The organism is Pseudomonas sp. LTR0 (assembly GCF_036630035.1).
Taxonomy (GTDB): Bacteria; Pseudomonadota; Gammaproteobacteria; order Pseudomonadales; family Pseudomonadaceae; genus Aquipseudomonas; species Aquipseudomonas putida_Y.
In genome coordinates this window covers 55652-111975 of sequence record NZ_CP123734.1, presented here as the reverse complement: position 1 = coordinate 111975, position 56324 = coordinate 55652, and the positions used below count along the sequence as shown (strand labels likewise).

The 56324-nt window shown below is 61.4% G+C and carries 56 protein-coding genes (2 of these 56 running past the window's edge); 29 read left to right on the top strand and 27 right to left on the bottom strand.

The annotated features are described in order from the left end of the window. From QCL51_RS00550 to QCL51_RS00525, 6 genes are all read left to right on the top strand, one after another. Nucleotides 1-265, top strand: partial view of an acetyl-CoA hydrolase/transferase family protein gene (locus tag QCL51_RS00550; RefSeq protein ID WP_021784626.1) — the 3' end only. 1229 nt of this gene lie to the left of the window's left edge; 265 of the gene's 1494 nt are visible here — the last part of the coding sequence; the start codon falls outside the window, past its left edge; the stop codon is at nt 263-265. 436 nt (nt 266-701) lie between these two features. Further along, nucleotides 702-917 (top strand): DUF1127 domain-containing protein, encoded by a 216-nt coding sequence (locus QCL51_RS00545; RefSeq protein WP_021784625.1) that lies wholly within the window; start codon nt 702-704, stop codon nt 915-917. A gap of 312 nt (nt 918-1229) precedes the next feature. Continuing rightward, complete coding sequence (locus QCL51_RS00540; protein ID WP_103443595.1) at nt 1230-1547, top strand: DUF2388 domain-containing protein; 318 nt, start codon at nt 1230-1232, stop codon at nt 1545-1547. 89 nt (nt 1548-1636) lie between these two features. Continuing rightward, nucleotides 1637-1930, top strand: coding sequence for a DUF2388 domain-containing protein (locus QCL51_RS00535; RefSeq protein ID WP_021784623.1), 294 nt, complete (start codon nt 1637-1639; stop codon nt 1928-1930). 36 nt (nt 1931-1966) lie between these two features. Next, on the top strand, nt 1967-2287 hold the full coding sequence (locus QCL51_RS00530) for a DUF2388 domain-containing protein (protein WP_103443596.1): 321 nt from the start codon (nt 1967-1969) through the stop codon (nt 2285-2287). Further along, entirely contained in the window at nt 2284-4239 is a 1956-nt protein-coding gene (locus QCL51_RS00525) for a DUF4105 domain-containing protein (protein ID WP_103469508.1), read from the top strand. Before QCL51_RS00530 ends, QCL51_RS00525 begins: the two co-directional genes overlap by 4 nt. A 38-nt stretch (nt 4240-4277) precedes the next feature. On the opposite strand, the gene QCL51_RS00520 is transcribed toward QCL51_RS00525, so the two are convergent. Beyond that, entirely contained in the window at nt 4278-4679 is a 402-nt protein-coding gene (locus QCL51_RS00520; protein WP_021784620.1) for a GFA family protein, read from the bottom strand. A gap of 270 nt (nt 4680-4949) precedes the next feature. On the opposite strand from QCL51_RS00520, the gene QCL51_RS00515 reads away from it, so the two are divergent. The 9 genes from QCL51_RS00515 to QCL51_RS00475 all read left to right on the top strand — a co-directional run bounded on the left by QCL51_RS00515 (nt 4950) and on the right by QCL51_RS00475 (nt 15202). After that, a complete protein-coding gene (locus tag QCL51_RS00515) occupies nt 4950-6257 on the top strand; it encodes a CitMHS family transporter (protein WP_021784619.1) in 1308 nt (435 codons plus the stop codon). Between the two features lie 69 nt (nt 6258-6326). Next, complete coding sequence (locus tag QCL51_RS00510; protein ID WP_003252940.1) at nt 6327-7097, top strand: TerC family protein; 771 nt, start codon at nt 6327-6329, stop codon at nt 7095-7097. Nucleotides 7098-7365: 268 nt separating this feature from the next. After that, nucleotides 7366-9024, top strand: a complete 1659-nt coding sequence (locus tag QCL51_RS00505; protein ID WP_103443598.1) for a Na/Pi cotransporter family protein — start codon at nt 7366-7368, stop codon at nt 9022-9024. 30 nt (nt 9025-9054) lie between these two features. Further along, a complete protein-coding gene (locus QCL51_RS00500) occupies nt 9055-10461 on the top strand; it encodes a pitrilysin family protein (RefSeq protein ID WP_028697684.1) in 1407 nt (468 codons plus the stop codon). A 93-nt stretch (nt 10462-10554) separates the two neighbouring features. Next, nucleotides 10555-11580 carry a DUF5924 family protein gene (locus tag QCL51_RS00495; protein ID WP_021784616.1) on the top strand — a complete coding sequence of 342 codons (1026 nt, stop codon included), beginning with the start codon at nt 10555-10557 and terminating at the stop codon, nt 11578-11580. A 129-nt stretch (nt 11581-11709) separates the two neighbouring features. Continuing rightward, nucleotides 11710-12843 (top strand): MlaE family lipid ABC transporter permease subunit, encoded by a 1134-nt coding sequence (locus tag QCL51_RS00490; protein WP_021784615.1) that lies wholly within the window; start codon nt 11710-11712, stop codon nt 12841-12843. Next, nucleotides 12840-13631, top strand: a complete 792-nt coding sequence (locus QCL51_RS00485) for an ATP-binding cassette domain-containing protein (RefSeq protein ID WP_014754977.1) — start codon at nt 12840-12842, stop codon at nt 13629-13631. Before QCL51_RS00490 ends, QCL51_RS00485 begins: the two co-directional genes overlap by 4 nt. Nucleotides 13632-13634: 3 nt before the next feature. Beyond that, nucleotides 13635-14573 (top strand): MlaD family protein, encoded by a 939-nt coding sequence (locus QCL51_RS00480; protein ID WP_021784614.1) that lies wholly within the window; start codon nt 13635-13637, stop codon nt 14571-14573. Next, on the top strand, nt 14570-15202 hold the full coding sequence (locus tag QCL51_RS00475) for an ABC-type transport auxiliary lipoprotein family protein (RefSeq protein ID WP_021784613.1): 633 nt from the start codon (nt 14570-14572) through the stop codon (nt 15200-15202). The genes QCL51_RS00480 and QCL51_RS00475 overlap by 4 nt, the downstream gene beginning before the upstream one ends. Here QCL51_RS00475 and QCL51_RS00470 read toward each other — a convergent pair. The 6 genes from QCL51_RS00470 to QCL51_RS00445 form a co-directional block, all read right to left on the bottom strand. Further along, entirely contained in the window at nt 15184-16413 is a 1230-nt protein-coding gene (locus QCL51_RS00470) for a spore maturation protein (protein ID WP_021784612.1), read from the bottom strand. The genes QCL51_RS00475 and QCL51_RS00470 overlap by 19 nt on opposite strands. A gap of 147 nt (nt 16414-16560) precedes the next feature. Further along, a complete protein-coding gene (gltP, locus tag QCL51_RS00465) occupies nt 16561-17889 on the bottom strand; it encodes a glutamate/aspartate:proton symporter GltP (RefSeq protein WP_021784611.1) in 1329 nt (442 codons plus the stop codon). 744 nt (nt 17890-18633) lie between these two features. Beyond that, a complete protein-coding gene (locus QCL51_RS00460; protein ID WP_021784610.1) occupies nt 18634-19104 on the bottom strand; it encodes an inhibitor of vertebrate lysozyme family protein in 471 nt (156 codons plus the stop codon). Nucleotides 19105-19106: 2 nt separating this feature from the next. Continuing rightward, nucleotides 19107-19268 carry a DUF1328 domain-containing protein gene (locus tag QCL51_RS00455; RefSeq protein WP_003252966.1) on the bottom strand — a complete coding sequence of 54 codons (162 nt, stop codon included), beginning with the start codon at nt 19266-19268 and terminating at the stop codon, nt 19107-19109. Between the two features lie 43 nt (nt 19269-19311). Then, nucleotides 19312-19602, bottom strand: a complete 291-nt coding sequence (locus QCL51_RS00450; RefSeq protein WP_021784609.1) for a hypothetical protein — start codon at nt 19600-19602, stop codon at nt 19312-19314. 174 nt (nt 19603-19776) lie between these two features. Next, a complete protein-coding gene (locus tag QCL51_RS00445; RefSeq protein ID WP_021784608.1) occupies nt 19777-20598 on the bottom strand; it encodes a BON domain-containing protein in 822 nt (273 codons plus the stop codon). 209 nt (nt 20599-20807) lie between these two features. Here QCL51_RS00445 and algB point away from each other — a divergent pair, with 209 nt between their 5' ends. Both algB and QCL51_RS00435 read left to right on the top strand, forming a co-directional pair. After that, entirely contained in the window at nt 20808-22154 is a 1347-nt protein-coding gene (algB, locus tag QCL51_RS00440) for a sigma-54-dependent response regulator transcription factor AlgB (RefSeq protein WP_021784607.1), read from the top strand. Next, nucleotides 22151-23932, top strand: a complete 1782-nt coding sequence (locus QCL51_RS00435; protein ID WP_021784606.1) for a KinB sensor domain-containing domain — start codon at nt 22151-22153, stop codon at nt 23930-23932. Before algB ends, QCL51_RS00435 begins: the two co-directional genes overlap by 4 nt. 14 nt (nt 23933-23946) lie before the next feature. Here QCL51_RS00435 and QCL51_RS00430 read toward each other — a convergent pair whose 3' ends face one another. The 7 genes from QCL51_RS00430 to QCL51_RS00400 form a co-directional block, all read right to left on the bottom strand. Further along, nucleotides 23947-25545, bottom strand: coding sequence for an EAL domain-containing protein (locus tag QCL51_RS00430; RefSeq protein ID WP_021784605.1), 1599 nt, complete (start codon nt 25543-25545; stop codon nt 23947-23949). A 206-nt stretch (nt 25546-25751) separates the two neighbouring features. Further along, nucleotides 25752-26540: an N-acetylmuramoyl-L-alanine amidase gene (locus QCL51_RS00425; protein WP_021784604.1), complete on the bottom strand. Its 789-nt coding sequence runs from the start codon at nt 26538-26540 to the stop codon at nt 25752-25754. A 77-nt stretch (nt 26541-26617) separates the two neighbouring features. Further along, complete coding sequence (locus QCL51_RS00420) at nt 26618-28555, bottom strand: GGDEF domain-containing protein (protein WP_319298340.1); 1938 nt, start codon at nt 28553-28555, stop codon at nt 26618-26620. 27 nt (nt 28556-28582) lie between these two features. Beyond that, nucleotides 28583-29437, bottom strand: a complete 855-nt coding sequence (locus QCL51_RS00415; protein WP_330508798.1) for an endonuclease/exonuclease/phosphatase family protein — start codon at nt 29435-29437, stop codon at nt 28583-28585. A 12-nt stretch (nt 29438-29449) separates the two neighbouring features. Continuing rightward, complete coding sequence (gene dsbA, locus QCL51_RS00410) at nt 29450-30082, bottom strand: thiol:disulfide interchange protein DsbA (RefSeq protein WP_003252987.1); 633 nt, start codon at nt 30080-30082, stop codon at nt 29450-29452. Nucleotides 30083-30233: 151 nt separating this feature from the next. Further along, nucleotides 30234-30851 carry a c-type cytochrome gene (locus QCL51_RS00405; RefSeq protein ID WP_003252989.1) on the bottom strand — a complete coding sequence of 206 codons (618 nt, stop codon included), beginning with the start codon at nt 30849-30851 and terminating at the stop codon, nt 30234-30236. Nucleotides 30852-30882: 31 nt separating this feature from the next. Beyond that, a complete protein-coding gene (locus tag QCL51_RS00400; protein WP_003252992.1) occupies nt 30883-31185 on the bottom strand; it encodes a c-type cytochrome in 303 nt (100 codons plus the stop codon). A 201-nt stretch (nt 31186-31386) separates the two neighbouring features. Between QCL51_RS00400 and yihA the strand changes: the two genes are divergently transcribed. Further along, on the top strand, nt 31387-32019 hold the full coding sequence (gene yihA, locus QCL51_RS00395; RefSeq protein WP_010951522.1) for a ribosome biogenesis GTP-binding protein YihA/YsxC: 633 nt from the start codon (nt 31387-31389) through the stop codon (nt 32017-32019). A gap of 357 nt (nt 32020-32376) precedes the next feature. On the opposite strand, the gene polA is transcribed toward yihA, so the two are convergent. Beyond that, a complete protein-coding gene (gene polA / locus QCL51_RS00390; RefSeq protein WP_021784601.1) occupies nt 32377-35124 on the bottom strand; it encodes a DNA polymerase I in 2748 nt (915 codons plus the stop codon). A gap of 75 nt (nt 35125-35199) precedes the next feature. Between polA and QCL51_RS00385 the strand changes: the two genes are divergently transcribed. Next, nucleotides 35200-35487 (top strand): DUF2782 domain-containing protein, encoded by a 288-nt coding sequence (locus QCL51_RS00385; protein ID WP_003252997.1) that lies wholly within the window; start codon nt 35200-35202, stop codon nt 35485-35487. 69 nt (nt 35488-35556) lie between these two features. Beyond that, nucleotides 35557-36507 (top strand): homoserine kinase, encoded by a 951-nt coding sequence (locus QCL51_RS00380; RefSeq protein ID WP_021784600.1) that lies wholly within the window; start codon nt 35557-35559, stop codon nt 36505-36507. Nucleotides 36508-36555: 48 nt separating this feature from the next. Here the strand turns inward: QCL51_RS00380 and QCL51_RS00375 are convergent, their stop codons facing one another. After that, a complete protein-coding gene (locus QCL51_RS00375; protein ID WP_031322607.1) occupies nt 36556-37464 on the bottom strand; it encodes a zinc ABC transporter substrate-binding protein in 909 nt (302 codons plus the stop codon). Nucleotides 37465-37530: 66 nt separating this feature from the next. Here QCL51_RS00375 and zur point away from each other — a divergent pair, with 66 nt between their 5' ends. The 4 genes from zur to QCL51_RS00355 all read left to right on the top strand — a co-directional run bounded on the left by zur (nt 37531) and on the right by QCL51_RS00355 (nt 40395). Next, entirely contained in the window at nt 37531-38016 is a 486-nt protein-coding gene (zur, locus tag QCL51_RS00370) for a zinc uptake transcriptional repressor Zur (protein WP_021784598.1), read from the top strand. Continuing rightward, entirely contained in the window at nt 38013-38786 is a 774-nt protein-coding gene (gene znuC, locus QCL51_RS00365; RefSeq protein ID WP_021784597.1) for a zinc ABC transporter ATP-binding protein ZnuC, read from the top strand. Before zur ends, znuC begins: the two co-directional genes overlap by 4 nt. After that, on the top strand, nt 38779-39561 hold the full coding sequence (znuB, locus tag QCL51_RS00360; RefSeq protein ID WP_021784596.1) for a zinc ABC transporter permease subunit ZnuB: 783 nt from the start codon (nt 38779-38781) through the stop codon (nt 39559-39561). Before znuC ends, znuB begins: the two co-directional genes overlap by 8 nt. Nucleotides 39562-39687: 126 nt before the next feature. After that, the gene (locus tag QCL51_RS00355) at nt 39688-40395 is read left to right on the top strand and encodes a PA5502 family lipoprotein (protein WP_103469512.1); all 708 of its coding nucleotides are present in this window, start codon (nt 39688-39690) and stop codon (nt 40393-40395) included. 60 nt (nt 40396-40455) lie between these two features. Here QCL51_RS00355 and katE read toward each other — a convergent pair whose 3' ends face one another. Continuing rightward, nucleotides 40456-42591 (bottom strand): catalase HPII, encoded by a 2136-nt coding sequence (gene katE, locus QCL51_RS00350; RefSeq protein ID WP_338444501.1) that lies wholly within the window; start codon nt 42589-42591, stop codon nt 40456-40458. A 227-nt stretch (nt 42592-42818) separates the two neighbouring features. On the opposite strand from katE, the gene QCL51_RS00345 reads away from it, so the two are divergent. The 3 genes from QCL51_RS00345 (at nt 42819) to QCL51_RS00335 (ending at nt 45332) form a co-directional block, all read left to right on the top strand. Then, complete coding sequence (locus QCL51_RS00345; protein WP_021784593.1) at nt 42819-43826, top strand: methionine ABC transporter ATP-binding protein; 1008 nt, start codon at nt 42819-42821, stop codon at nt 43824-43826. Then, nucleotides 43826-44497 carry a methionine ABC transporter permease gene (locus tag QCL51_RS00340; protein ID WP_021784592.1) on the top strand — a complete coding sequence of 224 codons (672 nt, stop codon included), beginning with the start codon at nt 43826-43828 and terminating at the stop codon, nt 44495-44497. Before QCL51_RS00345 ends, QCL51_RS00340 begins: the two co-directional genes overlap by 1 nt. Nucleotides 44498-44561: 64 nt before the next feature. Continuing rightward, nucleotides 44562-45332 (top strand): MetQ/NlpA family ABC transporter substrate-binding protein, encoded by a 771-nt coding sequence (locus QCL51_RS00335; protein WP_338444499.1) that lies wholly within the window; start codon nt 44562-44564, stop codon nt 45330-45332. Nucleotides 45333-45425: 93 nt separating this feature from the next. Here the strand turns inward: QCL51_RS00335 and QCL51_RS00330 are convergent, their stop codons facing one another. The 5 genes from QCL51_RS00330 to QCL51_RS00310 are packed head-to-tail and all read right to left on the bottom strand — an operon-like array spanning nt 45426 to nt 49309. Then, nucleotides 45426-46058, bottom strand: a complete 633-nt coding sequence (locus tag QCL51_RS00330; protein ID WP_021784590.1) for an SCO family protein — start codon at nt 46056-46058, stop codon at nt 45426-45428. Beyond that, the gene (gene cyoE / locus QCL51_RS00325; RefSeq protein WP_274102802.1) at nt 46055-46948 is read right to left on the bottom strand and encodes a heme o synthase; all 894 of its coding nucleotides are present in this window, start codon (nt 46946-46948) and stop codon (nt 46055-46057) included. Before cyoE ends, QCL51_RS00330 begins: the two co-directional genes overlap by 4 nt. Continuing rightward, the gene (locus tag QCL51_RS00320) at nt 46933-48012 is read right to left on the bottom strand and encodes a COX15/CtaA family protein (RefSeq protein WP_021784588.1); all 1080 of its coding nucleotides are present in this window, start codon (nt 48010-48012) and stop codon (nt 46933-46935) included. The genes cyoE and QCL51_RS00320 overlap by 16 nt, the downstream gene beginning before the upstream one ends. Before the next feature lie 9 nt (nt 48013-48021). Then, a complete protein-coding gene (locus tag QCL51_RS00315; RefSeq protein WP_021784587.1) occupies nt 48022-48603 on the bottom strand; it encodes a hypothetical protein in 582 nt (193 codons plus the stop codon). Next, a complete protein-coding gene (locus QCL51_RS00310) occupies nt 48572-49309 on the bottom strand; it encodes an SURF1 family protein (protein WP_028697690.1) in 738 nt (245 codons plus the stop codon). The genes QCL51_RS00315 and QCL51_RS00310 overlap by 32 nt, the downstream gene beginning before the upstream one ends. Nucleotides 49310-49360: 51 nt before the next feature. Here QCL51_RS00310 and QCL51_RS00305 point away from each other — a divergent pair, with 51 nt between their 5' ends. Beyond that, a complete protein-coding gene (locus QCL51_RS00305) occupies nt 49361-49564 on the top strand; it encodes a twin transmembrane helix small protein (protein ID WP_003253030.1) in 204 nt (67 codons plus the stop codon). Nucleotides 49565-49596: 32 nt separating this feature from the next. Here the strand turns inward: QCL51_RS00305 and QCL51_RS00300 are convergent, their stop codons facing one another. From QCL51_RS00300 to coxB, 4 genes are read right to left on the bottom strand one after another with little or no spacing between them, the layout of a single operon-like run. Further along, complete coding sequence (locus tag QCL51_RS00300; RefSeq protein WP_020191170.1) at nt 49597-50484, bottom strand: cytochrome c oxidase subunit 3; 888 nt, start codon at nt 50482-50484, stop codon at nt 49597-49599. 16 nt (nt 50485-50500) lie between these two features. Next, a complete protein-coding gene (locus QCL51_RS00295; protein ID WP_021784585.1) occupies nt 50501-51067 on the bottom strand; it encodes a cytochrome c oxidase assembly protein in 567 nt (188 codons plus the stop codon). A 9-nt stretch (nt 51068-51076) separates the two neighbouring features. Continuing rightward, a complete protein-coding gene (gene ctaD, locus QCL51_RS00290) occupies nt 51077-52666 on the bottom strand; it encodes a cytochrome c oxidase subunit I (protein ID WP_021784584.1) in 1590 nt (529 codons plus the stop codon). Nucleotides 52667-52709: 43 nt separating this feature from the next. Beyond that, nucleotides 52710-53837 carry a cytochrome c oxidase subunit II gene (gene coxB, locus QCL51_RS00285; RefSeq protein WP_103443604.1) on the bottom strand — a complete coding sequence of 376 codons (1128 nt, stop codon included), beginning with the start codon at nt 53835-53837 and terminating at the stop codon, nt 52710-52712. 369 nt (nt 53838-54206) lie between these two features. On the opposite strand from coxB, the gene QCL51_RS00280 reads away from it, so the two are divergent. Then, nucleotides 54207-54848, top strand: coding sequence for a hypothetical protein (locus QCL51_RS00280; RefSeq protein ID WP_028697691.1), 642 nt, complete (start codon nt 54207-54209; stop codon nt 54846-54848). 188 nt (nt 54849-55036) lie between these two features. Here QCL51_RS00280 and QCL51_RS00275 read toward each other — a convergent pair whose 3' ends face one another. Further along, nucleotides 55037-56324, bottom strand: the 3' portion of a protein-coding gene (locus QCL51_RS00275; protein WP_021784581.1) for a SulP family inorganic anion transporter. The gene runs 245 nt beyond the window's last position; 1288 of the gene's 1533 nt are visible here — the last part of the coding sequence; its start codon lies beyond the right edge, outside the window — the gene reads right to left on this strand; the stop codon is at nt 55037-55039.

Here is a 56324-nt window from a genome sequence, read left to right as displayed (position 1 = left end):
GCCAATGGTCAGCCATGTCGACCATACCGAGCACGACGTGGATATCCTGGTCACCGAGCAGGGCCTGGCGGACCTGCGTGGCCTGGCGCCGCGCGAACGGGCGCGGGCGATCATCGACAACTGCGTGCATCCAGACTACCGCGCTGCGCTGAACGACTATTTCGACCGCGCCTGCCAGCGTGGCGGGCATACCCCGCACATCCTGCGTGAGGCCCTGAGCTGGCACGAAAACCTGGAAGAAACCGGGCGCATGCTGGCAAGCTGATCCAGATGTGGTACGGAACGGCGGCCCTGCCTCCGCTGTTCCGGCCTCTTCGCGGGCTTGCCCGCTCCCACAGGTGATGTGCAACCCTCAAGGGCAGCACTTTCCCTGTGGGAGCGGGCAAGCTCTCGTATGGACCATAACAGTCAAACCCTTCTATCAATACACCCTTTCCGCTATCAACAACACATTCTGTACTACTGTACTGGTGTTTTTAGACCTTCTCGACTGACAAATCCCATTTCTCGAACAAGAATGCACCAAAGAAGTGCGGACCAGTACAGTTACGCCTATTTCGAGTGCAACAGTAGGGTTACACAGTTAACTGAGCCATCGTCTTTCAACCGAACTGTATCTACTGTTATGGACGACAGAGGAGGATCATTGGCATCAGTTAAATCACTACCTAATCCCGCCATAAGCGGAAGGATGAAGCATCATGGAACGTACCCTCAGTTCCGGTCTGGTTTTTGAAAGCAACGCCCAACAATCCAACGCCTCGATGCCACTGCGTGCATTGTCGACCCTGCTGCTGTGGCAGCGTCGCATGACCAGCCGTCGTCAACTGGCTCGCCTGGACTCCCGCCTGCTTGCAGACGCCGGTATCAGCGAGTCGCAGCGTTACGAAGAGCTGAGCAAGCCTTTCTGGCGCTAAGCTCCCGGCTTGCCGGCTTTGGCCGGCACCGTGAATTCCTCAAACCCGTTGCAGGTGACTGCAGCGGGTTTTTTAATGCCCGAAAGACGCACCGTTGTAGAGTACTTATGATTCGACCAGTACAGTTTTACAAAACTTTATATTGGCCTGAACAGTTCTCCGGCTCAGCATCCGTCATCATCTCCATGCAGCACCGCGTGGTACGCTTGGCCTAACCGTCTGCTAGAACCAATTATTGAAAACGTAACGTAACGAGCCCTGCAAACGTCCGATACAGCAGAACCAACCTGACCTACCCAGGAGTCCACGACCATGTCCCGCAAACACTTGCTTGGCGCCGCGCTGTTGCTTGGCCTGGCCGGCACTGCCAACGCCACCAGCTTCGTTGTCACCACCGATACGGTAGTACGTGCCGTTGCCGCCTCCACCGACGCCACTTCCGACCTGAGCTCTTCGTTCCGCGACGACAAGATCGTCCAGGCCGCCCGCGATGACGCAGCCAGCTTCGTCGGCACTCAGGGCTCTATCCGCGGCGCCCGACTTGAAAGCGCTTTTGTTCACATCCGCTCGAGCATGCCCGACCTGCAAGCTAGCGATACACAGTTGGCCCAGGCCATCCTGGCGCTCTGATACACGCCATGCAAAACAGGTGCGTTGGCTTCGGCCCTCGCACCTGAGGTAGGCTTCGCCGTTCATTTTTCCAGCCTTCAAGAAAGCTCATGCGTTATCTGTTGCCGTTGCTGTTCGCCGCCACAGGCATGGCCAGCGCCCATGCCATGGATACCACCACACAAAGCCTGGTCATCACCGGCTATGTCACCAGCCAGGTCACAACCGCACCGTTCGATCGCAAACTGGTCACACAGGCCCGCGACGATGCCGCCGCATTCGTTGCCAGCGACGGGCGGATCCGTGGGGCACGCCTGGAAGCTGCCTTGGAATCATTACGCCACAATTGCGCACGGCACGCCGTCGGCGATCTGGAACTGGCGCAGGCAATTCTCGTCCAATAACCACACCTGACTCCCTGTATTTTTCGGAGATGCTCCATGCGCAAACCGCTGATTGCCGCTTCCCTCGGCATGCTGCTGCTGGCCGACCTGGCCCAGGCACAGACCCTGGTGGCCACCAGCAACATCATCGTGCGTGCCTTTGGCCGTTCGATCGACTTCACCTCGGACACCACCACATCGATCCGCGACTCCAAAGTGGTGCGCGAAGCCCACGACGACGCTGCAAGCTTCGTCGCCAGTGATGGTGACATCCGCGGCGTCCAACTCGAGGCCGCCTTCAATACCCTGCGCGAGCGCGTACCGGAAGCGCGCAGCGCCAGCGACCAGGTACTGGCTGAAGCCATACTCGCCCTGTGAAGCGCGTGCGTGCCTGGCTGCTCGGCTGCGCCCTGACGCTGCTCGGCACGCCCGCCTTGGCCGACCTGCAGCTTGAGCTGCAGTCGTCCGGCCTCGACCCGCGACAAGCACAAGCCTCCCAAGCCCTGCTCGACGAGGCCATGGGCAAGCTGCCACCGCGCTTCAAGCAACAGCTGGACCGCCGCGTACGGGTCAGCTGGAGCGACAACATGCCTGCCGACACTTACGGGCAGGCATCACTGATATCCACCCTCGAGCTCAACCGTCGCTTGCTGCCCAGCCTAACCGATGGCAGCGCAGCCAACGAGCGCACCAGTCGCCCACATGGCACGGTGCGTGAAGAGCTGCTGGCCACCGTGCTACACGAGCTCACCCATCTCTACGACCGTGCCCGCCTGTGGCCCAGCGCCGAAAAAACACTGATTGCACGCTGCAAACGCCAGCAAGGCACGCTGGGCAAGGTCGGCCTGCCGGAAGAATGCCGCGGCCAGGCCGAGCGCCGCTTCACCCTAAGCGACGACCCACGGCTGCTCGACCTGGCCGGATGGCAGCAGTATGTGGGCCGACGTGGCGAGCGCGAGCAGCACAATGGTCAATTCGTGCGCAGCCCCGACAGCTATGAGTTGAGCAGTCCCAAGGAATACATCGCGGTCAACATGGAGTATTTCCTCCTCGACCCGAGCTACAGCTGCCGTCGCCCGGCGCTGTACCAATACCTTCACGAACACTTCGGCTGGGCACCGCAACAGAGCACCTGTGCCAAAGGCTTACCATTCATCAATGCCGGCAGCGACTTCGCCCGCCAGCCACTAGGTGAAATCGACCCGGAGCGGGTCTACGAAGTGGACTACCTGCTGGCTGAAGCCAATCAGAACCTGGTCAGCCGCTGGGGGCACAGCATGCTGCGCCTAGTGATCTGCAAGCCAGGCCGCCCACGCGGACCAGATTGCCGCCTGGACCTCGATCAAAGCCTGGTGCTGTCGTACCGCGCCTTCGTCAACGACGTGCAACTGTCCAGCTGGGACGGCCTGGTCGGCAACTACCCGTCGCGGCTATTCGTGCTGCCGCTGGGCCAGGTGATCGACGAATACACCAAGACCGAGCTGCGCAGCCTGGCCTCGGTGCCCTTGAAACTCAACCGCGACGAAATCGAAAACCTGGTGCGCCAGGCCGCCGAGATGCACTGGAGCTACGACGGCAACTACTGGTTCCTGTCAAACAACTGTGCAGTGGAGTCGTTGAAGCTGCTGCGCAGCGGCACCGCCAATCCGCGCCTTAACGACCTGGACAGCATCATGCCCAACGGTTTGCTGGCCGTGCTCAAGGGCAGGGGGCTGGCAGACACCAGCGTGCTTGATAACCCGCGCGAAGCGTTACGCCTGGGCTACCGCTTCGATTCTTACCGCGACCGCTACCAGGCGATGTTCGAGGTGCTGAGAAAACAGCTGCCGATCAAGCAAGCTTTGGTTGAGGACTGGCTGGCCCTCGATGCGGAGCAGCGTCGCAGCTGGTTCGCCAAGGCCGACCTGCGCACCAGCGCGGCACTGCTTCTGCTTGAGCAGGCCAGCCTGCGCCGGCAGCTTCTGCTGGCCCAGGACGAGGTCAAGCAGCGCTACCTGAATGCCGCAGCATTGAAAGATGGCAGCATCAACAAAGCCGATGCCACGCTCAAGCAAATGCTTGCCAACAGCGGTTTTCTAAGCCGCCCGGCAGAGTTGCTCGACTCCAAAGGCTACGGGCTGCCGCAGCCGGAAGAGCGCAAGCACCTGGAGCAGGTGAGCAGCGAGCGGCAGGCACAGCTGTTGCGTTTGAGCACCAGCCTGGACAAAGAGGTGAGGGCGCTTCTGGAGCCGACGCGAGCCAGGGAAATTGCAGCGGTCGAGGCCAACGTGAAGCAGATCGGCGAGCACTTGCGGGCGTTGCACAAAGCTGCTGGTGGCCTGCAGCTGTGATGCATGCAGGGCTGCCCCTTTCGCGGGCAAGCCCGCGCCTACAGGCTCTCCTCATCTTCCGAGGGCAAATCCTCATCCAGATGCAACCAAGGCAACCGGCTGCCTACCCAGATATGTCGGTTGGCTCGTACCCGCTCAGGGTGATCCAGCGTCGCCACCGTCACATCGATCGTCTGCGGGCTATGCGTGGTCACCAGCGCCACATGCGCCCCACACTGCCCACAGAAGTAGCGGCTGCAACTGGCAGGCGCCACATAGCAGTTCGGCTCGCCCGTTAACCACTGGAACCCGGAACGGGGCAGGGTAAGCCAGGTGACCACCAGTCCACCGCTGACCCGCCTGCAGATCGAACAATGACAGTGGGCAATGTCCGTCAGGTTGCCCTCCAGTCGATAACGCAGGGCTCCACAATGGCAGCCACCTTCGGTTACATCCTGCATCACCTACCTCTCGTCACCTTTGCTTCAGCGAAAGCTGGCTGAAAGCTTGCCCTCTTAGGATAGCGCCCACTACCGGCACAAGACCGGTCAGCCAGGGCACCCGGTCAATACCGCGCCCGGCCCAATCAACAACAACAACAATGGTGATTCTGATGTATTCCTGCGACCGCCTTTTCGTAGCCCCCCTCCGCATGCTCTCTGCACAGCGCCCTGCGCGCTGATACGCCCGAATCGACTGTCCTTTCGCCGCGCCACGCCTGGAGTATTGCCATGCTGACCTTCCTCGGCTTTGCCATGGTCATCACTTTCATGTACCTGATCATGAGCAAGCGCCTGTCGGCCTTGATCGCGCTGATTCTGGTACCGATCCTGTTCGCCCTGTTCGGTGGTTTTTCCGCCAAGATCGGCCCCATGATGCTAGAGGGCATCAGCAAGCTCGCACCTACCGGCGTGATGCTGATGTTCGCCATCCTCTATTTCGCCCTGATGATCGATTCCGGCCTGTTCGACCCGGCCGTGCGCAAGATCCTCAAGCTGGTCAAGGGCGATCCGCTGAAAGTCTCGGTGGGCACCGCTGTACTGGCCCTGGTGGTCTCGCTCGACGGTGACGGTGCTACCACCTACATGATCTGCTGCGCCGCCATGCTGCCGATGTACAGCCGCCTGGGCATGAGCCCGCGGATCATGGCCGGCCTGATCATCCTCGCCGGCGGCGTGATGAACATGACCCCCTGGGGTGGCCCGACCGCCCGTGCTGCCAGCGCCCTGCACGTAGACCCGTCAGACATCTTCGTGCCGATGATCCCGGCCATGCTGTTCGGTGTGCTGGCGATCCTGGCCATTGCCTACATGTATGGCAAACGTGAACGTGCCCGCCTGGGCGAACTGCATCTGCCTACCGACGACATCGACCACAGCGAAATCACCGTCTCGCAGTACCCGGACGCACGTCGGCCCAAACTGCTGTACTTCAACGGTGCCCTGACCGCCGCCCTGATGGCCGCACTGATCGCCGGTGTACTGCCGCTGCCAGTGCTGTTCATGATTGCCTTCAGTATCGCCATGATCGTCAACTACCCATGCCTGCAACAACAGAAGGACCGCATTGCTGCCCACGCCGGCAGCGTGCTGGCCGTAACCGGGCTGATCTTCGCCGCCGGCATCTTCACCGGCATCCTGTCCGGTACCGGCATGGTCGACGCCATGTCCAAGAGCCTGCTGTCGGTCATCCCTGAAGCGCTAGGCCCATACCTGGCTGTAATCACCGCGATCGTGAGCATGCCGTTCACCTTCTTCATGTCCAACGACGCGTTCTACTACGGCGTGCTGCCGGTGCTGGCCGAAGCCGCAAGCCACTACGGCATTACCCCGGTAGAAATGGCCCGTGCGTCGATCGTCGGGCAGCCGGTACACCTGCTCAGCCCGCTGGTACCCTCCACCTACCTGCTGGTGGCCCTGGCCGGTATCGAGTTCGGCGATCATCAGCGCTTCACGCTCAAGTGGGCAGTGCTGGTATGCCTGTGCATAATGCTCGGCGCACTGCTGATGGGGATTTTCCCGCTGTTCAGTAGTCTTTAATACATCTGTATCACATACGCGACGCGCCCTGACCGGGGCGCGTTGCCATTACCGCTCGAAGGAAAATACATGGAATGGCTGACCAGCCCGGAAATCTGGGTTGCCTTTTTCACCCTTACCGCGCTTGAGATCGTCCTCGGTATCGACAACATCATCATGATCTCGATTCTGGTCAGCCGCATGCCCAAGCACATGCAGCCACGCACCCGGATCTTCGGCCTGGCCCTGGCCATGGTCACCCGTATCATGCTGCTGCTGTCGATTACCTGGGTGATGCGCCTTACCGCCGACCTGTTCGTGGTCTTTGGCCAAGGCATCTCCGGGCGTGACCTGATCCTGTTCTTCGGAGGCCTGTTCCTGCTGTGGAAGAGCTCGCAAGAGATCTACCACGGCCTGGAAGGCGAGGACGAGAACGCAGAGGAGCCCAAAGGCGCAGGTGGCAAGTTCTTCTACACCATCATCCAGATCGCCATCATCGACATCGTGTTCTCGCTGGACTCGGTGATCACCGCTGTGGGCATGGTTTCCCACGTACCGGTGATGATCGCCGCCATCGTCGTGGCCGTGCTGGTGATGATGCTGTGCGCCGGCGCCATCAGCAATTTCATCGACAAGCACCCGTCGCTGAAGATGCTCGCGCTGTCGTTCCTGATCGTGGTCGGTACGGTGTTGATCGCTGAAGCGTTCGATGTGCATGTGCCGAAGGGCTATGTCTACTTCGCCATGGCCTTCTCGCTGGGGGTGGAAGCCATCAACATACGCATGCGCACCGCCATGGCCCGCAAGGAGGGCAAAGATCATGAACCGGTGAAACTGCGCAAGGACATTCCGGGTCAATAAGGCCAAGGAAGTGCAGCACAACAAGGGCCCTTCGCAGGGCCCTTTTTCATGCCCGTTTTTTTGTGTGGGGTCACAGTGGGGGCTTGCCCGCGAAGCTACCCGTACAAGCAATCATTCATTTCAGATCTGTTTCAAATAAATGACTGCCATGCGAAGCTGGCGACACCTGGGCAAAACAACTAAAGCTTTGAGTGAGCACTGAAAATTATTCAAACGCTCACGTTTCTTTTCTTGGCCCAATGGGCCTTTGCAACAGGGGGCCTTCGCCATGCTGACCCTGCTCAACCTGCTCTCGGCCGTGACGCTTCTGGTCTGGGGTACCCACATTGTGCGTACCGGCATCCTTCGCGTATTCGGCTCGAACTTGCGGCGCATCATCAGCCAGAACATGGACAAGCGCCCGCTGGCATTCATCGCCGGTATTCTGGTCACTGCCATGGTTCAAAGCAGTAACGCCACGGCCATGCTGGTCACCTCCTTCGTCGGCCAAGGCCTGATGGCCATGACCCCGGCCTTGGCGATCATGCTGGGTGCCGACGTGGGTACCGCGCTGATGGCCCGGGTGCTGACCTTCGACCTGTCCTGGCTGTCGCCGCTGCTGATCTTCCTTGGCGTGATTTTCTTCCTTTCGCGCAAGCAGACACGGGCCGGCCAACTGGGCCGGGTAGGCATCGGGCTTGGCCTGATCATCCTGGCACTTGAACTTATCGTGCAGGCAGCTGCACCGATCACCCATGCTCAAGGCGTGAAAGTGCTGTTTGCCTCACTGACCGGCGACATCATGCTCGACGCTCTGGTCGGGGCAATGTTCGCCATGATTTCCTATTCCAGCCTGGCAGCCGTTCTGCTCACAGCAACACTGGCCGGCGCCGAACTGATCAGCTTGCCGGTAGCCATCGGGCTGGTGGTCGGCGCCAATATCGGCAGCGGGCTGCTGGCTTTCATCAGTACCAGCATGCAGAACGGCGCCGGGCGTCGGGTAGCCTTGGGCAGCCTGCTGTACAAGCTGATCGGCTTGGTGCTGATCATCCCTGTGCTGCACCCGCTGGTGGAATGGATGGACTCGTTGAGTTTCAGCCCTCAGGAGCTGGTCATCGGCTTTCACCTGCTCTACAACACGCTGCGCTGTCTGATCATGCTGCCGACGGTCAAACCGATGGGGCGACTGTGCAACGTCCTCCTGCCGGAACGGGAAACCGGCAATGGCCAGATGCGTCCGCGCCACCTTGACGCCTCGGCCCTGGAAACGCCCAGCCTGGCCTTGGCCAACGCCGCGCGCGAGACTTTGCGCCTGGGGGACATCGTCGATAGCCTGCTCGAAGCCATGCTCGGAGCCCTGCGTGGCACCCAGGCCGCCTTGCCACAGCAAGTTCGCGCCTTGGGCGAGGACGCCGAAGCCCTGTACAGCGCAATCAAGCTGTACCTGGCGCAGATGTCACGGGAAGACCTCAGCGAACAGGACAACCGCCGCTGGGCCGAAATCATCGAACTGGCAATTAACCTCAAACTCGCCTGTGACCTGATCGAACGCATGTTGCGCAAGGTCCAGCAGCAAAAAACCAGCCAGCGCCGGGAATTCTCCCAAGTAGGCCTGGAAGAGCTGTCCGGCCTGCAGGAGCAATTGCTGGCCAACCTGCGCCTGGGCCTGTCGGTGTTCCTCAGTGCCGACCCGGAAAGCGCCCGCTTGCTGCTGCGGGAAAAACGTCGGTTCCGTGCCCAGGAACGGCGCCTCGCCCACGCCCATGTCAGCCGCCTGCAGCGCAAGATCGTGCAAAGTATCGAAACCAGTTCGCTACACTTGGAGCTGATCGCCGACATGAAGCGGTTGAACTCTTTGTTCTGTAGTAGTGCCTATGTGGTACTAGGCGGCTCGGACACCGGAGGGCTGATGCTCGACAGTGTGCCCGATGAAGCCCGCCAGCCCTGATTTCTCCTTGCTGAGGACCCTCGCTCGCCCATGCGTTGCCTGATGTTCGTTTGCCTGCTGATCTGCAGCCTGTCCTCGTTCGCCCTCGACCGCTCGCGGGTTGAAGGCTACCTGTTGCCTAATGGTCTGCAGGTCATCCTGAAAAACGGTTACGAACGTGACCATGTGGCGATTCGTCTGGTGGTCGGCGTGGGCCTGGATGATTTCGACTGCGAGCAGAAAGAGCTGCCACACCTGCTTGAGCACCTGTTGTTCAGTGGTATCGACGAAACAGGCGAAGGTGGGCTGGAAGAGCGCTTGCAAGCGCTTGGCGGCGAGTGGAACGCTTATACCAGCAGTGCCGACACCACCTTTGTCATCGAGGCCCCGGCGCGCAACCAGCGCAAGGTCCTGGACCTGCTGTTGGCAGTAATCCGCGATACCCGCATCGACGCCAAGGCCTTGGCCACCGCCAAGCGCATCATAGAGCGCGAGGATGGCGGCCACTATGGCCACCTGCAGCGCTGGCTCGACCGCCAGGACATCGGCCATCCCGCCAGCAGTCAACTGGCCACCGAGCTGGGTCTGAAATGCCCGGAGCGTTCCAACCTCGACGACATGACCTTGGCGCAAGTCCAGGCTTTGCGTGACCGCTGGTACGCGGCCAACAACATGACCCTGATCATGGTCGGCGGCCTCGACCGCCTGCTTCCGGCCTATCTGGAGCGGTCCTTTGGCGAGCTGCCCACTACTGAACCCGAAGAGCGCCGCAACCTAGAAAGCATCACCCGACAGGCCGAGCAGCGTCGCAACCTGACCCGCGGCTGGCTGGGCGATGGCGTCAAACTGCACTGGCTGTTCATCGAACCGGTGCTGGACAACGACCACCAAGCCACCCTCGACCTGCTGTCGCGCTACCTGGACTGGGCGCTGTACGACCAGCTGCGCCTGCGCAACGGGCTATCCTACGGCCCCTCCGTACAACGTGAGAGCTTTGGCGACACCGGCCTGCTCAGCCTCAATGCGGACCTTGAGCGCGATGACATCGACAAGGCAATCAAGGTGATGCAGGGCCTGTTCGACCACCTGCGCAAAGAAGGCCTGGACCCAGACACCTTCGCCCGCATCAAGGAAGCCAGCATCGGCAAGGAAAGCTGGAGCACCCAAGGCAACAGTGCCTTGGCCGACTACTACTGGGGGGCGCTGAACGACTACACCGACGGGCGCTTTGCCAACCCGGTGCGCAAGCTGCGCCAGGTCAGCCTGGAACAGGCCAACGAGGCGCTGAAGGATCTACTCAAGGAAGATGGCTATGTGCGCATCGAAAAGCCGTTGCTAGGCTATGACGAGCTTTACGGGCTGATGGCCTTGCTTGTAGGGCTGGTCCTGGCGGCGGGGCTGTTGCGCTGGCGGCGGCAAAGGCCTGAGCGGCCCAGTGGTGCTACACGGCAGCGGTGATTCGGCGGTATCCTTTTGCCAGTACCGGACCCTTCGCGGGCTTGCCCGCGAAGAGGCTGGCACAGCCACCTCACTTTTCTGTTGTAGCCCCCAATGCCCCAAATCCCCCAAATCGTTCAGCGCATCATCGAACTCCTCAAGCGCTACCCCGGCATCATCGCGCTCGGCGGTTTCCTCTCCGGCATCGGCAGTTTCATCCTGGTCGACCGCCAGGCTGGCCTGGCCAGCTGGGTCGCCGTGCTCATGCTGGTCAGCTGGGTCTGGCTGATGCTGGAGAACACCCTCACCGGGCTGTTCGCGCGCACGTTCAACCGCGAGATCCCTCAGCCGCTGTTGCGTTACGCAACGCAGATGATCCACCAGGAAACGCTGTTCTTCGTGCTGCCGTTCTTTTTCATCACCACCACCTGGAACAGCGGACAGCTTGTCTTCACAGGCCTGCTCGGCGCCGCCGGCCTGGTCTCGATCATCGACCCGCTGTACTACAAGTGGCTGGCACCGCGGCGCTGGCTGTTCCTGGCGCTGCATACCCTGACGTTGTTCGCCGCTCTGCTGACCGCTCTCCCGATCATCCTGCACCTGACCACCGCACAAAGCTTCAAGCTGGCCCTGATCGCGGCCATGGCCCTGTCTTTCCCCAGCCTGGCCAGCAGCTTCCCGGTCAACAATTGGCGCCGCGCGGTGGCACTGGTGCTGGTTACCCTGTCGGTCGGTGCCGGGGGCTGGCTGCTGCGCTCCTGGGTACCGCCGGCAACCCTGTGGATGACCGAGGTGGCAGTGAGTACTGAGGTACTGAACCGCCAACCGGGCGATTCGCTGGACGAAATTGCCGCCAGCCGCATCCGCAGCAGTGGCCTGTATGCCTACACCGCCATCAACGCTCCACGCGGCCTGAACGAGCGGATCTACCATGTGTGGCAGAAGGACGGCCAGGAGGTCGACCGCATTGCCCTGGACATCCACGGCGGACGTAAGGAAGGCTATCGGGCCTGGACCCACAAGCAGAACTTCCCGCCCAACCCGGTAGGCAAGTGGCAGGTGAGGGTGCTGACCGAGGATGGGCAAGTGATCGGCGTGCTGCGCTTCAAGGTGGTCAATGATGCACCAGCTGCTAGTTGACCCCTGCCTTGCGCAGCACAAGCAGGCCCAGGTCACTGTTGCCAAGCGTACATACAGCACATAATCACCAAACACCCCATGCCCCCTGCGCTATGATCAGGCCCTAAGCCTTAGCGCCGAGTCAATTGCATGGAGCCTATGACCACCCCCAGCGCCACCCTGGACACCCGCAGCCAACCGGCCTGCCTGCGGGTTACCGGCGACTGGACCCTGGCACACTACGCCAACCTCAAGCGCGAGAGCGAGCGCCTGCGCACGCAGTGCCCTGACGACACCATCGCCGACCTCAGCCAGCTGGGCCGCCTGGACACCGCCGGCGCTTCGCTGCTGGCCGAACTGCTAGGCTCCGAGCGCCTGTCGCGCTGCACCCTCGAGCTGCCTGAAGCCAGCCGGGCGCTGCTGAAGAATGTCTACTGCTCGGTCCAGGATTACTGCATCCCGGTCAAAGAGCCCGAGCGCAATGTACTGTTGCAGCTGCTGGAGCGTATCGGTTGCGCCGTCGGCACGCTCTGGCAGGACAGCATGCAATTGCTTGGTTTCGTCGGTGTGATTCTCGAAACCTTGCTGCGCCGCGCCTTCCAGCCACATCGCTGGCGCTTCACTCCTGTGGTGGCACACATTGAACAGACCGGGCTGGATGCCGCGCCCATCGTTGCGTTGCTGACATTCCTGGTGGGCGCCGTAGTCGCGTTCCTCGGTGCCACGGTGCTGGCCGACTTCGGCGCGACCATTTTCACCGTCGACCTGGTTGCGTTCTCGTTCCTGCGCGAGTTCGCCGTGCTGCTGACAGCCATTCTCATGGCCGGCCGCACTGCCAGCGCGTTCACCGCACAGATCGGCTCGATGAAGGCCAACGAAGAAATTGACGCCATCCGCACTCTGGGCCTCAACCCCATGGAGCTGCTGGTGGTGCCGCGGGTACTGGCCCTGTTGATTTCGCTGCCGTTACTCACCTTTGTCGCGATGATCTGCGGCATCGTTGGTGGTGCAGTAGTATGCGCCCTGACGCTGGACATTTCGCCGGCCATGTTCCTGTCACTGCTGCAAAGCGACATTGGCGTGCAGCACTTCCTGGTAGGCCTGGCCAAGGCACCGTTCTTCGCCTTCCTGATCGCTGCCATCGGCTGCCTGGAAGGCTTCAAGGTCAGCGGCAGCGCCGAGTCAGTGGGGGCACACACCACCTCGGCAGTGGTGCAGTCGATTTTTGTGGTCATCGTGCTGGATGCGGTGGCAGCGCTGTTCTTCATGGAGATGGGCTGGTGAGTGGCCAGGATTGCGTAATCGAAGCCCGCGGCATCTGCAACCGCTTCGGCCGCCAGGTGGTGCATGAAAACCTTGACCTTGACCTGTACCGCGGCGAAATCCTCGCCGTGGTAGGCGGCTCAGGCAGCGGCAAGTCGGTGCTTCTGCGCAGCATCATTGGCCTGCGCCGGCCCAATGAAGGGCAGATCAAGGTACTCGGCCAGGACCTGACCGGCCTGCGCGAAGAACAGCGTTCACTGGTCGAACGGCGCTTTGGCGTGTTGTTCCAGAAGGGCGCGCTGTTCTCTTCGCTGACGGTGACCGAAAACGTGGCTTTGCCGCTGATCGAGCACGCCGGGCTGTCGCGCAATGATGCCGAGCACCTGGCCGGGGTGAAACTGGCCCTTGCCGGGTTGCCGATCTCGGCTGCCGACAAGTACCCGGCCTCGTTGTCGGGGGGCATGATCAAGCGCGCAGCGCTGGCCCGCGCCTTGGCCCTGGACCCGGACATCCTTTTTCTCGACGAGCCCACGGCTGGCCTGGACCCGATCGGTGCTGCGGCATTTGACCAGTTGATCCTTACCCTGCGCGATGCTCTGGGCCTGTCGGTGTTCCTGATCACCCACGACCTCGACACCCTGTACACCATCACCGACCGCATCGCGGTGCTGTCGCAGAAGAAAGTCCTGGTGGCCGGCCCGCTGGCCGAGGTCGAGAAAACCAACGACACCTGGATCCAAGAATACTTTCACGGCCCACGCGGGCGTGCAGCCGAACAGGCTGCCACCCGTGCCGGGCAGGAGCGCTGAGCAATGGAAACCCGAGCCCATCACGTCCTCATCGGCCTGGTCACCGTTCTGGTGGTGGCCGGGGCCATGCTGTTCGGCCTGTGGCTGGCCAAGTCCAGTGTCGACGACGCCTTCAAGGATTACGAAGTAGTGTTCAACGAAGCCGTGTCTGGCCTTTCCCGTGGCAGCACGGTGCAGTACAACGGCATCAAGGTGGGCGACGTGTCCACCCTGCGCCTGGACCCGAAAGACCCGCGCCGGGTATTGGCACGGGTGCGTCTGAGCGCCGATACCCCGGTGAAGGAAGACACCCAGGCCAAACTGACCCTGGCCGGCGTCACCGGCAACTCGTTCATCCAGCTCAGCGGCGGCACCCCGCAAAGCCCCGAGCTTAAAGGCAAGGATGGCAAGCTGCCGGTGATCGTCGCTTCGCCATCGCCAATCTCGCGTCTGCTCAACGACAGCAGCGACCTGGTGACCAACATCAACATGCTGCTACACAACGCCAACCAGATGTTCTCCGAGGACAACATAGGCCACCTCAGCAACACGCTGGCCAACCTCGACAAGACCACCGGCGCCTTTGCCGGCCAGCACGGCAGCATCGCCGAGGCCATCGAGCAGCTGGTGCAGGTTGGCAAGCAGGCCAGTGCCACCCTGGCCGAAACCCAGGCGCTGATGCGAAATGCCAACGGCCTGCTGGGTAGCGAAGGCAAACAGGCGATCGGCAGCGCCGAACAGGCCATGCAGTCACTGGCCCAAAGCACGGCAACCATCAATAACCTGCTCAAGAACAACAGCGAGGCTATCGGTGACGGCGCCCAGAGCCTGAACCAACTCGCCCCAGCCATTCGCGAACTGCGCGAAACCCTTAACGCACTCAAAGGCATTTCCCGGCAACTGGAAGCCGATCCAAGCGGCTACCTGCTGGGCCGCGACAATAACAAGGAGTTCCAGCCATGAATCCGTTACGCCTGCTGACCCTTGTGGTTGCGCTGAGCCTGGCCAGCGCCTGCTCGATCCTGCCGAAAAGTGAACCTGTGGACCTTTATCGCCTGCCGGTGAATCAACCCAGCCGCACGGCACCGGCGCTGGACTGGTCATTGCGCCTGAACAAGCCGCTGGCCAGTGAAGTGTTGGCCGGGCCAAGGATTGCCGTGATTCCCCAAGGCAATGTGGTGAGCAGCTACAAGGGCGCGCGCTGGAGCGATGCGGCCCCGGTGCTGCTGCGCAACCGCTTGCTCGATGGGTTCCAGCGAGAGGGCCAGGTACAGCGCCTCAGCGCCGACGACAGCAACCTGCAGGCTGACTACGAGTTGGCCGGCGAGCTGCTGGCATTTCAGAGTGAATACCGCACAGATGGGGTTGTGGAGGTGGTGATCCGCTATGACGCTCGCTTGGTCCAGGGCCGCAACCAACGTATCCTGGCTAGCAAGCGCTTCGAAATCCGCCAACCGCTGAACGACAAACAGGTATCAGCAGTGGTCGCAGGCTTCGGCCAGGCCAGCGACCAGCTGGTGGGGCAAGTCGTAAACTGGACCATCACCCAGGCCAATCAGGCACAGCTGAAGGTTCAGGCAAAGAACCAATAGCAGACAAAGATCGCCGCGATCACGCCGGACAACTCAGCCAGCAGCGCGCATCCCACCGCATGGCGCACGCGCTGGATACCCACGGCACCAAAGTACACCGCCAACACATAGAAGGTGGTTTCGGTACTGCCCTGGATAGTCGCCGCCAGCAGCGCCGGAAAACTGTCCACGCCGTGGGTCTGCATGGTCTCGATCAGCATCGCCCGTGCAGCGCTGCCAGAGAGCGGTTTGACCAGCGCCGTCGGCAAGCCTTCGACGAAGCGTGTATCCATGCCCATCCAGTTCACCGCATGGCGAATGCCTTCCAAGGCCAGCTCGAGGGCGCCTGACGCACGCAGTACACCCACCGCCACCAACATCGCCACCAGGTAAGGCAGCAGGTTCTTGGCCACATCAAAGCCTTCCTTGGCGCCTTCGACAAAGGCTTCATAGACCTGCACGCGTCTCAGGGCGCCGATCACCAGGAACAACGTGATCACGCCAAACAACGTGAGGTTGCCCAGGACTGACGACAGACTTGCCAGCGCAGCCGCCGACAACGAGCCAAGAAAAGCCATGAAACCACCCAGCAGCAAAGCGCCGGGAATAAAGTAGGCGAGCACGACCGGATCCCACAGGCGTAAGCGCTGCATCACCGCCACTGACAGCAGGCCAACCAAGGTCGAGACGCTGGTAGCCAGCAAGATTGGCAGGAACACCATGGCCGGGTCTGCCGCACCTTGCTGGGCCCGATACATGAAGATGGTCACCGGCAGCAGGGTCAGCGACGAGGCGTTGAGCACAAGGAACAGAATCTGCGCATTGCTTGCCGTAGTGCTGCTGGGGTTCAGCTCCTGCAGCGCCCGCATGGCCTTCAGGCCAATCGGCGTGGCGGCATTGTCCAGGCCCAGGCCGTTGGCGGCGAAGTTCATGGTGATCAGGCCCAGGGCCGGGTGGCCAGGCGGCACCTCCGGCATCAAACGAGCGAACAGCGGGCCCAAAACCTTGGCCAGCCATTCGACGATGCCGGCTTTTTCGGCGATTTTGAGAAAGCCCAGCCATAGGGTCAGCGTGCCGAACAGCAACACCATTACCTCGACCGACAGCTTGGCCATGGCGAAGATGCTTTCGACCATTGCCGCGAAGATGCCAGCGTTGCCACCTACCAGCCATTGGGCCAGGGCGGACACCGCCGCCACCAGGAAAAAGCCGAGCCAAAGGCCGTTGAGCATCCGTATGTTCCCCCTCAAAAGTGCCCGAATAATAGCGTATCGCAGCCTGTGACTGGCGATCGCGAGCCTTTGCAGGTGCGGCTCAAAATCTCGCAGATAACAAAAAGCCCCGACAGGTCGGGGCTCTTGGTCAAACAGCCATCAGGCTCAGCGCTTGGCGGTTTCGCCAACCACTACAGCTTCCCGCTTCTCGGCCATCAGCGAGGCATAGTACTTCTCGCCCTTGACCGCGTCGTACATGCCTTCCCAGCGAGCAATGACCAACGCAGCCAAGGCGTTGCCCACAACGTTCAGCGCAGTCCGGGCCATGTCCATGATGCGGTCCACACCGGCGATGAAGGCCAGGCCTTCCAGCGGGATGCCCACGCTGCCCAGGGTGGCCAGCAGTACCACGAACGATACGCCCGGCACACCAGCGATACCTTTGGAGGTGACCATCAGGGTCAGTACCAACAGGAGTTGCTGGCTCCACGACAGGTCGATACCGTACAGCTGAGCAATGAAGATCGCCGCGATGCTCTGGTACAGGGTCGAACCGTCGAGGTTGAACGAGTAGCCGGTCGGAACCACGAACGAGCAGATCGACTTTGGCGCACCGTACTTCTCCATCTTCTCGATCACCCGCGGCAGCACGGTTTCCGAACTGGAGGTGGAGTAGGCCAGGATCAGCTCATCTTTCATGATGCGCATGATCTTGATCACCGAGAAGCCGAACACGCGGGCCACCAGGCCCAGCACCATGAAGGCGAAGAAGGCGATCGCGAAGTACACCAGCAGCACCAGCTTGGCCAGCGGCAGCAGCGAGCTGAAACCGAAGTTGGCCACGGTCACGGCAATCAGGGCGAACACGCCGATCGGGGCGTAGTTCATGATCATGTGAGTGACCTTGAACATGGTTTCCGAGACGGCCTGGAAGGTACGAACCAGCGGGTCACGCAGCTCTGCCTGCAGGCTCGACAGGCCCAGACCGAACATCACCGAGAAGAAGATGATCGGCAGCATTTCGCCACGCATCAGCGCTGCGAAGATGTTCGACGGGATCAGGTTAAGCAGGGTTTCGATGAACGCGTGCTCATGCTGCACTTCGGCCGCTGTCGCCTGGTACTTGGAGATGTCCACAGTGCCCAGAGTGCTCATGTCGATGCCGGCGCCCGGATGGAACAGGTTGGCCAGCACCAGGCCCACGACGATGGCGATCGTGGTCACTACTTCGAAGTAGATGATGGTCTTCAGGCCGATGCTGCCCAGTTTCTTCGCGTCGCCAACACCGGCGATACCCACGATCAGCGACGAAATCACGATCGGGACAACGATCATCTTGATCAGGCGGATGAAGATGTCACCAGCGGGCTGAAGGACGTTGCTGATCCACCATGCCTTTTCTGCACTGAAATGATTCAGTAGAGCGCCGATTGCAACACCCAGGACCAGACCGATGACGATCTGCCAGGCGAGGCTCAGTTTTGCCTTCTTCATGTCTTTACCCTTTGTTTTAGTGGTCATGGCACCTGGCGGAAACGCGCGTAACAGAGCCATAGGCAAGGTCACGGGCAGTAAGGGCTTCCGTAAGGCGACGTCATGTAAGGACACCGCAGGCGAGCGACAAGGCGCTCTGGCCAGCGAAAAAGGCGGCAACTATTGCGACGGCAAGGGGCGAAAGCTAATGCCGGAAACGCATAACCCATGCCGTTTATGCATACCATTTTCGACCTAGCCGGCAGCTTCGCAAGTGCTTGATTTATAACATTCGGAATCCCGAACAAGACCAAACCGCCATATTTCGGCAGATTTGGCAGTACAGATTAGGTATGAAAGATGGCCTGTTCGACAATCCGAATGGCGGAAATGCCACTTGTAGGCGCACCGAGATAGTCGAAAAAAATTTGATGTACGGTCGAGACAAAATGTGTCTCAAGGGAAAAAACGCGCAAGGGAAGCGACGTTTCGTACAGGCTCCTCGGAAGTCAGGTCTCGCAAGGTATCCCTGTGACACCGCCGACCTGAGACTTCCGATTTCGCCTTTCCTGACCCGGCCCATTACTGGAGGCACTCCCTGTACCCCTAGGCCACTCCGATCCTGTAACAACCAGAACAGCCCGGCCCCTTGGTCATGTGCTACCCCTCCTCGGGGCGGCGCATCATAGAAGGCTGAACTATAGAAAGCTTCAGCTTCTATTACGTGACAGTGAGTGACCTTTCATCCGTACCGGCAACAAATGCTCAGTACCAGTTCGGGTCACGCTTGAGCTGCTCCTGCAGCATTGCCTTCATGCCGTCGTCGGGTTCGCCCAGCCAGCGATACTGCGCGTGACGGGTGGGCGACTTGTCGCTCGGCAAACCTTCGGGTACCTCCACCAGCATCCCGTAGGCATCATCCTTGTCCCAACTGAACGCCACGATCAGCCGCTTGTAGGTGCAATTGTCCTGTTTTTCGCACAACGGGCCGACCAGGTACTTGTCGCCGTCTTCAGTAACGGCAGACATCTGCTGCTGGGCACTGCCGGTCAGGTTGACCACCCAATCGGGTAGGCGTTCCTCGCCTTCAATGGTGTCCTGCCAGGTTTCCCGGTACTCCGGGTCCGAGCCGAGTAGCTGGTCGACCCGAACCTGGCCGTCATTTGCCGCCATGGCTGCCGCGCTACCGCCCAGCAGCAGGGCGGCGACCACGGCTGAACGAAGCTTCCTGCCCATCTTCAACCTCGCCCGCGTCCAAAGAAGAAGGAGGCTACAAACAACACCAGGAAGACAATGAACAGGATCTTGGCGATACCTGTAGCAGCGCCCGCGATACCACCGAAGCCCAGTACGGCGGCGACAATGGCGATGATGAGGAAAGTGATAGCCCAACTCAGCATGGTAGTTCTCCTTTCTTTTTGCGGAATCGATCCGGCCGTCAGGTCAAAAAACCCAGCGTTCCTGAGGAACAACTTTTTCCACAGTGGCCGGTGAGGCAATGGCCTGGCCAGCTGGCTGCCAGTCAGCGGCCTTGACCAAGGTGTTGGCACGAGTTGCCTGAATCTGCGTCAACAGGGCAGTTTGAGCTGCCACCTGCTCAGCCAGACGCGCCGTCTGCAAGCTGTAATAGAAGAGGCCAGCGGCCAAGGTCAGCAGCATCGCCATGCCGAGGGTCAGCACCTGGCGCAAAGGCAGTGCGGCGCTCTGCGAGCGGGCGACGGGTTGGCGATTCATGCTGGCTCCTCCTGCTGTAATTTTTGTTCAAACCTGAACAGGTAATTGCAGCCTGCATGCCAGCCTTTTGATTTTGATAAAATCCTTATAAATCAACTAGTTATGCAATTAACAGTTACACCACGAGGACGTATCCTGCACGATGACGCCTGTGGGGTCGTGCGAATTGCACGATCAGCCTTCGACCTTGGTGGCCACCTTCAGCAGGTCAGCATCCACGCCACGTACGCCGATGATCTGCCGGGCGATCTCAACAGCGATGGTTTTCTGCTCCGCGCTAACCACCTCGCCCGAGAGCCGCACCATGCCTGCTTCGCTGACCACCCTCAGGTTCAGGCCATCAAGGTTGCGACTGAAGCGATAGCTGCTCTGGACCTTGTCGACGATCCAGCTGTCGCTTGGTTGCGGCCCGGTTGGCGCGCCCACTGGTGTTTCCCGCGCCTTGGCCATGGCGGCGGTATCGAGGCTAACCAGGTTGTTGACCAGATACACGCCGTCGGTGGTTCGCGCTATCACACCCGCCAGCTCCTTGGCTTCGGCACTGTCGACCTTGCCACGCAACGTCACCACACCCTCACTGCTTTGTACTTCTATTGGTGCCTTTTCGGTGGTACGGCTCCACAACAGCCGTGCACGCACCACAGCAGACAGGGTCACGTCTTCCAGGCGCTGAGCGTAGGCACGCAGCTCCAGCGGACGCTCCACCAGTTGGGTATTGAGCTGTAGCAGGTTCTCCACCTGTTCGATGCCCCGGGTAGCACGGGCCACATCCTCGGCCAACTGCCGCTCGACCTCGTTCTCCACCTCACCGGAAAGCCGCGCCTGCTTGCCGTTCACTTCAACCTTGATACGAAACGGGTCGAGCATCCGGTTCAGTGACAAAGCGGTCTGCAGGGCGCCTTCCAGGCGCGCGTCCTGCACAGGGTCGGCGAATGCTGGGGTAAATATTGGCAACAGGGTGACGGCCAAAACGGCTGTACGCAGGGAAAAGGGCATGACAGTGCCTCCTTCGTGGGCAAAATCTGAAAATCATCGCAACCAATGTGCCAGCGTGTGCCTCTAAGCAAATCATTGAAGAATCGCGGCTCGTGGGCATCGTTTGGCCATTGGCTAGCATGCAAAGGACAGAATCCTTCAGAATTGACCATGCAACTTGCCCGATTTTTCCCACACTAAATAAAGATCTATCCTAAGGAGCACAGGAAATGGAATCAGCCCAGGACAACCAAGGCCGCATTCTGCTGGTGGATGACGAGTCCGCAATCCTGCGCACCTTCCGCTACTGCCTGGAAGACGAGGGCTACAGCGTGGCCACGGCCAACAGTGCCGCCCAGGCAGAGAGCCTGCTGCAACGCCAGGTGTTCGACCTGTGCTTCCTCGATTTGCGCCTGGGTGAAGACAACGGCCTCGACGTGCTGGCGCAAATGCGTATCCAGGCCCCGTGGATGCGGGTGGTGATCGTCACTGCGCACTCGGCGATCGACACCGCAGTAGACGCCATCCAGGCCGGCGCTGCCGACTACCTTGTCAAACCGTGCAGCCCCGACCAGTTACGCCTGGCCACCGCCAAGCAACTGGAGGTGCGCCAGCTTTCTGCGCGCCTGGAAGCTCTGGAAGGTGAAGTACGCAAACCCAAGGACGGCCTCGATTCCCATAGCCCGGCCATGATGGCGGTGCTTGAAACTGCCCGCCAAGTCGCCATCACCGACGCCAACATCCTCATCCTTGGCGAATCGGGTACCGGCAAGGGCGAGCTGGCACGGGCCATCCATGGCTGGAGCAAACGTGCACGCAAAGCCTGTGTGACCATCAACTGCCCATCGCTTAACGCCGAGTTGATGGAAAGCGAGCTATTCGGCCATACCCGCGGCGCCTTCACCGGCGCCAGCGAAAGTACCCTGGGGCGGGTCAGCCAGGCTGACGGGGGCACGCTATTCCTCGACGAGATCGGCGATTTCCCGCTGACCTTGCAACCCAAACTGCTGCGTTTCATCCAGGACAAGGAATACGAACGCGTCGGTGACCCGGTTACCCGACGTGCCGATGTGCGTATCCTGGCTGCCACCAACCTCAACCTCGAAGAGATGGTGCGCGAAAGCCGCTTCCGCGAAGACCTGCTGTATCGCTTGAACGTGATTACCCTGCACCTGCCCCCCCTGCGCGAGCGCAGTGAAGACATCCTCATCCTGGCCGACCGCTTCCTCGCCCGTTTCGTCAAGGAATACTCCCGCCCCGCTCGTGGTTTCAGTGATGAGGCGCGCGCCGCCCTGCTCAATTACCGCTGGCCCGGCAACATTCGCGAACTGCGCAACGTAGTAGAACGGGCCAGCATCATCTGCCCGCAGGAGCGCGTGGAAATCAGCCACCTGGGCATGGGTGAACAACCCGCCAGCAATGCCCCACGCGTAGGTGCCGCGCTTAGCCTGGATGAGCTGGAACGTGCCCATATCGGTGCCGTACTGGCCGCCAGCGATACCCTCGATCAAGCCGCCAAGACCTTGGGCATCGATGCTTCTACCCTGTACCGCAAGCGCAAGCAGTACAACCTATGAAATGGCCGCCCATGAAGCTGCGCACGCGGCTTTTCCTTAGCATCTCGGCGCTCATCACTGTGGCGTTGCTAGGGCTGCTGCTGGGCCTGGTCAGCATGCTGCAGATGGCTACAGTGCAACAGCAGCTGGTGCGCGATACCACCCATGCCCTGGAAGTGGGGCTGAAGTTGCGCCAGAACCTGGGCGAACAGCTGATGCTCATTCTCGATGAGAACACCGCCCCGGAAAGCCTGCGGCTGCTGCAGGACAATTTCCAGGACCTGCTCAACCAAGGGCTGGAGCAAGGCGGTGAGCGCACCGGTTTCAGCAAAGCCAGCAGCAATTACCAGTCCTTCCTCCAGACCTATCGCGACAGCGCCACACCCGCTCGTAGCATGGGTGTCGATCAGCCGCTTGGAGCTGCGTTCAATCAGGTGCGCACCGACCTGATCGATTCCCATAAGCAAGCATTGGACCTGATTACCCGCAGCGAGGAACGCACCCGTGACCGCGCCTTGCTGGTCAGTGGTGTACTCGGCCTGATGGGGCTGGTGGTATTGGTACTGGGCTTTATCACCGCGCACAACATCGCCCGGCGTTTCGGCCAACCGATCGAAGCCTTGGCCAAGGCAGCCGACCAATTGGGCAAGGGCAATTTCGACGTTACCTTGCCGGTCACCCAGGCCGCCGAGCTTAACCAGCTGACCCGCCGTTTTGGTCTGATGGCCGATGCCTTGCGCAAGCACCAGGCCACCAACGTTGACGAACTGTTGGCCGGCCAGCAGCGTTTACAAGCCGTGCTCGACAGCATCGACGACGGCCTGCTGATCATCGACCGCCAGGGCCGCCTCGAGCACCTCAACCCGGTGGCACAGCGTCAGCTGGGCTGGAACGACAGCCGCGTGGGCAGCAGCCTGGTCGAAGCCTTGCAGCGACCCGAGCTTGAGCAACAACTGCGCCAGGTTCTGCGCGGGGGCAGCCTCGACCGCCCACCGGACGACCTGAACATGGAGGTCGATGAAGAATCACGCCTGCTCACCTACAGCCTGACCCCCGTCAGCCACCCGCAGGGGCCAATCCTCGGCGCGGTGATGGTACTGCACGATGTGACCGAGCAAAGGGCCTTCGAGCGGGTGCGCAGCGAATTCGTGCTGCGCGCCTCCCACGAACTGCGCACCCCGGTCACCGGCATGCACATGGCCTTCGGCCTGCTGCGCGAGCGGGTCAAGTTCCCGCCCGAGGCCCGCGAGTACGACCTGCTGGAAACCATCGGCGAAGAAATGCAGCGCCTGACCCAACTGATCAATGACCTGCTCAACTTCTCCCGTTATCAAAGCGGGTTGCAAAAGCTCGAGCTGGCCCCCTGTGCCATCGACGAACTGCTGGAGCAGGCGCAATTGCGCTTTGCCGAACAGGCTGCGAACAAGCAGATCGAACTGATCAAGGAACTGGACCCGCCGCTACCGCGTATCCAGGCCGACGTCGCCCAACTGGACCGCGTGCTGGACAACCTGCTGCACAACGCCATCCGCCACACTGCCAACGGCGGGCGCATACGCCTGCATGCCCGACGCCATGCGGAACGGGTGATCATCAGCGTCGAGGACAACGGCGAGGGCATTTCCTATGGGCAGCAAGGGCGCATCTTCGAGCCCTTCGTGCAGGTAGGTCGCAAGAAAGGCGGCGCTGGGCTGGGCCTGGCGCTGTGCAAGGAGATTGTGCAGTTGCACGGAGGGCGCATGGGCGTGTTTTCCCGGCCAGGGCAGGGGACCCAATTCTACATGGCGTTGCCGGTCTGACTGCTTTACCGCACCTACACCCGCCGCGGCAGGTGTCCGCGAGTCACCAACTCGGCAAACTGCCGGGCGTTCAGCGGCCGGGCAAACAGCCAGCCCTGGCCATAATTGACCCCCTCGCTGTTCAGCAGCACGGCCTGGTCCTCGAACTCGATACCTTCGGCAATTACCCGCAGGTGCAAGTCATGGGCCATGCGGATGATATGCGGGGCCACGCCACTACTGGCGGCATCGTGGCCCAGAGCGTCGATGAATGCCTTGTCGATCTTCAGGCAGTCCACTGGAAGGGTTTGCAGGTAGGCCAGGCTGCAATAACCGGTACCAAAATCGTCGATCAGCACCTGGTGCCCCACGGCGCGTAGCGCCTGCAGGTTGTCACGGGCGACCACCACGTCAATCAGGCCGCGCTCGGTCACCTCGAAGGCAATCTGGCTGGGCGCCACTCGATGCAAGGCCAACAAGCGCGCCGCCACCCGGCCAATACGGGGCACCATCACATCGCAGGCCGCCAGGTTTATCGAGATGTATAGCTTGGGGTGCGAACGCAGTAGCTGCCCTAGCTGTTCAAGCACACGCTGCAGGACAAAGTCGGTGATCTGGCGGATCTGCCCGGTATTTTCCGCCAGCGGGATGAACAGGTCCGGGCTGGTCAGGGTGCCGTCCGGGCGGCGCCAGCGAACCAAGGCCTCGGCGCCCACACAGCGCCGGCTGTCGAGCTCGATGATTGGCTGGTAGAGCACCTGCAGCTCTCCACGACGCAAGGCATTCTGCAACTCTGAGCTCATCGACCGCCGTTGCAGAATCAACTGGAGTACCAACCAACCGATGCAGCAGGCCGCCAGCACGCTGCCGGGGAACAGCAACCAGAGCATGCCGTTCATCCTCAGCGGCAGACTGGCCCTCGGGGCAATCAGCACCAACTGGTAATCCGGCGACTTGGTCGGCATTCGGTAGATCAGCCGGTCACTGAGTTCCAGCAGCGACTTTTGGCTGGTCGACCAGGCCGAGGGCGGCGGCCATACCTGTGGCGGGCCGAGCACCGGAATGGCCCGGGCACCGTTGTCCAGCACCACGACCAGGCTGCCGCCCGGGGGCAGGTCCACCACATCGGTCAAATGCCCACGGGAGGTGGAAACCAGAAACTTGCCCCGACCCAGCATCAGTGCTGCCAGGTTCTCGTTCGGCTCGGTGGTGGTGTTAAGCCAGTAGCTGTAAGTCGGCCCCTGGATATCCGGCGCCCGCAAGGGAACGAACGCTCGCTCATCACCGCGGTTGGAGCAGGCAACATCACCATCCACATAAGCAGCTTCATAGATGAACCGCGAGTTCAGGCCAACCTGTTGCAAGGCTGCCAGCATTGCCGGGCTGCAGCCACGCAGGGGTTGGGCCTGCAGCAGATCGACCCCTTCGCGTAACTGGCCGAACACCTGTTCGAGCCGCTCCAGAAAACGCTCGCCCTGAGCATTCATTTGTTCGCTTTCGCTTTGTTTCATTTGTTGCAGGGCAATGCCGATGCTGGCAGAGAGCAACACCGCGGCGCTGGCCAGCGCTGCCAAAGTGGCCAGCATCCAGGGACGGTAAAAAATTTGGCGCAGCAAGGCGATGAAGGCTGACATCAATGGCATCCAGTTGATAACCAAGGTATAGCAACTGAATCAAGAATCACCTTCACCGTTTGGCGCTTCGCTGCAATCCTCCTACGCTCTTTTTAGAGGCAGCCTCGTGGCCGTGATGAGACCATTAACGTTGGTACGACTGCGTCGACCAAACCCGACTCTTCGCAGCGCAAGGCCGCTGCAACAAATACCCCGCCCGCCGTGTCTCAACGCATGCGGTTAAGTACCTGCAGCATCGCTGCTGTCTGCGCATCCGGCATGCCGTCGAAACGCTGCGGGCGGAAGCGCATCTGGAACGCGGCGATTACATGGCGTGTGGCTACATCCAGCACACCGGTCTGATCGATCTGATAGCCAAACCGTGCCAGCTCCTGCTGGTACCAGCCAACGCTTGGCGGGTTGACGCTGAAGTAGGCCTGCTGCCGTGCCACGGCGTTGGCATCCGGCCAGACACCCAGCCCGGCATCGGCCAAGCGCTTCCACGGAAACAAGGGTCCCGGGTCCAGCTTGCGCAACGGGGCGATGTCACTGTGGCCGATGATATGGCGTGGTTCGATGTTGTTGCGTTTGACAATGTCCTTGAGCAGCGCGATCAACGACTGGATCTGCGCCTCGCTGTAAGGGTGCCAGACCCGGCCGTTCGGGGTGTCGGTGAAGCCCGGATTGACGATCTCGATACCAATGGACGAGGAGTTCAGCCAGGTGCGCCCCTGCCACTGGCTATCACCGGCATGCCAGGCACGACGGTTTTCATCCACCAGTTGATACACCTTGGCCGGACCATCGCCGATCAGGTAATGGCTGCTGACCTCACCATGGGTAAGCAGCGCCAGGGAGCGCTCCAGCGAAGCATTGGTGTAATGCAGGACAATGAACTGGATGCGGTTGTCCTGATTGACCGAAGGGTGGCTGCGGTCGATGCGCAGGCCTGTCGAGCAACCGGCGACAGACAACAGCAAAAAGGAAATCAGGGTTTTTTTAAGCGTGGAAAGCACGTCAGTGGCCTCAGCGTACGAGTGCTACAGTATAACGTGCTCGCCTGCGCTGTGCCTGCCGAGGCGACGGCGGCTGGCTAGCCCTGCTCAACGCGATTTCGCCCCTGCTCCTTTGCCCGGTACAGCGCTGCATCGGCTCGTTTGAGCACCTGGTCGCTGCGCTCGCCAGAGTGGAATGCGCCCAAGCCGATGGAGGTGGTGATCACCACCCGCTCACCCTTGAAGTGGAATGGGCAGGCTTCGACTGTGGCGCGCAACACCTCGGCCATTTGCGCGGCGACTGCCGGCGTAGTCTGCGGCAGCAGCAAGACGAATTCCTCGCCGCCAAACCGGGCGATAAAATCACGGGCCCGAAGACGCTTGCGCAACTGGTCGGCAACGATCTTGAGGACCTTGTCCCCAGCCAGATGCCCAAAGTTGTCGTTAATGCGCTTGAAATGGTCCAGGTCAAGAATCGCCATCGCCAGATGGCCACCGTTTTCCTTCCATTCGAGCATTTCGCGTTCGACTCGCTCGCTCCAGGCCGCACGGTTGGGCAGGCCGGTGAGCGGGTCCAGCAGAGCTTTCTGGCGCTGCTCCTCCAGGTGCTCGCGATAACCAAGTGCTTCATGCTCCATGCTCGCCACCCGCTCCGACAAGCCTTGCAGTCGATCGGCCAGTTCCTGCTCGCGGCGATCACGCTCGTGCTTGTGCTCGTCCATGGTCACCAGCAAGCCTTCCAGGCGGTTTTCCAGAATGTGCTTGAGGCTGTCTACATCGGCGGCACCTTGCACGCTGCTCTGCAGGCCGTCGACGTGTTCACGCAGTTGACTATCCAGTTCGCGGGCAGCGGTGCTGTTGTCAGCATGGCCGGCGCTGGCCTCGTGCAGATGACTCTGGAAACCTTCCAGGCGTTCATTGAGCTGCTGCAGGTAAGTTTCGAATTCGTGCTGGCCGCTGTCGGTGATCGCCAACATGAGTACTGCCAAGTCATCCAGCACCGGAATCAGCTCATACCAGTTCAATCCGCGGGCAACCCGCTCGCGCATTTCCAGCGCCTGAGCCTTGTGTCGCTCGGGCAGACTGAGGTCATCGAGCAGACCGATCAGGGTCTGCTCAATGTGCGCGGCAACCTGGCTGTAAGGCGGCTCCACTGCGTAGGGCAGTGCATAGGGACCGTCTTCACCAAGGATTTCTTCAAGGGCTTGTAATGGTTCTGCGTCAGCCAACGGCTCGCTGACGGCAACTGCAACCTCTGGCAGTGGCACTTTATGCTGTGGCAACGGGACTGGCGGCATTTCCGCCGTTTCGATCAGAGCCGGGCCAAGCGCCTCCAGCTCAAGCTCGGGCGCTTCGGCCACCTCGACAGTCGGAGCAGCAGGGGCCGCCAGCGGTTGTAGCGCATCGACGTCATCGGGCTGCGAGGGCTCGGTACTGCCGGCTGCCAAGGGCACAACCTCTTCAACTGGCAACGCCACCGGCGCAAGCTCTGGTCCTGCCTGTACATCTTCCTCGCGGCTTCCAAACAACCGCTGCAGAAAACCCGGTCGGGCTTCTTCACCCGTCTTGCCAAGGGCCGACAGCGCGCGCCCCTGCAGGCCACTCAACTCGCCCAACAGTGGCGGCAGCTCGCGTGACTGGGCAACCCCACCGTCGAGCTTCTTCGCCAGTTTTTTCAATGACCGCGAGATATCACTGGGTAGCGGGAGGCCTTGCAGTTGGCCAACCAGTGCGGTCAGCGCATCGCTGACCTGGTTCATGCGGGCTTCGCGACGCTGTTCGGAATCCAGTACCGCTTTCTCAAGGCGCGGAATCAAGCCGGCGAGGCCGGCGTCCATGTTGCTGCTGCGAATGACGTCGCGCATTTCCTTCATGCACTCGTCTACCACCTTGTCACTGCCTTCAGCAGCCAGGGTGCTGCGCACCAGACCTCGACGCAGCAGGTCAAGGCGGGCGTCCCAACGACGCTCGAGCTTTTCTTGCTGCTCGATGCTTTTAAGGTATTTTTCTTTCCAGCGCTCAGCGTCTTCAGTCATGCCCGGGTCCGCAAACGGTGATGGCAATTAGCTCAAAACCGGCAGCGTATCCACAGTCAATGCATCAGGCAATCGAATCTCGACTGCAACGGGAAGGTGGTCCGAAATTGGCTGCGCCAGCACCTCGACACGTTCCAGTGTGAGGCTTGAGCTGAGCAGAATATGATCAAGGCAACGCTGCGGTCGCCAGCTGGGGAAAGTGGCCTCGACTTGCGGGGCGACCAGGCCCAGGTCGCGCAGCGGCGAGTGCTCGAGCAGGTCAGTGGCGTGGGTGTTCATGTCGCCCATCAGCACCTGGTGACGGTAACCGCCAATCAGCTCGCGGATATACCCCAGCTGCAGGGCGCGGGTCTTGGCCCCCAATGCCAGGTGCATCATCACCACTATCAACGCATCGTCACCTTCGCCAAACCGGACCAGGATCGCACCACGCCCGGCCGGGCCAGGCAACGGATGGTCTTCGAGCAGTTGAGGCTTCAGGCGGCTGAGCACACCGTTGCTGTGCTGGGCAAAACGCCCAAGGTTGCGGTTGAGCTGCTGGTACCAATAGGGGAAGGCCCCCAAGTGGGCCAGGTGTTCGACCTGGTTGACGTAACCCGAGCGCAGGCTGCCACCATCGGCTTCCTGCAGGGCCACCAGGTCGAAGTCGCCCAGCAGCCTGCCGATTTTCTGCAGGTTGCCGGCACGCCCGTTATGCGGCAGCAGGTGCTGCCAGCTACGCGTCAGGTAATGCCGGTAGCGCTCGGTGCTTATGCCCACCTGGATGTTGAAACTGAGCAACCGCAGGCGGCCATCCTCGGGCAGGCCCGGGGCCTGCAGGTGATGCTCGTTGACCTTCGGCTCGTGCAGGCCAATGCCACGCGTAGCTCTGAAGCGGGGCATGGATGGCGCCGCCTACTTGGCGGCGCGCTCCTTGTCGATCAGCTGGTCGGCGACATTCAGCACGCCTTCCGGTCCGCCGGCAGTACCCAGGTCGAAGCGGTACTTGCCGTTGACGACCATACTCGGTACGCCGGTGATTTCATACTTCTTCGCCAGTTCCTTGGCCTGTTTGACCTGGCCTTTGATGGCGAACGAGTCGAAGGTAGCGAGGAACTTGTCCTTGTCAACGCCTTGAGTGGCGAGGAAGTCGGCCATATCGTTCTTGTCGGTCAGGCGCTTGTGCTGGTTCTGAATGGCATCGAACACCGCCGCGTGCACCTTGTGCTCGACGCCCATGGCTTCGAGGGTCAGGAACATCTGGCCGTGCGCATCCCACGGGCCACCGAACATGGCAGGTACGCGCTTGAAGTTGACGTCCTTGGGCAGCTTTTCAGCCCAAGGGTTGATGGTCGGCTCGAAGTGGTAGCAGTGTGGGCAGCCGTACCAGAACAGCTCGACGACTTCGATCTTGCCAGGTACGGAAACCGGAACAGGGTTGCTCAGCTCGATGTATTCCTTGCCAGCAACAGGCTCGGCGGCCTGAACGGCAGTCATACCGAATACGCTGGCGGCGACCAGCGCAGCGCTGAGAATCAGTTTACGCATGCTTTACTCCTGAGCAGTCATGAGTCGCCACGACGCGACCTGCACTGAGACAGGCCGGGAAGGGCTCGAGTTCTGTAGTGTAACGGCTGCGGACGGAAAAAAGGGCAGCCCGGCCGCCCTTTCATCATTGGCCTACAACATTAACCGAAAGTTAATGCAGGCCCTGGATGTAGCTGGCCAACGCTTCGATATCATGGTTGCTCAGCTTGCCAGCGATAGTGCGCATGGTCATGGCATCGCCATCGTTGGTGCGGTTGCCTTCGCGAAAGTCAGTGAGCTGCTTGGCCACGTACTGCGAGTGCTGCCCGCCCAGGTGCGGGAAGCCAGCCAGGGCGATGCCCGCGCCGTTAGGCGAGTGGCAGCCAGTGCACGCTGGCATGCCCTTTTCCAGGTCGCCGCCGTTGAACAGCGCACGGCCGCGCTCGACCAGCTTGGGATCGGCGGCACCCACGCTGCCTTTCTGGCTGGAGAAGTAGGCAGCGATATCGGCCAGATCCTGGTCGCTGAATGCGGCCAGCATGCCGGTCATTTCCAGCACGGTACGCTTGCCCGATTTGATATCGTGCAGTTGTTTTTCGAGATAGCGCTGGCCTTGGCCGGCCAGTTTAGGGAAGTTCGGTGCCAGGCTGTTGCCGTCGGGATTGTGGCAGGCGCCACAGACGGCGGTCTTGGCCTGGCCAGCGGCGGCATCGCCTTTGATAGGTTGCGCAGCAGTGGCCGCACCAGCGACACCCAAGGTCAACAGCAGACTCACGACTAGTTTGTTCATCAGCTAATCCAACACGGCTAAGGGTGAAATGTTATGTATCGGGACTGCCGCTCATCCAAAGGATGACCAAACGGTAGTCCTCGGCACTGCAGTCCATGCACAATCCACGCGGCGGCATAGCCTTGAAACCCTGGGTCACGTGCTTCACCAGTACATCCATGCCTTGCGCCAGCCTTGGCTCCCATGCTGCCCGGTCACCCCGTCTGGGTGCCTGTGGCAACTGCCCGGTGTGACAGGCCGCACACGTGCGGTTGTACAACACCTCGGGATCCTGTGTAGCCTGTGCGCTGAAAAACGGCAGGAACATACCGACAGCAAGCAGCCATTTCGCCATGCGGAACGACCTTCAGGGTTGGGGGCCGCGCTGCGTTCTGTTGCGCGAGCTATTGTTCGACACCCCATGCCCGTTCTCCTTCGCTGGGAGAATGAGCACACAAAAACTGGGGCATTATATACTTCCGCCATCCAAACGGAAACGACACCGCTTGCCAGGCTTGGCTCTACAAAGTCAGGCAACACCCACATCGGATATCCCATGCAAGTCAAGAACCCCATCCTCGGCCTCTGCCAGAAAGCCAAATTCGCCCTCAGCGCAGCCAAGGTCGAACAATGCCCGGACGACCAGGGTTACGAGGTGGCTTTTGCCGGCCGTTCCAACGCCGGCAAATCCAGCGCCCTCAATACCCTGACTCATGCCAGCCTGGCGCGTACCTCGAAAACTCCCGGGCGCACCCAGCTGTTGAATTTCTTCAGTCTGGACGATGAACGGCGTTTGGTCGACCTGCCAGGCTATGGTTATGCAAAAGTTCCGATTCCGCTCAAGCAGCACTGGCAGAAACACTTGGAAGCCTACCTGGGCAGCCGTGAGTGCCTGCGTGGCGTGATCCTGATGATGGACGTGCGTCACCCGATGACCGACTTCGACAAAATGATGCTCGACTGGGCCAAGGCCAGCAGCATGCCGATGCACATCCTGCTGACCAAGGCCGACAAGCTGACCCACGGCGCGGGCAAGAACACACTGCTGAAAGTGCAGTCGGAAATCCGCAAGGGTTGGGGCGATGGCGTGACCATCCAGCTGTTCTCGGCACCCAAGCGTCTGGGTGTGGAGGATGCCTACCGGGTGCTGGCCGACTGGATGGAACTGGAAGACAAGCCGGTCGTTTAATGCTTTGCACTTGAACCATAGGAGCGGGTTTACCCGCTCCTACGGGGCTCAGTACAAGCCAAACGGCAAATTCCGGGCAAAAAAAACCCCGGACTTCGTATGGGGAGGGGGAAGTTCGGGGTCCAAGTCCGGACCGCTAGGGCGGGGTCCAGATATCTGCCAACACTTAACACAACATAGGAGCATCGAAGGGCTTCACCAGCCATTCAGTTACTCTGAGTTCCGCTTCACCGGTTTAGTTCCGAAGCCCATAAAACTATTTGCGATAGTTTCATGAAACTTAAGCATCCACGGCACTGAGCGGTGCCTGGATCTGCGTCACTACGTCGCAGATCCTACACAGTTTTACCTGCTCAATCAGTGAGCTTCGTCCCAATTCGCACCAACTCCCGCCTCGACCAGCAGCGGCACATCCAGCTGCGCGGCCTGGCTCATGTGGTGGCGAATTTCATCTTTCACCTGCTGCACCAGGTCCTCGCGTACCTCGAGCACCAGTTCGTCGTGCACTTGCAGGATCACCCGGGCATCCAGCCCGCTCTCGCTCAACCAGTTGTCTACTTTGACCATTGCCCGTTTGATGATGTCGGCAGCAGTCCCCTGCATCGGCGCGTTGATCGCCGTGCGCTCGGCGCCCTTGCGCAGGGCAGGGTTCTTGGCATTGATGTCTGGCAGGTACAGCCGGCGGCCAAACAGGGTTTCGACAAAGCCTTGCTCGGCCGCCTGAGCGCGGGTGCGCTCCATATAGGCCAGCACGCCCGGGTAGCGGGTAAAATAGCGATCGATGTAGTCCTGTGACTGCTTGCGATCGACGCCGATTTGCTTGGCCAGGCCAAAGGCGCTCATGCCGTAGATCAGGCCGAAGTTGATGGCCTTGGCGCTGCGGCGCTGGTCGGTGGTGACATCTTCCAGGGCCACTCCGAACACTTCGGCTGCCGTAGCGCGGTGCACGTCCAGGTCGTTGCGGAAGGCATGCAGCAAGCCTTCGTCCTTGGCCAGGTGGGCCATGATGCGCAGCTCGATCTGTGAATAGTCCGCCGCCAGAAGCTTGTAACCCGGGCTGGCGACGAACGCCTGGCGGATACGCCGGCCTTCTGCGGTGCGGATCGGGATGTTCTGCAGGTTTGGGTCGCTCGACGACAACCGGCCGGTGGCCGCCACGGCCTGCTGGTAGGAGGTGTGGATACGCCCGGTGCGCGGGTTGATCTGCCCCGGTAACTTGTCGGTGTAGGTGCTCTTGAGCTTGCTCAGGCTGCGATACTGCATCAGCACCTCTGGCAGCGGGTAGCCTTGCTCGGCCAACTCGTCGAGTACTGCTTCGGCGGTAGATGGCTGGCCCTTGGCAGTCTTGCTCAGCACCGGCATGCCCAGCTTGTCGTAAAGGATCGCGCCCAGCTGCTTGGGCGAACCGAGGTTGAACGCCTCACCGGCGAGCTCGTAGGCACGCAGCTCAAGCTCAGCCATCTTCACGCCCAGCTCACCGCTCTGTACTTTCAACAGCTCGGCATCGACCAGAGCACCCTGGCGCTCGATCCTGGCCAGTACCGGCACCAGCGGCATCTCGATATCCATCAGCACTGGTTGCACGCTCGGCGTCTGTGCCAGGCGGGCCTGCAATACGTGGTGCAGGCGCAGGGTGATGTCGGCATCTTCGGCGGCGTAGGGGCCAGCTTTGTCCAGGTTGATCTGGTTGAAGGTGAGCTGTTTGGCACCCTTGCCGGCGATGTCCTCGAAGGCGATCGTGGTGTGGTCGAGGTACTTCTGCGCCAGGCTGTCCATGTCATGACGGGTGGCGGTGGAGTTCAGCACATACGACTCGAGCATGGTGTCGTAGGCCACGCCGCGCATCTCGATGGCGGGGGAGCCATTGGCGAGGATGTTGATGTCGTACTTGGCATTCTGCCCGACCTTGGCCTTGGCCGGGTCCTCCAGCAGTGGTTTCAGCGCCAGCAGCACGGCCTCGCGGTCCAGCTGAACCGGCGCGCCCTCGTAATCGTGGGCTAGCGGCACATAGGCCGCTTCATGCGGCTCGACAGCGAACGACAGGCCGACCAACTGCGCCTGCTGGGCGTCCAGGCCGGTGGTCTCGGTGTCGAAGGCGAACAGCGGTGCCTGGCGCAGCTTCTCCAGCCAGGCGTCGAAACGGGCCTGGTCGAGAATGGTTTCGTACCTAGGCTCGACCTTGGCCGCCGGCTCCGCAGCCGGGGCAACATCGTCACCGGCCTTGGCCGCATCACGCTGCACCTCGGCGACCCAGCTCTTGAACTCCATCTCGGTGTACAACGCCAACAGCGCCTCGCGGTCAGGTTCACCGCATACCAACGCCTCGACCTCGACGTCCAGCGGCACGTCAACCTTGATGGTGGCCAGCTCGTAGGACAGGAATGCCGCGTCGCGGTGCTCCTCCAGCTTGGCCGGCAAGGTCTTGGCGCCGCGAATGGCCAGCGCTGGCACCTTGTCCAGGTTGGCGTAAAGGTCGCTGAGACCACCGCCGATGCCGGTCAGCAGCCCCACCGCCGTTTTTTCACCCACGCCCGGCACGCCGGGGATGTTGTCGACCTTGTCACCCATCAGGGCCAGGAAGTCGATGATGTGTTCCGGGCCGACGCCGAATTTCTCGTGCACGCCAGCCACGTCCAGCACGCTTCCGGTCATGGTGTTGACCAAGGTAATGTGCCCATCCACCAGTTGCGCCATGTCCTTGTCACCGGTCGAGATGATCACCGGGCGACCCAGGGCGGCGCTGCTGCGCGCCAGGGTGCCGATCACGTCGTCAGCCTCGACACCCTCCACGCACAGCAGCGGGTAGCCCAGTGCCTTGACGCTGGCGTGCAGCGGCTCGATCTGTACCCGCAGGTCGTCCGGCATGCTGGGGCGGTTGGCCTTGTACTCGGCGAACATGGCATCGCGGAAGGTGCCGCCCTTGGCGTCGAACACCACGGCGAACAGGCTGTCGGGGTATTGCTTGCGCAAGCTCTTGAGCATGTTCAGCACACCCTTCACCGCACCGGTCGGCATGCCCTTGGACGTGGTCAGCGGTGGCAGCGCGTGGAAGGCGCGATAAAGGTAGGAGGAACCGTCCACCAGGACGAGGGGCGCTTGGCTCATGAGCAGAATCAACCTTTTCGACGGGTCCGGCGCTAGAATAGCCAGAATCATTGACGACAAAGGGACTAGGTTATCATGCGCACACTCAATCGCCTGTTACTGCTCGGCCTGTTGGCAACCACGCCTGTCGTCACCCTGGCGGCGGACGACGCCCCCTCGGCCGATCCCGAGGTGACCATTCGCACGGAAGGCGACAAAACCATCCAGGAATACCGGCAGAACGGCTTCCTGTATGCGATCAAGATCACGCCGAAAAACGGCAAGCCTTATTTTCTGGTACGCGCCGATGGCACTGATGCCAATTTCATTCGATCCGACCAGCCGGACATGCTGATTCCGTCCTGGAAGATCTTCGAGTGGTAAGCTGACGCGCACCGTTCACATCAACCCGGCACTTCCCGGCGGAAGTGCCCGTATGGGCAATTTTTCATCATGTCAGTCTTCACCCCCGTGACCCGGCCTGAGCTGGAAACCTTTCTGGCGCCGTACGAGCTGGGCCGTCTGCTCGACTTCCAGGGCATTGCCGCCGGTACCGAGAACAGCAATTTCTTCGTCAGCCTCGAACAGGGGGAGTTCGTCCTGACGCTGATCGAGCGTGGGCCCAGCGAGGACATGCCGTTCTTCATCGAGCTGCTCGACACCCTGCACGCTGCCGACATGCCGGTGCCCTATGCCATTCGTGACCGCGACGGCAATGGCCTGCGCGAGCTGTGCGGCAAGCCGGCATTGTTGCAGCCCAGGCTGTCGGGCAAGCACATCAAGGCCCCCAACAACCAGCACTGCGCCCAGGTCGGGGAGTTGCTGGCACACATTCACCTGGCCACCCGCGAGCACATCATCGAACGCCGCACCGACCGCGGTCTGGACTGGATGCTGGCTTCGGGTGCCGAGCTCCTGCCACGCCTGACTGCAGAGCAAGCCGCATTACTGCAGCCGGCGCTGGACGAAATCAGCGCACACAAGGCGCAGATTCTGGCCTTGCCGCGGGCTAACCTGCATGCCGATCTGTTCCGCGACAACGTGATGTTCGAAGGCACCCACCTGACCGGTGTGATCGACTTCTACAATGCCTGCTCCGGGCCGATGCTGTATGACATCGCCATCACCGTGAACGACTGGTGCCTGGATGAGCAGGGCGCGGTAGATGTACCTCGCGCCCAGGCGCTGCTGGCAGCCTATGCGGCGCTACGGCCGTTCACTGCCGCCGAAGCCGAGCTGTGGCCGGAAATGTTGCGGGTAGGCTGCGTGCGTTTCTGGCTGTCGCGCCTGATTGCGGCCGAGTCGTTCGCCGGGATGGATGTGATGATCCACGACCCGGGCGAGTTCGAAGTGCGTCTGGCGCAGCGCCAGCAGGTGGCTTTGCACCTGCCGTTCGCCCTCTAGCCCTCTTCAGCTTCTTCGCGGGCGTGCCCGCGAAGGGCCGGTATAGGCTTACAACTGCTCCAGGCAGCCTGCCAGGTCACCGCCCAGTTTCTCGAGCAAGCGCTCATACCCTTTGCCATCCACCGGATCGGTGCCGCCCAGGGCATCCAGCTCGGCCAGGCGCACCGGCAACCCGGCAGTCAGGGTCTCGGCCAATCGCGGCCGTATTGGCGGCTCGCTGAACACGCAGGTCTTCCCTACTTCCTGCAGGCGCTGGCGCATGGCCGCCACATGTTGCGCCCCAGGCTGCACCTCGGACGCTACGCTGAACACGCCCGCGTGCTTCAAGCCATATTCAGCCTCAAAATAATCGAAGGCTTCATGGAAGACGAAGTACGGCTTGCCGGCAATACCGGCCACGCGCGCCTTGATACGCCCGTCCAACGCATCCAGGCGTTCATCGAAGGCCTTCAGGTTGCTCTGATAGCGAGCCGCATTGGCCGGATCGACCTGGGCCAGATCAGCTGCCATTTTAGCTGCGATCACTCGCGCATTGACCGACGATAGCCACAAGTGTGCATCAAGACTGCCTGGGCGGTGGTCATGGTCGTGGTCGCTGTGGTCTTCTTCCTCATGGGAATGGCTGTCCTCGCCAAAGTGGCGCAACTTCATGCCAGGCAGCGCCTGCACAGCCACTGTGGCCTTGCTACGGCTTCCCAGCACACGCGGAAGGAAGTTCTCCATGTCCGGGCCGATCCAGTACAGCAGGTCGGCATCGCCTACCCGCCGCACGTCGGAGGGGCGCAGCGCATAGTGGTGGGGTGAAGCCCCGGGTGGCAGCAGCACTTCAGGGCTGCCAACACCATCCTGCACGGCAGCGGCAATCTGCTGCAGGGGCTTGATACTGGTGAGCACACGCACGTCGGCCTGCGCGGAAAATGCGATGAAAGCGACAAACAGAACCAGGAATCGGGACACGGTGAATACTCGAGTCGTCAGAAACAGGTAACATAATAACGTCTCTGTCCAGAACCGTCGCTGCCCATGTCCATCACACCGCTGGCCAACCGTCCTCACGACCACTCCCATTGCGTACACAGCGCACTGGCTGAAGCCGATGCCTTGTGCACCCGCCAGGGCCTGCGCCTGACCGCCCTGCGCCGCCGTGTGCTGGAGCTGGTGTGGCAGAGCCACAAGCCGCTGGGTGCCTACGACATCCTCGCGGTGCTCAGTGAGCAGGACGGCCGCCGCGCCGCGCCGCCCACGGTGTACCGCGCGCTGGACTTCCTGCTGGAAAACGGCCTGGTGCATCGCATCGCGTCGCTCAACGCCTTCATCGGCTGCAGCCACCCCGAGCACGTGCACCAAGGTCAGTTTCTGATCTGTCGGGCCTGCCATGTGGCCATCGAGCTTGAACAGAGCAGCATCAGCGAGGCCATCATCAACAGCGCCAAAGGCGTGGGTTTCACGGTCGAGACCCAGACCGTGGAAGTGGTCGGCCTGTGCGGTAGCTGCCGGAGCGCGGCATGAGCGAGGCCCTGATTCGCCTGGAGCAGGTCGGCGTCACCTTTGGCGGCGAGGCGGTGCTCGACAGCATCGACCTGTCGGTCGCCCCAGGCCAGATCGTCACCCTGATTGGCCCCAACGGGGCGGGCAAGACTACCTTGGTGCGCGCCGTACTTGGCCTGCTCAAGCCACATCGCGGCAAGGTATGGCGCAAGCCCAAGCTGCGCATTGGCTACATGCCCCAGAAGATTCAGGTTGATGCCACACTGCCGCTTTCGGTGCTGCGCTTCCTGCGCCTGGTGCCAGGTGTAGACCGCGCGGCAGCCTTGTCGGCGCTGCAGGAAGTGGGCGCCGAGCAAGTCATCGACAGCCCGATCCAGACTATTTCCGGCGGCGAAATGCAACGCGTGCTGCTGGCCCGTGCCTTGCTGCGCGAACCCCAGTTGCTGGTGCTCGACGAACCGGTACAAGGTGTAGACGTGGTCGGCCAGACCGAGCTTTACAACCTCATCACCCGCCTGCGCGACCGCCACGGCTGCGGCGTGCTGATGGTGTCCCACGACCTGCACCTGGTCATGAGCGCCACCGACCAGGTGGTGTGCCTGAACCGCCACGTATGCTGCTCGGGCCACCCCGAGCAAGTCAGCGGTGACCCAGCGTTCGTCGAACTGTTCGGCAAAACCGCACCGAGCCTGGCCATCTACCACCACCATCACGACCACAGCCACGACCTGCATGGCTCGGTGGTCGCCCCTGGCACCCATGTTCACGGAGAGCACTGCAAGCATGGCTGACTTTCTTCTCTACGCCTTGCTTGCCGGCTTGTCCTTGGCACTGGTTGCAGGCCCACTGGGCTCTTTCGTGGTATGGCGGCGCATGGCCTACTTTGGCGACACCCTGTCTCACGCCGCCCTGCTCGGTGTGGCCCTGGGTTTCGCCCTGGATGTCAGCCCGGCACTGGCGGTAACCGTGGGCTGCCTGTTGCTGGCGATTCTGCTGGTGACATTGCAGCAACGCCAGCCGTTGGCCTCCGACACCCTCCTGGGCATCCTGGCCCCCAGCACCTTGTCGCTGGGCCTGGTGGTGCTGAGCTTCATGCACGATGTGCGCATCGACCTGATGGCTTACCTGTTCGGCGATCTGCTGGCCATCAGCCCAACCGACCTGGCCTGGATCCTCGGCGGCAGTGCACTGGTCCTGCTGCTGCTCGCTGTGCTGTGGCGGCCGCTACTGGCAGTTACCGTGCACGAAGAGCTGGCCATGGTCGAAGGCCTGCCCGTGGCCGGCCTGCGCATGGCGCTGATGCTGCTGATTGCAGTGGTGATTGCAGTTGCCATGAAAATCGTTGGCGTGCTGCTGATCACCTCGCTGCTGATCATCCCTGCGGCTGCGGCACAGCGGCACGCCCGCTCACCAGAGCAAATGGCCCTGGGGGCCAGCCTGCTGGGCGTCACCGCGGTCTGCGGCGGCCTGGCCATGTCCTGGTTCAAGGACACCCCCGCCGGGCCGTCGATCGTGGTCTGCGCCGCGGTGCTATTCTTGCTGAGCCTGGCCCTGCCAAAACGCTGAGAGGCAGGGTGTGTGCAGGCACACCTTGCAACCTTTGGCCGGTAAAGGGTCTGTAAGGCCTATTTTCGAGCGTGCGCACCTGGGTGTAGACTTGCTCGCTTTTTGCGCAAATAGAGAGTCGCAGGAATGAAGCCGTTCGCCTCCCGTTATCTGCTTGTTGCCGCGTTTTCCCTGATCCTGGCTGCCTGTTCCAATGCGCCGGTCGACCAGGCCACCGCACCTGCCCAAGCAGATGCCTGGCAGCAGTTGCAACAGAACATCGCCAGCAATGAGCTGGCTACCGCCGAAGACCAGCTTGCAGCACTGCAGGCCCAGTCGCCGGATGATGCACGCCTGGAGCAATACCAGCGCCAACTGGCCGAAGCCTACTTGCAACGTAGCCAGATCGTCCTGCAAAAGGGCGATGTGAACGCGGCAGCTACCGCGCTGGCCCGCGCCCGTGCACTGATGCCGCAGGCGCCAGCGGTGACCGGCGGGGATGCTGTGACCCAGGCCCGCAAGGCCGAGCTGGAAAAGGCGGAAGCTGCGCTGAAAGCCGCCGAAGCCAAGCCCAAGGCACGCATCATCGACCCGACAGCGCCAAGTACCGTGGTGGCCTTGAAGACCACTGACAGCCGCGCGCTGCGCCGCCAACTGGACGACATTGCCGCCGATGTGGTGAGTTACCAGTGTGAAGTGGTGTTTCAGGTGCCGCGCACCGGGGATGCACCTTGGCTGAAAACCTTGCTGGAAAAGCGGGTGCGCAAGATTGACAGTGGGTTTGAGCTGAAGCAGAAGCATCAGATCCAGCGCTCGCTGCCGGCACAGGTGGTGCTGGTCCCGCATCGGCAGTAAAAGCTTCGCGGTTAAACCCGCTTCTACAGAAGAAGCGGGTTTAACCGCGAAAAGGCCTTATCAGGCAGGAATCGCTTCAGCTGCCGCCTCCCGCTCCCACACCCGGTGGCCTTCAACCGCTTTGACAAAGGCATCCACCGCCTTCTGCTCATCCCCGAGCAGCAGCCCCTTATCCTCCTTGAGCCCCAATGCTTTCGCCAATTCCTTGGTCAGCACCAGCGCCTTCAGGTGCTTGTAACCCTCCAGCAAGAAGTGCTTGGCCAATCCGCTAGCCGCCAGTGCATCCGTAGACGGCTTGCCTGCAGGCACGACAATCCCATCGAACATGATCGAAGGCATCCCCTCCATCGACGCCGCTACCGGCAGTTGCTTGCCATCCGCCGCCTTCACCGGCGCCGAGGTCGGGCCCAGCAGCATCGGCCGGGCACTGTGCGCTTCCAGGGCTTTGACCAGTTTGTCGACGCTGCCAGCGTCCACGCCATCTGCCACCAGCACGGCAATCTTGCGCCCCTTGATACCCACCGAACCTGGGTGGTTCATCTGGCTCAACGCAGGCGATTGCGCCGGCTGGCTACCCTTTACCTGCACCGTACCCGCTTTCGGCGCGGGGAGGCCCAGGTTGGCCGCAACCGCCGCCGCCAGCTTCAAGTCGATGTTGGCGAGAATGTCATTCACTTCCCGGGCGCGGATATGTTCACGCTCGACTTTGCCCAATTCGAAACTGTAAGCCTTGATGATGTGCTGTTGCTCAGTCGGGCTCATGCTCTGGAAGAACAGCCGAGCCTGCGAGAAGTGATCGCCGAACGACTCACTGCGCTGGCGAATCTTGTGCGCATCGATACGCTCCTGATAGCTCTCAAAGCCGCCGTCTTGCGCCGCAGGCGGGGTTTCCTTCGGCCAGCCGCCGTCAATCGAGTTGGGTTCGTAGGACGCCCGCCCCTTGTGCACAACGTGCTGGTGCAGCGCATCACGCTGGTTGTTGTGGTTCGGCGATACCGGCCGGTTGATCGGGATCTGGTGGAAGTTCGGCCCACCCAGGCGGCTGATCTGGGTATCGGTGTACGAGAACAGTCGGCCCTGCAGCAGCGGGTCGTTGGTAAAGTCGATACCCGGCACGATATGGCCCGGGCAGAACGCTACCTGTTCGACCTCGGCAAAGAAATTGTCCGGGTTGCGGTTGAGCACCATCTTGCCCAGCGGCGTGACGGGTACCAGTTCCTCCGGGATGATCTTGGTCGGGTCCAACAGGTCGAAATCGAATTTGTGTTCGTCGGCCTCAGGCACAATCTGCACGCCCAGTTCCCATTCCGGGTAGTCACCGGTTTCGATGGCTTCCCATAGGTCACGGCGCTGGAAGTCGGTGTCCTTGCCCGCCAGTTTCTGGGCTTCGTCCCACAGCAGGGAATGCACGCCCTGGCGTGGTTTCCAATGAAACTTGACGAAGCTGGCCACGCCCTTGGCATTGATCAGGCGGAAAGTATGCACGCCGAAGCCTTCCATCATTCGAAGGCTGCGCGGGATGGCGCGGTCAGACATGGCCCACATGACCATATGAGCCGACTCCGGCACCAGCGATACGAAATCCCAGAAGGTGTCATGAGCTGAACCGCCGGTAGGTATCTCGTTATGTGGCTCCGGCTTCACCGCATGGACAAAATCGGGGAACTTGATGGCATCCTGGATGAAAAACACCGGCATGTTGTTGCCGACCAAGTCGAAATTGCCTTCATCTGTATAGAACTTGACGGCAAAGCCCCGCACATCTCGCACCGTGTCGCCAGAACCGCGTGGGCCCTGAACCGTCGAGAAGCGGACAAAAACCGGGGTGACCTTTTCCGGATCTTGCAGGAAGCCGGCCTTGGTCAGCTCGGCGTGGTTGCCATAGCTCTGGAAGAACCCGTGTGCCCCGGTACCGCGGGCGTGCACGATGCGCTCGGGGATACGCTCATGGTCGAAGTGGGTGATTTTCTCGCGCATGATGAAGTCTTCAAGCAGCGACGGCCCGCGATCACCCGCCTTGAGGGAGTTCTGGTTGTCAGCAATGCGCACGCCTTGGTTGGTGCGCAGCGCATGCCCGGTCGCATCGCTGCGGTCGGCCTCCAGGCTCTGCAGCTTGGCATTGGTGTTGGCCCGGTCGGGGGTCTGGGTGCCGGCGGCCTCGCTGTGCTTGGGCGCATCCGTTTTCTTGCTGGGCATGATCGGCTCTCCTCATCAGTCTTAAGGCGTGCCCGTTCAGGGCTTGTGCAAGTAGTGACTGGAGGGCGTTGCCGAGCGTTCAATCAGGATTACCGGTTGTCGCGATATGCCCGATGGATTGGTACATGACGAAATAAATGCTAAGAACAGCTATGGGAAAAGGCTAAAATGCGCGACCCCAGCTAACCGCTGACCCAAATTTCAATGCGCCCCACAAGGTTCGCTACGTGATCGAGTTCCAACAGGTACATAAAACCTACCGCGTTGCCGGTAGGGAAATCCCCGCACTGAATCCGACCAGCCTGACCATCGAAGATGGCCAGGTGTTCGGCCTGATCGGCCATTCCGGCGCCGGCAAAAGCACCATGCTGCGCCTGATCAACCGCCTGGAGGAACCCTCCGGCGGCAAGATCATCGTCGACGGCGAAGACGTCACCGCGTTCAACGCCAGCCAGTTACGCGGCTTCCGCCAGCAGGTCGGGATGATTTTCCAGCACTTCAACCTGCTGGCCTCCAAGACCGTCGCCGACAACGTCGCCCTGCCGCTGGCCCTGGCCGGCGAGCTGTCGCGCAGCGAAATCGACAAGCGCGTCACCGAGCTACTGGCTCGCGTTGGCCTGTCGGACCACGCCAAGAAGTACCCGGCACAGCTGTCCGGTGGCCAGAAGCAGCGCGTCGGTATCGCCCGCGCCCTGTCGACCAACCCGAAGATCCTGCTATGCGACGAGGCCACCAGTGCCCTCGACCCGCAAACCACGGCCTCCGTGCTGCAACTACTGGCCGAGATCAACCGTGAACTGAAGCTGACCATCGTGCTGATCACCCACGAGATGGACGTGATCCGCCGTGTCTGCGACTGCGTGGCAGTGATGGACGCCGGCAAGATCGTCGAGCAAGGCTCGGTGGCCGAGGTGTTCCTGCACCCGCAGCACCCCACCACCAAGCGCTTCGTCCAGGAAGACGAGCAGGTCGACGAAGGCGAGCAGCGCGACGACTTTGCCCACGTTCCAGGCCGCATCGTACGCCTGACCTTCCAGGGCGACGCCACCTACGCGCCGCTGCTGGGCACCGTGGCCCGCGAAACCGGCGTCGACTACAGCATCCTCGCCGGGCGTATCGACCGCATCAAGGATGTCCCCTATGGCCAGCTCACTCTCGCCCTGATCGGCGGAGACATGGAAGCGGCGTTCGCCCGCTTCAAGGCAGCTGATGTACATATGGAGGTAATGCGTTGATGGACGCTCTGAGTTTCTTCGCCAACGTCGACTGGGCCGAAATCTGGCTGGCCACCGTCGATACCATGATCATGCTGTTCGGCTCGCTGTTCTTCACCGTGCTGCTGGGCCTGCCACTGGGTGTGCTGCTGTTCCTCTGCGGGCCAAAGCAGATGTTCGAACAAAAAGGCGTCTATGCGCTGCTGTCGCTGGTGGTCAACATCCTGCGCTCGCTGCCATTCATCATCTTGCTGATCGTGATGATCCCGTTCACCGTGCTGATCACCGGTACCTCGCTGGGCGTTGCGGGCGCCATCCCGCCGCTGGTAGTGGGTGCCACGCCGTTCTTTGCGCGCCTGGTTGAAACCGCCCTGCGTGAAGTGGACCGCGGCATCATCGAGGCCACCCAGTCAATGGGTGCCACCACCCGCCAGATCATCACCAGTGCGCTGCTGCCGGAGGCCCGTCCGGGCATCTTCGCGGCCATTACCGTAACCGCCATCACCCTGGTTTCTTACACCGCCATGGCCGGTGTGGTGGGTGCCGGTGGCCTTGGCGACCTGGCTATCCGCTTCGGTTACCAGCGTTTCCAGACAGATGTGATGGTAGTGACCGTGGTACTGCTGCTGGTACTGGTTCAAGTACTGCAGAGCGTGGGCGACAAACTGGTCGTGCATTTTTCCCGTAAGTAACCCCAATGGGGTCGGCCTGGCCGACCCGTTCGGGGGCCGTCGCGGCCCTCACAAGGAGTGATCAATGAAGAAGCTGCTTGCTGTCGCTGCCGCTGTCGCGGCCTTCTCGGCCCAGGCCGATACCCTCACCGTCGCCGCCACCCCGGTGCCGCACGCCGAGATCCTCAACTTCGTCAAACCACAACTGGCGAAAGAAGGCGTAGAGCTGAAGGTCAAGGAATTCACCGACTACATCCAGCCGAACGTGCAGGTGGCCGAAAAGCGCCTGGACGCCAACTTCTTCCAGCACCAGCCTTACCTGGATGAGTTCAACAAGGCCAAGGGCACAAACCTGGTGAGCGTGACTGGCGTGCACATCGAGCCACTGGGCGTGTATTCGACCAAGATCGAGAAGCTCGACGAGCTGTCCTCCGGCGCCACCGTGGTCATCCCCAACGACGCCACCAACGGCGGCCGCGCCTTGCTGCTGCTGGACAAGGCTGGCGTGATCAAGCTCAAGGACAACAAGAACATCCTGTCGACCGTGAAGGATGTTGCCGAGAACCCGAGAAACGTGAAGTTCCGTGAGCTGGAAGCCGCCACCATCCCGCGCGTGCTGACCCAGGTAGATGCCGCCCTGATCAACACCAATTACGCGCTGGAAGCCAAGCTGAACCCGGAAAAAGACGCGCTGGCCATCGAGGGCAGCGACTCGCCTTACGTGAACATTCTGGTTGCCCGCCCGGACAACAAGGACTCGGACGACATGAAGAAACTGGCGGCTGCACTGCACTCGCCAGAGGTGAAGCAGTTCATCATCGAGAAGTACAAAGGCGCTGTGGTTCCGGCGTTCTGAGCCGAACTATCACGCTGGACTCTTCGCGGGTAAACCCGCTCCTACACACATCGTTGTAGGAGCGGGTTTACCCGCGAAGCTTTTGGGGCTGACTCAATCCCGCTTGACCAGCCCCGGCAGCTGCGCCCCCAGCTTCTGGTTGTTGAACGGCGCCCGAATGAACCCACGCTGTCGTCCATCCGGACCGACAATCGCCAGGTTACCGCTGTGATCCACGGTATACCCCGGCTTGCTGGTATCCGCAGGAATGAACGGAATGCTCAAGGCATTGGCCAGCTTCTGGGTATCCTCGATCGACCCCGCCACGCCGACAAAGTCCTTGTCGAAATAGCCCAGATACTGCTTCAGCTGGTTCGGCGTATCGCGGTTAGGGTCCACACTCACCAACACCACCTGCAGCCGGTCGACGGCATCCTTGGGCAGCTCGCTCTTCACCTGGCGCAGCTGGGCCAGAGTGGTCGGGCAGATATCCGGGCAGTAGGTGTAGCCAAAGAACAGCAGCGACCATTTGCCCTTGAGGGCATCCATCTGCACCGGCTGGCCGTCCTGGTTGGTCATGGTGACATCGGCCACGGCGCGGCTCTGCGGCAGCAGGATGATGCCCGCATCGATCAGCTCGGCAGGGTTGGGCTGGTCACGACCATTAAGCACCTTGTTGACGGTCAGGCCCATGATCAACGCGACCAGGGCAACGAGGATGAAGACGGTTTTCTGGGTTCGGGTCATAGGTTCAGCAACAGGTAGTGGTCAAGAAGCAACGCAATGAACAGCGCGAACAGGTAGCCGATAGAGTACTTGAAGGTGCCGATCGCTGCGTGCGGCCGGCTGCTACGGTACAACACCCAGGCCCAATGCAGGAAGCGCAGGCCCAAAGCCAGGGCACAGGCCAGGTACAGCGGGCCACTCATGTGGATGGCATACGGCAGCAGGCTCACTGCCAGCAAGATCAGGGTGTACAGCAGGATATGCAGCTTGGTGTAGTACTCGCCGTGGGTCACCGGCAACATCGGGATATCGGCCTTGGCGTATTCCTCCTTGCGGTGGATGGCCAGCGCCCAGAAATGCGGCGGGGTCCAGGCAAAAATGATCAGCACAAGCAGCAAGGGTTCGGCGCTGACATGGCCGCTTACCGCCACCCAGCCGAGCAACGGTGGAGCGGCGCCGGCCAGGCCACCGATGACGATGTTCTGGGGCGTGGCGCGCTTGAGAAAGCCAGTGTAGAGCACCGCATAACCGAGTAATGAGGCCAGGGTCAGCCAAGCGGTGAGGGCGTTGGTGAACACCAGCAGCAGGACCATGCCTAACAGGGCCAAGGCCAAAGCGAACAACAGCGCCGGCAGGGGCTCGACTCGGCCTTGGGCCAAAGGCCGTTTGTGGGTGCGCGCCATCAGCGCATCGATGCGCCGATCCACCACATGATTGACCACCGCCGCGCCACCCGCGCACAGGCCGATACCCAGGTTGCCAAACAACAGCACGCTCCAGCTGACGCCCGCCCGGGTGGCCAGGAACATGCCCGCCAGCGAGGTGATCAGCATCAGCACCACCACCTTGGGCTTGGTCAGCTCAAGGTAATCGCGCCAGCGAGCCCGTCGTACGCTTAGAAGCGTCGCCACGAGTCGTTCCTCATATGATGGGAAATGCCCACCCCGACCACGGGCCGCAGACGCCAGCCATGGCCGACGCCCACTCGAACCTTGTCGACCACTCGAATGCGGTAGTTCACCAGCACCATGCTCAGCAGCAGCATCGCCCCGCCGGCATTGTGCGCAACAGCCACCGCCAGCGGCAGGTGGAACACCACATTGCTGATGCCCAGGCCCACTTGCAGGGCCAGCGCCAGCAGCACCAGCCGTGCCAGGCCGGGGAGACCACAGCGGTGCAGCTTCCAGCTGAGCATCAGTAGCACGCAGGTCACCAGCAGCGCGCCCAGCCTGTGGCTGATGTGGATGGCCGTACGCGCATCACTGTCCAGCTGCCCGCCAAGGTAATTGGGCCCGACGTGTTGGGTCAGGTGGAAGCCGTTGCTGAAGTCCGCCGCTGGCCACCACTGGCCATGGCAAGTCGGCAGGTCGATGCAGGCCACGGCGGCGTAGTTGGCGCTGACCCAACCGCCCAGGGCGATCTGGCCGATTACCACCAGTAGCGCCAACGCCGCGATTCGGCGCAGGCTCAGCGGCAGTTTCGGCAAGGGCGCAAAGGCCCGGGACAGACGCAGAGACAACAGGAACAGCAAGCTCAACGTGGTAAAGCCACCCAGCAAGTGCGCCGTGACCACCTGCGGCCATAGCTTCAGGGTGACGGTCCACATACCGAAGGCTGCCTGGGCCAGCACCACACCCAGTAGCAGCATGGGCAGGCGATAAGGCTGCCCATCGCGGGCATGCCGGCGCACTGCCTGAAAGGCGAGCAGGGCGATCACCACGGCCAGGCTACCGGCGAAATAGCGGTGGACCATTTCGGCCCAGCCCTTGGCAGCCTCCACCGGGTGCTCAGGAAAGTGCAGCTCGGCATGGGCCAACTGCGCGTCGCTCTTGGGCACGCTGATAAAGCCATAGCACCCTGGCCAGTCGGGGCAACCGAGGCCGGCGTGGGTCAGGCGGGTATAGGCACCGAGCAGGACGACCAGCAGTGCCAGCAGGGTGGCGAACACAGCAAGGCGAAATCCAGGTCTGGCCATGGCAGGCTCCTAGCCGATATTGGACAGCTTGAGCAGGTGGCGCAGGTCATCCAGCACATGCTTGCCGTTGACCTTGCCGTCATAGCGCAGCACCAGGTTGCCGTGCGGGTCGACGATCCACAGCTGCGGGCCGGGCTCGACAACCTTCTGCTGGTAACGTTGCGCATCCAGCGGGTAGCGCTGCAACTGCGGGTACTCGCGGCCGAGCAGTGCCTGGTAGTCGGCACTCAGCGGCTGGGCGGCGGCCAGCGCGTGGCTGGCGCGGCTGGCATCACGCCCCAGCCCGACCTGAATCTGCCGAGCCAGGTACACCAGGCGCTGACAGTCTTCGGTGCAAGCCTGGGGTGCGCTGACCAGCAACTGCCAGCGATTGTCCTGCCCTGCCACGCCGAGATCGGCACGGCTTTCCCCATTGCCAATCATGGCACCATGGTAGCTGCGGCCTTCCGGCACCCAGAATTTGAGCTTGTACATGCTGGTGGCCAGAACCATCGGCCCAAGCACCACCAGCAGGATAAGCAACAGCTGCAAACGCCCACGGGCTCTGGGTTTGCTACGTTCATGCGCGTCCAGTGGAGTGGCGGTGGCCATGGCGTTTCTCCTTGTTTTGGTGCCAGCCGAAGAAGAGGTAGAGCAGAACCAGAGCGGTCGCCAGGGCAAACCACTGCACGGCGTAACCCACGTGTTTTTCGGGGCTCATGGCGACAACCGGCCAGTCCAGGCGATAGCTCGCCGGGCCCGGCTCCAGGCGCAATTCCTGGGCGAAGCCTTCGCGATCAAGCTGTTGCCATAGCAGCGCGGCATCGATAGCGGTCAACAGATGTGGCCATTGCCCGCCGATGGGGTCCGGGTGCAGCTGGAAGGTGCTGCCAGGCGCGACATACACAGAGGCATCCAGCGCCAAGGCCTGCGCAGGGGTTTCGAAGTGCACCGGCAGCCGGCGGTCCTGCCATGGCAGCCAGCCACGATTGATCAGCAACCACAGGCCGCTGGCTTGGTCGTGGAAGGGCTGCAGCAGCTCGACACCGGCTTTGCCGTCGCGCATGCGGTTGTCCAGCAGCACGCTGTGCTCGGCGTCGAAGCGGCCATACAAATGCACGCGGCGGAAGGCGTTGTCTTCTTTCGAGAGGAGCTGGGCGGTGGTGATCGGCGCTTCAATCCGCCGTTCTGCATAAGTGGCCAGCAGCACGCGCTTTTCCTCGGCACGGCCGAGTTGCCAGCAACCAAGCGCAATCAGCCCCGGCAGCAGCGCAAGCACTACCAGCGTCGGTACCCAGCCTGGGCGAAACGGCCTCACGGGCGCCTCGCTATACTTATCCACATCACCGCATCCCCCCGGAGTAACATCATGCTCAAGGCCGCGATTGTCCTGATGCTGTTGGCCACCATTGCCAGCCTGTTCAGTGGCCTGGTGTTTCTGGTCAAAGATGATGAAAACTCGACCCGTCTGCTCAAGGCCCTGACCGTACGGGTGACCCTGGCAGCCCTGACCATAGGCCTGGTCGCCTGGGGTTTGATCAGCGGTCAACTGGTCTCTCACGCCCCTTTCTGAAGTTCTCAACCGCCCCTACAGCGTTCTCGTGTTCACAACACATAGACAAAGATGAACAACCCCACCCACACCACATCGACGAAGTGCCAGTACCAACTGGCCGCCTCGAAGCCGAAGTGTTTTTCCGGGTTGAAATGCCCGCGCAGAATGCGCACGAACATCACAATCAGAATGATCGTGCCCAATGTCACGTGGGCACCGTGGAAGCCGGTAAGCATGAAAAACGTCGCACCGTAGATCCCTGAGCCCAGTGTCAGCCCCAGCTTGGTATAGGCCTCGTGGTACTCGAAGGCCTGCAGCGCGATAAAGCTGATGCCCAGGACAATGGTCAACGCCATCCAGAATTTCAGTGGGCCGCGGTGGTCACGCCGCAAGGCGTGATGGGCAATGGTGATTGTCACACTGGAACTGACCAGCAGGATGGTGTTGATCAGCGGCAAGTGCCACGGGTCGATCACTTCCTTGGGCGGTGGGAACAGCTTGGGGTCGGGGGTGTGCAGCAGCGGCCAGGTGAATTCGAAGGTTGGCCACAGCATGTGCGCAACACCTTTTGCCCCTTCGCCACCCAGCCACGGCCCCGCCAGTACGCGCACATAGAACAGCGCACCGAAGAAGGCCAGGAAGAACATCACTTCAGAGAAGATGAACCAGCTCATGCCCCAGCGGAACGAGCGATCCAGCTGCGGGCTGTACAACCCGGCGCGGCTCTCCTTGACCACTGCCCCAAACCAGCCGAACAGCATGTAGGCCAGAAACAACGCACCCACAAAGAAAATCAGCGGCCCGTGCGAATCCGGGTGGCCCGCCTTCATGTCGTTGAACCAGGTGCCCAGGCCAAACACCGTGATGAACATGCCGATGGTGGCGATGATCGGCCATTTGCTCTGCGCCGGAACGTAGTAGTGCTCATGACTTGCCATTGCTGTTCTCCTTCCCTTAACGGGCGCCCTGGACGTCCTGCGCCGCAACGTGCGCGACCGGCGGGTGGCGAGCGGTGATGTCGAACAAGGTGTAGGCCAGTGTCAGTTGCTTCACGCTGGCCGGCAGGTCGCGGTCGACGATGAAGCGCACCGGCATCTCGATGCGTTCGCCGGGCTGCAGCACCTGCTGGGTAAAGCAGAAGCACTCGGTCTTGTGGAAGTAGGCCGCGGCCTCGGCCGGGGTAATGCTGGGTATTGCCTGCGCACTCATCGGCCGGTCGGTCGGGTTGTGGGCAATGAAAATCATCTGGTTCACCGCCCCCGGGTTGACCTCCAGCTGGTCGGCAGTGGAGTAGAAGTCCCAGACCATGTCGCTGGCATTGGTCGACATGAACTGCACCCGCACCGCACGCGTCGGGTCGCTGACCTGGCTACCTTCGTACTGGCCGCCGGTCTTGCCGTTGATACCGAAGGCTTTGCACATCACGTCGTAGATCGGCACCAGCGCGAAGCCGAAGGCGAACATCACCACCGTCAGCATCAGCAGGCGCGTTACCAGGCGTTTCAGCGACAGGCCGTTCATGGCAGGTTCCTATTTCACTTCCGGGGGTGTCTGGAAGGTGTGGTAGGGCGCAGGTGAGGGTATCGACCACTCAAGGCCCTCGGCGCCATCCCAGGGTTTGGCCGGTGCCGGCGCGCCACCGCGAATGCACTTGATGACAATGAATAGGAAGAAGATCTGCGTGGCACCGAACATGAACGCGCCGATCGACGACACCATGTTGAAATCGGCGAACTGCAGGTTGTAGTCGGGAATGCGCCGTGGCATGCCGGCCAAACCTACGAAGTGCATGGGGAAGAAGGCCATGTTCATGCCGATGAACGACAGCCAGAAATGCAGTTTGCCGAGGGTTTCGTCGTACATGTGGCCGGTCCATTTCGGCAGCCAGTAGTAGGCCGAGGCGAAGATGCCGAAAATTGCACCAGGCACCAGTACGTAGTGGAAATGCGCCACCACGAAGTAAGTGTCGTGGTACTGGAAGTCCGCCGGGGCGATCGCCAGCATCAGCCCGGAGAAACCGCCGATGGTGAACAGGATGACAAAGGCGATGGCGAACAGCATCGGCGTTTCGAAGGTGAGCGAACCTTCCCACATGGTGCTGACCCAGTTGAATACCTTCACCCCGGTGGGCACGGCAATCAGCATGGTGGCGTACATGAAGAACAATTCGCCGACCACCGGGATGCCTACCACGAACATATGGTGGGCCCAGACGATGAATGACAGGAAGGCGATGGCGCCGGTGGCGTACACCATCGAGGTGTAACCGAACAGCGGCTTGCGCGAGAACGCCGGGATGATCGAGCTGACCGCACCGAAGGCGGGCAGGATCATGATGTAAACCTCAGGGTGACCGAAGAACCAGAACACATGCTGGAACAGCACCGGGTCACCGCCACCTGCGGCACTGAAAAAGCTGGTACCGAAGTGGATGTCCATCAGCATCATGGTTACCACGCCGGCCAGCACCGGCATCACCGCAATCAGCAGGAACGCGGTAATCAACCAGGTCCAGACGAACAGCGGCATTTTCATCAGGGTCATGCCGGGGGCACGCAGGTTGAGGATGGTGGCAATCACGTTGATCGCCCCCATGATCGAACTGATACCCATCAGGTGGATGGCGAAGATGAAGAAGGTGACGCTGGCTGGCGCATAGGTGGTGGAAAGCGGCGCGTAGAACGTCCAGCCAAAGTTCGGCCCTCCGCCCGGGCTGAACAAGGTTGATACCAGCAGCAGGAAGGCCGCCGGCAGCAGCCAGAAGCTGAAGTTGTTCATCCGTGGCAGTGCCATGTCAGGTGCGCCGATCATCAGCGGGATCATCCAGTTGGCCAGGCCGACGAAGGCTGGCATCACCGCGCCGAACACCATGATCAGGCCATGCATGGTGGTCATCTGGTTGAAGAACGCCGGCTCCACGATCTGCAATCCCGGCTGGAAAAGCTCGGCGCGGATCACCATGGCAAACGAGCCACCGAGCAGGAACATGATGAAACTGAACCACAGGTACATCGTGCCGATGTCTTTGTGGTTGGTGGTCAGTACCCAGCGCATCAGGCCCTTGGCCGGGCCGTGCGCATGGTCCTGGCCGTGGGCGTGGTCGTCGATCACTGCACTCATGTCCTGTCTCCTGCAATCCAATGATTGCCGCGAGTAACCCGGTTCACTTGGCTTCTGCCTGCTTCAGCGCCAGCACGTCCTTCGGCGTGACCATATCGCCTTTGTTGTTGCCCCAGGCGTTGCGCTCGTAGGTGACCACAGCGGCGATGTCGACTTCCGACAGCTGCTTGCCGAAAGCGGCCATGGCCGTGCCGGGCTTGCCATGGAAGACAATGCTCAAGTGGTCTTCCTTGGGCCCGGTGGCAATCTTCGAGCCTTTGAGCGCCGGGAACATTGGCGGCAGGCCCTGGCCTTCGGCCTGGTGACAGGCCACGCAGGTGGTGTGGTAGATCTTGTCGCCTCGTTCCACCAGCTCGTTCAGGGTCCATTCCTTGCTGGTCAGCTCCTTGAGCTTGGCGGCTTCAGCCTTGCGCTCGCCCAGCCAGGTCTCGTAATCGGCCTTGGACTTGACGTCGACCACCACCGGCATGAAGCCGTGGTCCTTGCCGCACAGCTCGGTGCACTGACCACGGTAGATGCCGGGCTTTTCGATACGGGTCCAGGCTTCGTTGACGAAGCCCGGGATGGCGTCGCGCTTGACCGCGAAGGCCGGCACCCACCAGGAGTGGATCACGTCGGCAGCGGTGACCAGAAAGCGCACTTTCGCGCCCACCGGCAGCACCAGCGGCTGGTCGACTTCCAGCAGGTAATGCTCATCCTTGGGCGCCTTGTTGTGGATCTGGTCGGCAGGGGTAGCCAGGTTGCTGAAGAACTCGACGTCCTGGCCCAGGTACTTGTAATGCCATTTCCACTGGTACCCAGTGACCTGGATGTCGATGTCCGAGTCACTGGCATCGTAGATGTCGATCAGCGTCTTGGTGGCCGGGATAGCCATGGCCACCAGAATCAGGAAGGGGACTACGGTCCAGAGGATTTCCACCCAGGTGTGCTCGTGGAAATGCGCAGCCTGCTGGCCAGTGGAGCGGCGGTGGATGACCATCGACCAGAACATCGCGCCAAACACCACGATGCCAATGATCACGCAGATCCAGAAGATGGTCATGTGCAGGTCGAAGACGGCGTTGGAAACTTCCGTCGCCCCTGGGTGCATGTTCACGGTCCAGGCGGCGTTCGCCTGACCAAAAACCGACCACAACAGGAGGCCCATCCAGACATGTGGATGTCGCATCATTGCGGGTTCCCCTTCTAATTCTTGTTGTCCCGGAGGCGTGGCCTGCGGCAAGAGGGAACGGCGGTCAAGACTGCCTGGCTTCGACGACCGAGCCCCTGCTAAAAGCAGTCGGGCCTCATCAACGAATCACGTTCAACGGGAGTATAGACAGCGACCAATGGCACGCAATGACGCCTGTGAAATGAACTTCACGAAATGGCCAGAACGCCTGAAAACCGCGCGCTTGAGAGTTCATGGCAAAATAGTGGCATTCGGTTATGCCAGAGATAGCACACGTTTGCGTGGTTTATAACAAATACGTCTTAGGTATTCTGTATACCGAGCTAATTTAGTGTCTTCCGTTTGAAACGTAATGTCCCTGGAGTTGTCATGAACATCGCTGCTGTACGCGAGCAGGTAAGCCAAGCCCATCAACATGAAGGCCAGACCGGCCAATTGAAACAGCGTCTCGAGTTGCAACTGCCCCACCTGCACCCCTCGATCCAACTGCCTGAGCAGGACGCCCAGGGTACTTTGGCGCGCTTCGTCAGCGCCTACATCGATCAGGTTCCGGAACTGTTGGAGGCCGCCCACGAGGTCGCTCGCGAAGCCGGCATCGAAGCCCAGATCAAACCGGTACTGAAAATTGCCGAGGCCTACTTCCTTCAGCCGCCCAGTGTGATGCAAGGGCATGTGGGCCTGGACTGCCTACTGGATGAGGCCTACCTGGCGCACCGCTTGGTGGAAGAGGTGAATGACTTGTACATCCGCCACTTCCAGCAGCCGTTGATCCCGGTCGACACCACGGTGGCCAACCTGATTGCCCACCAGTTGATTGGCGAAAGCTTTGCCAACCAGCTGGATGAAGTGGTGCACCACTCGGTTGACGAAATGCTCAATGACGAAAGCTTTGCGGTGGAATCGGTGGAGGCTTACCGCGAAAAGCTAAGCAGCCCGGAAACCGGCGCGGCGTGGAAGCGCTGGCCATGCCTGTCGCGCCAGCTGGGTGTGGAGCTGGGTCAGCCGGCCTGATTGTCCTGTCCCGGCCCATTCGCGGGTGAACCCGCTCCTACAACGGCCTGTGCCGAACCACCGAAGCGTGCCCGGTGTAGGAGCGGCCTTGCCCGCGAATGGGCCGGGCCTGCTAACCAATTTCCACCCGCCGTTCACCGCTGCCGCTGCCATCGTATTCGCGGGTGAACCCGCTCCTTACACTGGGGCTAGGCCCCAACCCCCGCCGTGGTCCGCAAGCGCCCCTCGATCCGCCGCTTCAGGCGCCGCTGCTCTATCCGCAACCGTGATCCATTGGCAGAATTGCTGCGGCTCCAGTCCTCCAGCAACTCAAGGCACGAGTGGTCGATATAACTCAGGTTACCCAGCGGGACGTGCAACGTGGTGCCCGCCGGAACGCTATCAAGCACCTGGGTCAACGCCGGCACCTTGAGGAACGTCGCCGCACCGCTGAGCCGCAGCTCCATATGTCCCGGCTTCTCCAGGCTGACCAGGTTGATCTTCAGCCGCGCAGCCTTGAACGCCAGTTTCAGCAAGGTCAGGGCAAAGCCAAGCAGTACCCCAGTCAACAGGTCGGTAAAGATGATCGCCAGCGCCGTCGCCGCATAGGTGAACATCGGCATGCGGCCATAACGGCCTAGCCCACGAAACGCTTTGAAGTCGACCAGCTTGATCCCGGTAAACACCAGCACACCCGCCAGGCTCGCTACCGGTATCTGTTGCAGCACGCTACTAAGCGCCACCACGAACGCCAACAGCCATAGGCCATGGAAAATCGCCGAGGCCCGGGTCTGCGCTCCGGCCTGGACATTGGCCGAACTGCGCACGATCACCCCGGTCATCGGCAAGGCGCCCAGCACCCCGCAAAGCATGTTGCCAATGCCTTGGGCTGAAAGCTCACGGTCAAAATCCGAGCGCTGACCACTGTGCATGCGATCGACCGCTGCAGCCGACAGCAGGGTTTCGGCGCTGGCGATGAAAGCCAGGGCAAAGGCGGCGACCAGCAGAGCAGGGTCAGCCAGTTGCATCAGGTCACCCGGGCGAATCCAGTCAATGGCCTCAGTCAGGTCTGCCGGCACTTGCACGCGGTTTACCGGCAGGACCAGCCACATGCTGATGGCGGTCATGCTTGCCACGCCGAGCAGGGCACCCGGGACAAAGCGCAGCCGCTGCGGCCGAAGGCGCTCCCAACCCCACATGATGGCGATGGTCCCCAGGCCAAGCGCACCGGCCATCCAACCTGAGCCAACACCCTCCTGTGACAGGGCTGCCGCCACGGTTGCCGGGAACTCCAGCAGGTTCTGCAGGCCTGACGGTTGCGGCGCCGTGTCGAACATCACATGCACCTGAGACAGCACGATCAACACGCCAATCCCCGCCAGCATGCCGTACACCACCGCCGGCGCAGTGACGCGGAACCAGCAGCCCAGGCGCAGGCGCCCGGCCAGTAACTGCAGCAAGCCGGCCAACAGCAGGATCGGCCCAAGCATGGCCATG

Excerpts from the sequence above, each read along its gene's own strand:
- QCL51_RS00335 (WP_338444499.1), top strand. The coding sequence starts at position 44,562 with ATGAAGAAGCTGCTTGCTGTCGCTGCCGCTGTCGCGGCCTTCTCGGCC.
- QCL51_RS00540 (WP_103443595.1), top strand. The coding sequence starts at position 1,230 with ATGTCCCGCAAACACTTGCTTGGCGCCGCGCTGTTGCTTGGCCTGGCC.
- QCL51_RS00520 (WP_021784620.1), bottom strand. The coding sequence starts at position 4,679 with ATGCAGGATGTAACCGAAGGTGGCTGCCATTGTGGAGCCCTGCGTTAT.
- QCL51_RS00340 (WP_021784592.1), top strand. The coding sequence starts at position 43,826 with ATGGACGCTCTGAGTTTCTTCGCCAACGTCGACTGGGCCGAAATCTGG.
- QCL51_RS00300 (WP_020191170.1), bottom strand. The coding sequence starts at position 50,484 with ATGGCAAGTCATGAGCACTACTACGTTCCGGCGCAGAGCAAATGGCCG.
- QCL51_RS00545 (WP_021784625.1), top strand. The coding sequence starts at position 702 with ATGGAACGTACCCTCAGTTCCGGTCTGGTTTTTGAAAGCAACGCCCAA.
- QCL51_RS00505 (WP_103443598.1), top strand. The coding sequence starts at position 7,366 with ATGCTGACCCTGCTCAACCTGCTCTCGGCCGTGACGCTTCTGGTCTGG.
- QCL51_RS00405 (WP_003252989.1), bottom strand. The coding sequence starts at position 30,851 with ATGAACAAACTAGTCGTGAGTCTGCTGTTGACCTTGGGTGTCGCTGGT.
- QCL51_RS00495 (WP_021784616.1), top strand. The coding sequence starts at position 10,555 with ATGCCCCAAATCCCCCAAATCGTTCAGCGCATCATCGAACTCCTCAAG.
- QCL51_RS00535 (WP_021784623.1), top strand. The coding sequence starts at position 1,637 with ATGCGTTATCTGTTGCCGTTGCTGTTCGCCGCCACAGGCATGGCCAGC.
- QCL51_RS00490 (WP_021784615.1), top strand. The coding sequence starts at position 11,710 with ATGGAGCCTATGACCACCCCCAGCGCCACCCTGGACACCCGCAGCCAA.
- QCL51_RS00295 (WP_021784585.1), bottom strand. The coding sequence starts at position 51,067 with ATGAACGGCCTGTCGCTGAAACGCCTGGTAACGCGCCTGCTGATGCTG.
- QCL51_RS00480 (WP_021784614.1), top strand. The coding sequence starts at position 13,635 with ATGGAAACCCGAGCCCATCACGTCCTCATCGGCCTGGTCACCGTTCTG.
- QCL51_RS00355 (WP_103469512.1), top strand. The coding sequence starts at position 39,688 with ATGAAGCCGTTCGCCTCCCGTTATCTGCTTGTTGCCGCGTTTTCCCTG.
- QCL51_RS00435 (WP_021784606.1), top strand. The coding sequence starts at position 22,151 with ATGAAATGGCCGCCCATGAAGCTGCGCACGCGGCTTTTCCTTAGCATC.
- QCL51_RS00415 (WP_330508798.1), bottom strand. The coding sequence starts at position 29,437 with ATGCCCCGCTTCAGAGCTACGCGTGGCATTGGCCTGCACGAGCCGAAG.
- znuC (WP_021784597.1), top strand. The coding sequence starts at position 38,013 with ATGAGCGAGGCCCTGATTCGCCTGGAGCAGGTCGGCGTCACCTTTGGC.
- QCL51_RS00460 (WP_021784610.1), bottom strand. The coding sequence starts at position 19,104 with ATGGGCAGGAAGCTTCGTTCAGCCGTGGTCGCCGCCCTGCTGCTGGGC.
- znuB (WP_021784596.1), top strand. The coding sequence starts at position 38,779 with ATGGCTGACTTTCTTCTCTACGCCTTGCTTGCCGGCTTGTCCTTGGCA.
- QCL51_RS00280 (WP_028697691.1), top strand. The coding sequence starts at position 54,207 with ATGAACATCGCTGCTGTACGCGAGCAGGTAAGCCAAGCCCATCAACAT.
- QCL51_RS00500 (WP_028697684.1), top strand. The coding sequence starts at position 9,055 with ATGCGTTGCCTGATGTTCGTTTGCCTGCTGATCTGCAGCCTGTCCTCG.
- QCL51_RS00385 (WP_003252997.1), top strand. The coding sequence starts at position 35,200 with ATGCGCACACTCAATCGCCTGTTACTGCTCGGCCTGTTGGCAACCACG.
- QCL51_RS00315 (WP_021784587.1), bottom strand. The coding sequence starts at position 48,603 with ATGGCCACCGCCACTCCACTGGACGCGCATGAACGTAGCAAACCCAGA.
- QCL51_RS00320 (WP_021784588.1), bottom strand. The coding sequence starts at position 48,012 with ATGGCCAGACCTGGATTTCGCCTTGCTGTGTTCGCCACCCTGCTGGCA.
- ctaD (WP_021784584.1), bottom strand. The coding sequence starts at position 52,666 with ATGAGTGCAGTGATCGACGACCACGCCCACGGCCAGGACCATGCGCAC.
- QCL51_RS00400 (WP_003252992.1), bottom strand. The coding sequence starts at position 31,185 with ATGGCGAAATGGCTGCTTGCTGTCGGTATGTTCCTGCCGTTTTTCAGC.
- yihA (WP_010951522.1), top strand. The coding sequence starts at position 31,387 with ATGCAAGTCAAGAACCCCATCCTCGGCCTCTGCCAGAAAGCCAAATTC.
- QCL51_RS00455 (WP_003252966.1), bottom strand. The coding sequence starts at position 19,268 with ATGCTGAGTTGGGCTATCACTTTCCTCATCATCGCCATTGTCGCCGCC.
- QCL51_RS00430 (WP_021784605.1), bottom strand. The coding sequence starts at position 25,545 with ATGTCAGCCTTCATCGCCTTGCTGCGCCAAATTTTTTACCGTCCCTGG.
- polA (WP_021784601.1), bottom strand. The coding sequence starts at position 35,124 with ATGAGCCAAGCGCCCCTCGTCCTGGTGGACGGTTCCTCCTACCTTTAT.
- dsbA (WP_003252987.1), bottom strand. The coding sequence starts at position 30,082 with ATGCGTAAACTGATTCTCAGCGCTGCGCTGGTCGCCGCCAGCGTATTC.
- QCL51_RS00420 (WP_319298340.1), bottom strand. The coding sequence starts at position 28,555 with ATGACTGAAGACGCTGAGCGCTGGAAAGAAAAATACCTTAAAAGCATC.
- QCL51_RS00530 (WP_103443596.1), top strand. The coding sequence starts at position 1,967 with ATGCGCAAACCGCTGATTGCCGCTTCCCTCGGCATGCTGCTGCTGGCC.
- QCL51_RS00380 (WP_021784600.1), top strand. The coding sequence starts at position 35,557 with ATGTCAGTCTTCACCCCCGTGACCCGGCCTGAGCTGGAAACCTTTCTG.
- QCL51_RS00450 (WP_021784609.1), bottom strand. The coding sequence starts at position 19,602 with ATGAATCGCCAACCCGTCGCCCGCTCGCAGAGCGCCGCACTGCCTTTG.
- algB (WP_021784607.1), top strand. The coding sequence starts at position 20,808 with ATGGAATCAGCCCAGGACAACCAAGGCCGCATTCTGCTGGTGGATGAC.
- QCL51_RS00445 (WP_021784608.1), bottom strand. The coding sequence starts at position 20,598 with ATGCCCTTTTCCCTGCGTACAGCCGTTTTGGCCGTCACCCTGTTGCCA.
- QCL51_RS00515 (WP_021784619.1), top strand. The coding sequence starts at position 4,950 with ATGCTGACCTTCCTCGGCTTTGCCATGGTCATCACTTTCATGTACCTG.
- QCL51_RS00475 (WP_021784613.1), top strand. The coding sequence starts at position 14,570 with ATGAATCCGTTACGCCTGCTGACCCTTGTGGTTGCGCTGAGCCTGGCC.
- zur (WP_021784598.1), top strand. The coding sequence starts at position 37,531 with ATGTCCATCACACCGCTGGCCAACCGTCCTCACGACCACTCCCATTGC.
- gltP (WP_021784611.1), bottom strand. The coding sequence starts at position 17,889 with ATGAAGAAGGCAAAACTGAGCCTCGCCTGGCAGATCGTCATCGGTCTG.
- QCL51_RS00510 (WP_003252940.1), top strand. The coding sequence starts at position 6,327 with ATGGAATGGCTGACCAGCCCGGAAATCTGGGTTGCCTTTTTCACCCTT.
- QCL51_RS00470 (WP_021784612.1), bottom strand. The coding sequence starts at position 16,413 with ATGCTCAACGGCCTTTGGCTCGGCTTTTTCCTGGTGGCGGCGGTGTCC.
- katE (WP_338444501.1), bottom strand. The coding sequence starts at position 42,591 with ATGCCCAGCAAGAAAACGGATGCGCCCAAGCACAGCGAGGCCGCCGGC.
- QCL51_RS00305 (WP_003253030.1), top strand. The coding sequence starts at position 49,361 with ATGCTCAAGGCCGCGATTGTCCTGATGCTGTTGGCCACCATTGCCAGC.
- coxB (WP_103443604.1), bottom strand. The coding sequence starts at position 53,837 with ATGATGCGACATCCACATGTCTGGATGGGCCTCCTGTTGTGGTCGGTT.
- QCL51_RS00330 (WP_021784590.1), bottom strand. The coding sequence starts at position 46,058 with ATGACCCGAACCCAGAAAACCGTCTTCATCCTCGTTGCCCTGGTCGCG.